Source organism: Pauljensenia sp. C0170B4, from assembly GCF_056590235.1.
In genome coordinates this window covers 57672-115342 of the sequence record NZ_JBWPVS010000006.1, presented here as the reverse complement: position 1 = coordinate 115342, position 57671 = coordinate 57672, and the positions used below count along the sequence as shown (strand labels likewise).

The 57671-nt window shown below is 59.2% G+C and carries 52 protein-coding genes, 1 tRNA gene and 1 pseudogene (2 of these 54 cut by a window edge); 17 read left to right on the top strand and 37 right to left on the bottom strand.

What is annotated here, in order from left to right; translation table 11 throughout:
• The 4 genes in view from AC1EJ1_RS08945 to AC1EJ1_RS08930 are tightly spaced (at most 53 nt apart) and all read right to left on the bottom strand, a layout consistent with a single transcriptional unit that may run on beyond the window.
• Positions 1–219: the 5' end (the start) of a hypothetical protein gene (locus AC1EJ1_RS08945; RefSeq protein ID WP_480295719.1), read on the bottom strand. Its footprint begins 297 nt before the window's first position; only the first 219 of its 516 coding nucleotides appear in the window; it begins with the start codon at positions 217–219; its stop codon lies off the left edge, out of view.
• Between the two features lie 53 nt (positions 220–272).
• Entirely contained in the window at positions 273–1085 is an 813-nt protein-coding gene (locus AC1EJ1_RS08940; RefSeq protein ID WP_480295718.1) for a hypothetical protein, read from the bottom strand.
• A complete protein-coding gene (locus AC1EJ1_RS08935; RefSeq protein WP_285016067.1) occupies positions 1082–1783 on the bottom strand; it encodes an ABC transporter ATP-binding protein in 702 nt (233 codons plus the stop codon). The genes AC1EJ1_RS08940 and AC1EJ1_RS08935 overlap by 4 nt, the downstream gene beginning before the upstream one ends.
• On the bottom strand, positions 1764–2189 hold the full coding sequence (locus AC1EJ1_RS08930) for a GntR family transcriptional regulator (protein ID WP_285016068.1): 426 nt from the start codon (positions 2187–2189) through the stop codon (positions 1764–1766). The genes AC1EJ1_RS08935 and AC1EJ1_RS08930 overlap by 20 nt, the downstream gene beginning before the upstream one ends.
• Positions 2190–2319: 130 nt before the next feature.
• Here AC1EJ1_RS08930 and AC1EJ1_RS08925 point away from each other — a divergent pair.
• Positions 2320–2565 (top strand): annotated as a pseudogene (locus tag AC1EJ1_RS08925) (SWIM zinc finger family protein); the annotation flags it as partial.
• 84 nt (positions 2566–2649) lie between these two features.
• Positions 2650–4014 carry a hypothetical protein gene (locus AC1EJ1_RS08920; protein ID WP_285016069.1) on the top strand — a complete coding sequence of 455 codons (1365 nt, stop codon included), beginning with the start codon at positions 2650–2652 and terminating at the stop codon, positions 4012–4014.
• A gap of 22 nt (positions 4015–4036) precedes the next feature.
• Here AC1EJ1_RS08920 and AC1EJ1_RS08915 read toward each other — a convergent pair whose 3' ends face one another.
• Complete coding sequence (locus AC1EJ1_RS08915; RefSeq protein WP_285016070.1) at positions 4037–4672, bottom strand: MarC family protein; 636 nt, start codon at positions 4670–4672, stop codon at positions 4037–4039.
• Positions 4669–5517 (bottom strand): PHP domain-containing protein, encoded by an 849-nt coding sequence (locus AC1EJ1_RS08910; protein ID WP_285016071.1) that lies wholly within the window; start codon positions 5515–5517, stop codon positions 4669–4671. Before AC1EJ1_RS08910 ends, AC1EJ1_RS08915 begins: the two co-directional genes overlap by 4 nt.
• Positions 5518–5602: 85 nt before the next feature.
• On the opposite strand from AC1EJ1_RS08910, the gene AC1EJ1_RS08905 reads away from it, so the two are divergent.
• On the top strand, positions 5603–7153 hold the full coding sequence (locus AC1EJ1_RS08905; RefSeq protein WP_480295717.1) for an aminopeptidase P family protein: 1551 nt from the start codon (positions 5603–5605) through the stop codon (positions 7151–7153).
• Between the two features lie 28 nt (positions 7154–7181).
• On the opposite strand, the gene AC1EJ1_RS08900 is transcribed toward AC1EJ1_RS08905, so the two are convergent.
• Positions 7182–7874, bottom strand: coding sequence for a YflT domain-containing protein (locus tag AC1EJ1_RS08900; protein ID WP_058236159.1), 693 nt, complete (start codon positions 7872–7874; stop codon positions 7182–7184).
• 95 nt (positions 7875–7969) lie between these two features.
• Here AC1EJ1_RS08900 and AC1EJ1_RS08895 point away from each other — a divergent pair, with 95 nt between their 5' ends.
• The 4 genes from AC1EJ1_RS08895 (at position 7970) to AC1EJ1_RS08880 (ending at position 11785) form a co-directional block, all read left to right on the top strand.
• Positions 7970–9277 carry a magnesium transporter MgtE N-terminal domain-containing protein gene (locus tag AC1EJ1_RS08895; protein ID WP_257590375.1) on the top strand — a complete coding sequence of 436 codons (1308 nt, stop codon included), beginning with the start codon at positions 7970–7972 and terminating at the stop codon, positions 9275–9277.
• Positions 9270–9854 (top strand): DUF1003 domain-containing protein, encoded by a 585-nt coding sequence (locus AC1EJ1_RS08890; RefSeq protein ID WP_058236161.1) that lies wholly within the window; start codon positions 9270–9272, stop codon positions 9852–9854. Before AC1EJ1_RS08895 ends, AC1EJ1_RS08890 begins: the two co-directional genes overlap by 8 nt.
• A gap of 66 nt (positions 9855–9920) precedes the next feature.
• Positions 9921–11066: an Mrp/NBP35 family ATP-binding protein gene (locus AC1EJ1_RS08885; protein WP_058236238.1), complete on the top strand. Its 1146-nt coding sequence runs from the start codon at positions 9921–9923 to the stop codon at positions 11064–11066.
• Positions 11067–11131: 65 nt separating this feature from the next.
• Positions 11132–11785: an O-methyltransferase gene (locus AC1EJ1_RS08880; RefSeq protein WP_480295716.1), complete on the top strand. Its 654-nt coding sequence runs from the start codon at positions 11132–11134 to the stop codon at positions 11783–11785.
• A 67-nt stretch (positions 11786–11852) separates the two neighbouring features.
• Here the strand turns inward: AC1EJ1_RS08880 and AC1EJ1_RS08875 are convergent, their stop codons facing one another.
• On the bottom strand, positions 11853–12017 hold the full coding sequence (locus tag AC1EJ1_RS08875) for a DUF3117 domain-containing protein (RefSeq protein ID WP_070725565.1): 165 nt from the start codon (positions 12015–12017) through the stop codon (positions 11853–11855).
• Between the two features lie 125 nt (positions 12018–12142).
• Positions 12143–12892 (bottom strand): LOG family protein, encoded by a 750-nt coding sequence (locus AC1EJ1_RS08870; RefSeq protein WP_058236163.1) that lies wholly within the window; start codon positions 12890–12892, stop codon positions 12143–12145.
• A gap of 88 nt (positions 12893–12980) precedes the next feature.
• Here AC1EJ1_RS08870 and AC1EJ1_RS08865 point away from each other — a divergent pair, with 88 nt between their 5' ends.
• Together AC1EJ1_RS08865 and AC1EJ1_RS08860 are read left to right on the top strand one after the other, a co-directional pair.
• Positions 12981–13844 (top strand): purine-nucleoside phosphorylase, encoded by an 864-nt coding sequence (locus AC1EJ1_RS08865; protein ID WP_285016076.1) that lies wholly within the window; start codon positions 12981–12983, stop codon positions 13842–13844.
• 26 nt (positions 13845–13870) lie between these two features.
• A complete protein-coding gene (locus AC1EJ1_RS08860; protein WP_480295723.1) occupies positions 13871–15568 on the top strand; it encodes a phospho-sugar mutase in 1698 nt (565 codons plus the stop codon).
• A gap of 6 nt (positions 15569–15574) precedes the next feature.
• Here the strand turns inward: AC1EJ1_RS08860 and deoC are convergent, their stop codons facing one another.
• From deoC to AC1EJ1_RS08800, 12 genes are all read right to left on the bottom strand, one after another.
• The gene (gene deoC, locus AC1EJ1_RS08855) at positions 15575–16228 is read right to left on the bottom strand and encodes a deoxyribose-phosphate aldolase (protein WP_058236166.1); all 654 of its coding nucleotides are present in this window, start codon (positions 16226–16228) and stop codon (positions 15575–15577) included.
• A gap of 22 nt (positions 16229–16250) precedes the next feature.
• Positions 16251–16799 (bottom strand): hypothetical protein, encoded by a 549-nt coding sequence (locus tag AC1EJ1_RS08850; RefSeq protein ID WP_480295715.1) that lies wholly within the window; start codon positions 16797–16799, stop codon positions 16251–16253.
• Entirely contained in the window at positions 16796–18091 is a 1296-nt protein-coding gene (locus AC1EJ1_RS08845) for a thymidine phosphorylase (RefSeq protein ID WP_480295714.1), read from the bottom strand. Before AC1EJ1_RS08845 ends, AC1EJ1_RS08850 begins: the two co-directional genes overlap by 4 nt.
• The gene (locus tag AC1EJ1_RS08840) at positions 18081–18521 is read right to left on the bottom strand and encodes a cytidine deaminase (protein ID WP_257590374.1); all 441 of its coding nucleotides are present in this window, start codon (positions 18519–18521) and stop codon (positions 18081–18083) included. The genes AC1EJ1_RS08845 and AC1EJ1_RS08840 overlap by 11 nt, the downstream gene beginning before the upstream one ends.
• 28 nt (positions 18522–18549) lie before the next feature.
• A complete protein-coding gene (locus AC1EJ1_RS08835) occupies positions 18550–19815 on the bottom strand; it encodes an ABC transporter permease (protein WP_058236170.1) in 1266 nt (421 codons plus the stop codon).
• The gene (locus AC1EJ1_RS08830; protein WP_257590373.1) at positions 19812–21038 is read right to left on the bottom strand and encodes an ABC transporter permease; all 1227 of its coding nucleotides are present in this window, start codon (positions 21036–21038) and stop codon (positions 19812–19814) included. Before AC1EJ1_RS08830 ends, AC1EJ1_RS08835 begins: the two co-directional genes overlap by 4 nt.
• Positions 21035–22612, bottom strand: coding sequence for an ABC transporter ATP-binding protein (locus tag AC1EJ1_RS08825; RefSeq protein ID WP_285016082.1), 1578 nt, complete (start codon positions 22610–22612; stop codon positions 21035–21037). The genes AC1EJ1_RS08830 and AC1EJ1_RS08825 overlap by 4 nt, the downstream gene beginning before the upstream one ends.
• A gap of 105 nt (positions 22613–22717) precedes the next feature.
• Positions 22718–23848, bottom strand: a complete 1131-nt coding sequence (locus AC1EJ1_RS08820; protein ID WP_285016083.1) for a BMP family lipoprotein — start codon at positions 23846–23848, stop codon at positions 22718–22720.
• Between the two features lie 113 nt (positions 23849–23961).
• On the bottom strand, positions 23962–25023 hold the full coding sequence (locus AC1EJ1_RS08815; RefSeq protein WP_480295713.1) for a mannose-1-phosphate guanylyltransferase: 1062 nt from the start codon (positions 25021–25023) through the stop codon (positions 23962–23964).
• A 70-nt stretch (positions 25024–25093) separates the two neighbouring features.
• Positions 25094–25726, bottom strand: a complete 633-nt coding sequence (locus tag AC1EJ1_RS08810) for a 50S ribosomal protein L25/general stress protein Ctc (RefSeq protein ID WP_480295712.1) — start codon at positions 25724–25726, stop codon at positions 25094–25096.
• 161 nt (positions 25727–25887) lie between these two features.
• Complete coding sequence (locus tag AC1EJ1_RS08805; RefSeq protein ID WP_058236176.1) at positions 25888–26868, bottom strand: ribose-phosphate diphosphokinase; 981 nt, start codon at positions 26866–26868, stop codon at positions 25888–25890.
• 254 nt (positions 26869–27122) lie between these two features.
• Positions 27123–27193: transfer RNA gene (locus AC1EJ1_RS08800), tRNA-Gln, on the bottom strand.
• 80 nt (positions 27194–27273) lie between these two features.
• On the opposite strand from AC1EJ1_RS08800, the gene AC1EJ1_RS08795 reads away from it, so the two are divergent.
• The 5 genes from AC1EJ1_RS08795 to AC1EJ1_RS08775 all read left to right on the top strand — a co-directional run bounded on the left by AC1EJ1_RS08795 (position 27274) and on the right by AC1EJ1_RS08775 (position 32852).
• Positions 27274–27897, top strand: a complete 624-nt coding sequence (locus tag AC1EJ1_RS08795) for a TetR/AcrR family transcriptional regulator (protein WP_058236177.1) — start codon at positions 27274–27276, stop codon at positions 27895–27897.
• A gap of 43 nt (positions 27898–27940) precedes the next feature.
• Positions 27941–28447 (top strand): MarR family winged helix-turn-helix transcriptional regulator, encoded by a 507-nt coding sequence (locus tag AC1EJ1_RS08790; protein ID WP_058236178.1) that lies wholly within the window; start codon positions 27941–27943, stop codon positions 28445–28447.
• Positions 28448–28485: 38 nt separating this feature from the next.
• The gene (locus tag AC1EJ1_RS08785; protein WP_285016085.1) at positions 28486–29247 is read left to right on the top strand and encodes an ABC transporter ATP-binding protein; all 762 of its coding nucleotides are present in this window, start codon (positions 28486–28488) and stop codon (positions 29245–29247) included.
• 5 nt (positions 29248–29252) lie between these two features.
• On the top strand, positions 29253–30935 hold the full coding sequence (locus AC1EJ1_RS08780; protein ID WP_480295711.1) for a hypothetical protein: 1683 nt from the start codon (positions 29253–29255) through the stop codon (positions 30933–30935).
• Positions 30936–31082: 147 nt separating this feature from the next.
• A complete protein-coding gene (locus tag AC1EJ1_RS08775) occupies positions 31083–32852 on the top strand; it encodes an ABC-F family ATP-binding cassette domain-containing protein (RefSeq protein ID WP_285016087.1) in 1770 nt (589 codons plus the stop codon).
• 6 nt (positions 32853–32858) lie between these two features.
• Here the strand turns inward: AC1EJ1_RS08775 and AC1EJ1_RS08770 are convergent, their stop codons facing one another.
• The 7 genes from AC1EJ1_RS08770 to AC1EJ1_RS08740 all read right to left on the bottom strand — a co-directional run bounded on the left by AC1EJ1_RS08770 (position 32859) and on the right by AC1EJ1_RS08740 (position 40754).
• Entirely contained in the window at positions 32859–33554 is a 696-nt protein-coding gene (locus AC1EJ1_RS08770) for an MgtC/SapB family protein (RefSeq protein ID WP_058236239.1), read from the bottom strand.
• Positions 33555–33559: 5 nt separating this feature from the next.
• On the bottom strand, positions 33560–34201 hold the full coding sequence (locus tag AC1EJ1_RS08765) for a hypothetical protein (protein WP_285016088.1): 642 nt from the start codon (positions 34199–34201) through the stop codon (positions 33560–33562).
• Positions 34202–34207: 6 nt separating this feature from the next.
• Positions 34208–35308 (bottom strand): LacI family DNA-binding transcriptional regulator, encoded by a 1101-nt coding sequence (locus AC1EJ1_RS08760; RefSeq protein WP_285016089.1) that lies wholly within the window; start codon positions 35306–35308, stop codon positions 34208–34210.
• Positions 35309–35338: 30 nt separating this feature from the next.
• A complete protein-coding gene (locus tag AC1EJ1_RS08755; protein WP_070725591.1) occupies positions 35339–36730 on the bottom strand; it encodes an MFS transporter in 1392 nt (463 codons plus the stop codon).
• Positions 36731–36899: 169 nt separating this feature from the next.
• A complete protein-coding gene (locus tag AC1EJ1_RS08750; RefSeq protein WP_285016090.1) occupies positions 36900–37967 on the bottom strand; it encodes a substrate-binding domain-containing protein in 1068 nt (355 codons plus the stop codon).
• Between the two features lie 58 nt (positions 37968–38025).
• Positions 38026–39129 (bottom strand): ABC transporter permease, encoded by a 1104-nt coding sequence (locus AC1EJ1_RS08745; protein ID WP_092648256.1) that lies wholly within the window; start codon positions 39127–39129, stop codon positions 38026–38028.
• A gap of 17 nt (positions 39130–39146) precedes the next feature.
• Entirely contained in the window at positions 39147–40754 is a 1608-nt protein-coding gene (locus AC1EJ1_RS08740; RefSeq protein ID WP_285016091.1) for a sugar ABC transporter ATP-binding protein, read from the bottom strand.
• A 216-nt stretch (positions 40755–40970) separates the two neighbouring features.
• Between AC1EJ1_RS08740 and AC1EJ1_RS08735 the strand changes: the two genes are divergently transcribed.
• On the top strand, positions 40971–43670 hold the full coding sequence (locus tag AC1EJ1_RS08735; RefSeq protein ID WP_480295710.1) for a glycoside hydrolase family 172 protein: 2700 nt from the start codon (positions 40971–40973) through the stop codon (positions 43668–43670).
• Here AC1EJ1_RS08735 and AC1EJ1_RS08730 read toward each other — a convergent pair.
• From AC1EJ1_RS08730 to AC1EJ1_RS08700, 7 genes are all read right to left on the bottom strand, one after another.
• Positions 43650–44600 carry a 4-(cytidine 5'-diphospho)-2-C-methyl-D-erythritol kinase gene (locus AC1EJ1_RS08730; protein WP_480295709.1) on the bottom strand — a complete coding sequence of 317 codons (951 nt, stop codon included), beginning with the start codon at positions 44598–44600 and terminating at the stop codon, positions 43650–43652. The genes AC1EJ1_RS08735 and AC1EJ1_RS08730 overlap by 21 nt on opposite strands.
• A complete protein-coding gene (gene rsmA, locus AC1EJ1_RS08725; protein WP_480295708.1) occupies positions 44593–45531 on the bottom strand; it encodes a 16S rRNA (adenine(1518)-N(6)/adenine(1519)-N(6))-dimethyltransferase RsmA in 939 nt (312 codons plus the stop codon). The genes AC1EJ1_RS08730 and rsmA overlap by 8 nt, the downstream gene beginning before the upstream one ends.
• Positions 45532–45558: 27 nt before the next feature.
• On the bottom strand, positions 45559–46887 hold the full coding sequence (locus AC1EJ1_RS08720) for an aggregation-promoting factor C-terminal-like domain-containing protein (RefSeq protein WP_480295707.1): 1329 nt from the start codon (positions 46885–46887) through the stop codon (positions 45559–45561).
• A gap of 89 nt (positions 46888–46976) precedes the next feature.
• Entirely contained in the window at positions 46977–48104 is a 1128-nt protein-coding gene (locus AC1EJ1_RS08715; RefSeq protein WP_480295706.1) for a transglycosylase family protein, read from the bottom strand.
• A gap of 147 nt (positions 48105–48251) precedes the next feature.
• On the bottom strand, positions 48252–49175 hold the full coding sequence (locus tag AC1EJ1_RS08710; protein ID WP_480295705.1) for a TatD family hydrolase: 924 nt from the start codon (positions 49173–49175) through the stop codon (positions 48252–48254).
• 78 nt (positions 49176–49253) lie between these two features.
• Complete coding sequence (locus AC1EJ1_RS08705; protein WP_058236189.1) at positions 49254–50525, bottom strand: HNH endonuclease signature motif containing protein; 1272 nt, start codon at positions 50523–50525, stop codon at positions 49254–49256.
• A gap of 106 nt (positions 50526–50631) precedes the next feature.
• Positions 50632–51096, bottom strand: a complete 465-nt coding sequence (locus tag AC1EJ1_RS08700) for a maltose acetyltransferase domain-containing protein (protein WP_058236243.1) — start codon at positions 51094–51096, stop codon at positions 50632–50634.
• A gap of 123 nt (positions 51097–51219) precedes the next feature.
• Between AC1EJ1_RS08700 and AC1EJ1_RS08695 the strand changes: the two genes are divergently transcribed.
• Positions 51220–53751 (top strand): DUF4268 domain-containing protein, encoded by a 2532-nt coding sequence (locus AC1EJ1_RS08695; protein ID WP_480295704.1) that lies wholly within the window; start codon positions 51220–51222, stop codon positions 53749–53751.
• 447 nt (positions 53752–54198) lie between these two features.
• Here the strand turns inward: AC1EJ1_RS08695 and AC1EJ1_RS08690 are convergent, their stop codons facing one another.
• Together AC1EJ1_RS08690 and AC1EJ1_RS08685 are read right to left on the bottom strand one after the other, a co-directional pair.
• Positions 54199–54882, bottom strand: coding sequence for a hypothetical protein (locus tag AC1EJ1_RS08690; protein WP_257525367.1), 684 nt, complete (start codon positions 54880–54882; stop codon positions 54199–54201).
• Between the two features lie 224 nt (positions 54883–55106).
• Entirely contained in the window at positions 55107–56759 is a 1653-nt protein-coding gene (locus AC1EJ1_RS08685; protein ID WP_257525369.1) for a hypothetical protein, read from the bottom strand.
• On the opposite strand from AC1EJ1_RS08685, the gene AC1EJ1_RS08680 reads away from it, so the two are divergent.
• Positions 56728–57671, top strand: partial view of a hypothetical protein gene (locus AC1EJ1_RS08680; RefSeq protein WP_154955681.1) — the 5' portion only. It continues 415 nt past the right edge of the window; the window shows 944 of its 1359 coding nt (coding positions 1–944); it begins with the start codon at positions 56728–56730; its stop codon lies beyond the right edge, outside the window. The two genes, AC1EJ1_RS08685 and AC1EJ1_RS08680, sit on opposite strands and share 32 nt — an antisense overlap.

The following is a 57671-nucleotide window of genomic DNA, read 5'->3' as shown; positions in this document are numbered from 1 at the left end:
CGTGAGATCCTCACCATTGTCTGTCATCTGCGGCCACGCTGTGAGGGCGTCCTTGATAGCTCTGACAGTGCTGAAGATGCAATAGATCAACGTGAGGATGAGCAGCGCCCACACCGTCCCTGGCCGACGATTCGGCTCCACCTGGCCACCAACAGGTCGCACCGGGTCCGACATTGGTACCTCCACATCCACGCTACACTGACCTTCATACTTTCTCACAGGCCCGCCTCCCTCGACAAGCAGACGAGGGAGGCGGGCTGCTTGGCAATCCACTACCGAACGGATGTGCGCCGATCCGCGTGACGCCGCGCGAGGACAAGCAGCACCACTGCCAGAACAACCGCCCACAGGACGTATCCAAGCCCCAACACCTCAGGCGATGCTGCGTCATACTGCACCATTTTGACGATGCTGGGCCACATTCCTTCCACGACGATGTCACCTACCCCGGGATCTTCCATACGCACTCCGATCGGAATGAACAGCATGGACAGCGCAGCTCCGACTTCATAAACAACGTATGTGCAGAACAGGCCGAGGACCGGTGCGCCCCATCTGAGCGACCAGAGTTTTTCGTCAGAACTGATTGTGATCACCGACCATACGATCACCAGTGAGCAGACTAACTGGAGGAGCACGCTTGCGATTACCAGTATGACCGCATTGGTCCACGCCTGCTGAAGAATCTGGTCAATGACGTAGCGCGCAGCTTCGGCGCCGACGTAATACAGGACGGCAAGCAGCGTGAACACGGCGGTCACGATCAGTGACAGCACGCCGACGATAAATGCGTACAGGAGTTTTCCACTCAAAAGTGTTGATGTGCGCACCGGAATGGTCTGCGTGAATGAGCCCTGTCGCCCATACATTGATGTCCAGTAGTTGAGGATGCATATCAGCGCCTGCACTGCAAGCAGCCCGCCGATTGCCACCACTGCGAGTACCAGGGAAATTTCCTTCAACACTGGAATTTTCAGCGCATCTGCGCCGATTGCTGTGCCCAGCAGCAATGCTGCCACGACAGGCATGACGCACAGCTGGCGCCACGTTGCTTTGGCGTCATAGCGGATAATTGTCCAGATCATCGTGCATACACCTTTCTAAACAGAGTGTCGAGGTCCGTGCCGTGTTCTTCTCGCAGATCATCAACGTGTCCCGCCAGCAGGATCTTCCCCTGGCGCATGAAGATTGCGTAGTCAATGATCGGCTCGATGTCGCGGATCAGGTGTGTGGACAGGATCATGAGGGCGTCGGGGTCAAAACCTGTGAGCACGCCGCGCATGATAATGTCGCGCGCCGCCGGGTCAACCCCTGATATCGGCTCATCCAGCAGGTGGACTTTTGCCCGTCTGGACATGGTGAGTGCCACTTGCGCCTTTTCGCGCATACCTTTTGACATCTCTCGGAAGCGTTTGTTGTGTGGCAGTTCGAAGAAATCGATCATCTCAAAAGCCTGAGCACTGTCGAAGTCGTCGAAGAAGTCGGCATACATGCGGATCGCCTCATCGGCTGTCAGGCTGGTTGGCAGCGCCGATTCGTCCGGCAGGTAGGAGGTGATGGCTTTGGACTGCGGGCCGGGCGCATGGCCGTGGATGGCGACGTTCCCCTCGTAACCGGACAGTATTCCTGCCAGGATTTTCAGAAGTGTCGTTTTCCCGGACCCGTTGTCCCCCATCAGGCCAACGATCTGCCCGGGCTCAATGGCGAAAGATATATCGTTGAGCGCCGGCCATTGTCCGTATTTTTTGGTCAGGTGCGCAACCTCAATTGCGTGCGTTGTCATGAGGATCCTTTGCGTGTTTCTGTTCATTGCCGAGGGCGACTGTGTCAGGTCCATACGTATTCCACTGGGAATTGATCAGCTCAGTGATCGCGTTCTTGTCACATCCAAGTGCTCTCATCTGTGCGATGAATTCAGCTGTTATCTGGTGTGCAAGGTTGTCGCGATGCTGCTTGATCACGTCCTGGTCGTCTGTCACAAAGCGTCCGGCAGTGCGATTCGATTGTGTCAGGCCGTCCTCGTCAGCACGGGTGAGTGCTCGTTGGACGGTGTTCGGATTGACTGTGAATTCTGCGGCCAGTTCTCTGACGCTCGGTACTTTTTCTCCGGGCTTCCACTGGCCCGAAACAATACGCTGCGTAAACTCTTCGACCAGTTGGATCCAGATTGGCCGAGAATCTCCGCTCATTTGCATGTCTCCCTCCCTCCATCTGTATCACTGTATTAATACAGTAGCACAGTTTGGATGGGGGTGGCAATAGTCGATCTCTGAAATCCGACGGGCTCCAGATGCACACGGGTGCTGTCATACTTCGTTTATGGATGAGTTCCCCTTCAGCGTTGAGGATATTCGGGCCCGCGCAGGCGATAAGGTTTTCGACCGCGCACGCCCCTATATGCCTTTCGTGATGGATGTACATATAGAAGAGCACGGGGCAAACGCCTCTGTACGAGGCACCTCACCGTACGAGGTTGATCTGCTGTGGGAAGATGACGGAACCCTGGATGGGACGTGCAGCTGCCCGCATGGCGAGGCCGGACACTTCTGCAAACATCAATGCGCGCTCGCCCTGGTTCTACTCAAACACGGCCAACCAGTGAATTCTCGAACGCCTTCACTGCCTCGAGAACTCCTTGACACGTCAGAGTTGGCCAAAAAGCTCATTCAATCAGTCGACCAGCAACTCCTCCAGCATTACTCCAAAATGGCGGCCGCACTTCCTCCTGTCGGCCAGCTCTTCGCCACAGCGTGGAGTTTCAATTTTGGGTCCCCCGAGCAGTCTGCGGCGCTCGTACAGCAGGCGTATAGCCGGATCTTTCTCTGCTACGGGAAACCCTCCTGGGTCGACCTCGCTGCAAACAGACACGAGATAGTGTCACTCGGTCTGCAGATGAAGATGCTGATCACCGTTGGATTAACCGACGGGCTGGAACAGATCTGCCACAACGCACTTGCCGATTTCAAACGACTGGTCTTCGACGATCCACACGACGACGCTCGTGAATGGGCCGATCACCTGCAGACGATTTTCGAAGTGATGCTGGTCTGGATATGGATGGCCACGATGCCCGAAAAGGAAGCCGGCCGTAAAACAGCCCACTATTTCGTCGAGAATTACGAATGGCGGGAAGCCTCAGCTAGAGACATCATCCCTATCCTGGGCGAGGAAGCGACGGCTGCCTATCGCGACTACCTGATCGAATGCAGACATGAGAAAATCCAGGTCGAAAGCGCCGAGAACTCTCTCTTACGCGACTTGGCACTGTGCCAGGATGACATTCCCCTGCTGCGCATGTGCGCGACGCAGGGCGATCGCTTCGCTTACAGCATGTTCTTTAACGATCTACAGGCCATCGACCGGCCGGATCTGGCCGCTGACGTCGTGGCGCGCGCCCATCAGGCACACGCCATCAGCACCGACGCGACCCAAGGTTACTCGCCGTTCCTCATTCCCCTTCGCGAGGCGGTGCTGTGCTGCCTGGCAGCCAAACGCATACGCACCGCACTTGCCATCGCACGAACCGCTTTCACCTCGACGCCAAGTGTCGGGTTCCAGAATCTTTTGCTTACATGCGGCGAACAAGCGCATAAGCGCTCCCGTGTCCTCCAACAAGTCATCGAGTGGATTGCGCAGCAGCCCTGGACGGACGCAGACATACCCATTGACCTTGCGCTGGCTGAAGGTGACAGGGAACGGGCGTGGGACTATGCGAATCGCTGGGGCGTCAACGAGCGGTGGATGATGCTGGCTCTAAGCAAGGACCAGCCGCGTCCTTGCGAGGCAATCCGTCTGGCAGTTGAGCGCATTGAACGGGACAAGTGGAGCTTGGAGGATGACTCGCTTCAGCCGGTATTGAAACTACTGTGTACGTACGCCCGCCAGTGGCAGCACGACCACCCCGATCAGCCAGTCATGCAGATGCTCTCCCAGCAGTTGCAGTATTACTACGGCACCGACGAGATGCTGCAATCAGTTTGCGCTGAAGACGACGAGGACGAAGATGACGACTGATCGGTGCTCAAACAGAGCGTTGCTACAACCCCGCGTTACGCACAAAAGTGAAGATCGCTGTCATCACCATCTGTGTGGCAATCGCCGCCAGCAGCAAACCGGCGATCTTCGTCAGGATCATGATGCCACCCTGGCCCAGGAATTTGGCCAGCTCAACGGAAAAACGCATCGTCAGCCAAATCACCACGTGCATCAGCACGACAGCCAGGGCAACTGCCACCCACCCGGAGATCGTCTTACCCGAATTCGTCACCGCCACCATGACGGCAACGATTGCGCCCGGACCGGCCAGGAGGGGCGTGCCTAGCGGAACCAGCGCGACGTTGACATTGTGATCCCCGGTGTCAGGTTCGTCCTGGTCGTTCTCCGTCAGCAACTCCATCGCCACCAGGAACAACAGGAAACCGCCCGACAGCTGCAGCGATTCAGTGGAAATCTCCAGGAACTGCAAAATGTACTGTCCGATCGCAGCGAACAGCAAGATCACACCCAGCGAGGTGACCGTGGCCTGCACTGCGGCGCGCCTCTGGTCGGCCACCGAATAGCGCCCCGTGAGCGACAAAAACACCGGGACCGTCCCAATCGGGTCCATGATGACAAACAGCTTCGTAAACGTCGTGGCGAGCAAACCGATATTGAGGATCTCAGCGACGTTCACGGGCGTACGACCTCCAGGCTGGCTTGTTCTTCCACTGCCCGATAAACATACTCTGATGTCAGATTTTCTCCAAGCTGGTTCGGCTTTCCCTGGCCGTGATAGTCCGACGATCCTGTCACATGCAGTCCCAGCCGATCCGCGATGCGCTCCACTTCCTCACGAGCAGCAGCGTCGTGGTCGCGGTGGTCACGTTCCAGACCGAATAAACCGGCTTCTGCCATGTCAGCAATGACGTCTTCGCTCAGGATTCGCTGCCTCGCCCTCGCCCTCGGATGTGCCAGAACGGGGACACCGCCCGCGCGACGAATCAGACGAACGGTATCAACCGGGTCAGGAGCCCAGTAGTGCACGTAGTACTTCAACGAGGGATGCAGGGCTCCGTCAAATGCAGCCCCGCGATCAGGGAACACACCTGCCTCGACCAATGCGTCAGCAATGTGAGGGCGCCCCACCGGCACATTCTCGCCCCGCGTCTGCGCAACGACAGCGCCCCACGTGATCGGAAAGTCTGCTGACAGGTTCTGCACAATCTTGCGCGCCCGTCCCTCGCGCGACTCCCGCGAGCGCCGCATCGTCTCAACCAGCTCAGGGAACGAGGGGTCAGGCATGTACGCCAGCACGTGAGCACTGATCCCGTTCGACGCTGTGGACATTTCAATGCCACGCATGAGCGCCACCCCGGTGCGCTCCACCATCGCCGCCGCGTCCTCCCATCCGGCGGTCGTGTCGTGATCAGTCAGCCCCACCACGTCCAGGCCCACGCGGGATGCAGCCATCATGAGTTGAGCGGGAGTGTCCGTCCCATCCGAGCAGGCTGAGTGAGTATGCGGGTCAATGCGGATCATGTATGTACCGTATCGGCACACGCGCGCTAAGGAAAACTGGCGGGCTCAGCGCAGCATTGATCGCTGAAAGTGAGAACATAGAAGCATGAGTGAGAACGAAACCGAAACTGAACAATCAACTGATCAAACGATGGCTGACCGCGGCAATACGCGCTCGCGCCGTCCCACCTCAGAGGCGTTCCGCGCTTTCATCGGCTCGAACTGGGGTCCTCGTCCCAGTGACCTGCCCGAACAAGGCGGAGCAGCGGACTACCTGGCAGCCCGGCACCAACTTGCCGGAGCACCCTTTGCCGGACAGCGCCTGGTTATTCCAGCCGGCACCTACAAGGTACGTTCCAATGACTGCGACTACCGTTTCCGCCCGCATTCAGCGTTCGCGCACCTGTCCGGCCTGAGTGGGGAAAAAGAGCCTGACACCGTCCTCGTCCTCGACCCCATTGACGAGGGTGACGCGTCGGGCGCTACCCATGAAGCTGTCCTGTACTTCAAGCCGCGCGCCTCACGATCTTCAGAGGAGTTCTACGCTGATTCACGCTACGGCGAATTCTGGGTGGGAGCGCGCCCGTCGATCGCTGAGATGGAAGCAATGACCGGCCTCAAGTGCGCACATATCGACACGCTGCGCGACGCGCTGGCTAAAGATGCCGGCCAGGTTCAGCTGCGCATCGTGCCCGGTGTTGATGGGAACGTGGAAGCAATGGTTAACGAAGTGCGCCAGCAGGCGGGGCTACCCGTCGGCGGGGACGCACTGCCCGATGATGAGAAGCTCCAGGAGCATCTGTCTGAGATCCGCCTCAAGAAGGATGAATACGAGCTGTCGGAACTGCGCCACGCGGTTGAGGTCACCAAACAGGGTTTTGATGACATTATCCGCAGCCTGCCTCGCGCAGTCGGACACCGCCGTGGGGAGCGCGTCATTGAAGGTGCATTCGGTGCTGTCGCCCGCGAGGAGGGCAACGGCCTGGGCTATGAAACAATCGCCGCTTCCGGTAATCACGCAAACACTCTGCACTGGATTGACAATGACGGTCCCGTTCGCGAGGGCGACCTGGTTCTGGTCGACGCCGGCATCGAAGTCGACTCCCTCTACACCGCCGACATTACCCGAACACTGCCTGTCAACGGCACCTTCACCGAACCGCAGAAGAAGGTCTACCAGGCTGTGCTCGATGCGTGTGAAGCAGCCTTGAAGCGTGCAGGGCAACCGAACACCCGTTTCCGCGATATTCATGACGCGGCGATGGAGGTACTGGCGGATCGCCTCGAGCAGTGGGGCATTCTGCCGGTCAGCGCGAAGGAATCACTGTCCAGTGAAGGCCAGCAGCACCGCCGGTGGATGCCGCACGGCACGTCTCACCACCTGGGTCTCGACGTGCATGACTGCGCGCAGGCTCGTCGCGAGCTGTATCAGGATGCGCTGCTGGAGCCAGGTATGACCTTCACCATTGAGCCGGGACTGTACTTCCGTGCCGACGACCTCGCTGTTCCCGAGGAGCTGCGCGGAATCGGCGTGCGTATTGAAGATGACGTGCAGGTCAACGCTGATGGTTCAGTGACCCGCATTTCCGAGGACATTCCTCGCACCATCGACGATGTCGAAGCATGGATTGCCGAGGTGCAGGCCAGCGGCAAGTAACCGCTGACCGTTCGCACGAAGGCGGGGGCTACTGCTGAGCGGTGTCCCCGCCTTCTTTGCTGGGCGCCGCCCACGGGTCAACCGATTCATTCCGTGGAGCCTCGTCCGCCTGTTCCTGGTCTTGCTCGCGCTGTCCTTCTTCCAGGCGCACACCGAAACGTGGCTGTTCATCAGCACGTGAGCCATACTCAGTCGGACCAGTCGGTTCCGGGCGCTGCCTGCGCTGACGGATCGGCTGAATCAGGTTGCCACGCGTATTTTGCAGCAACTTGTAGGCCTCTTCGATCTGCGCCGCTGCCAGCACCGCGTAGCGTGAGGCTACGGTCTGTGAATGCGACGTGAAATCTCGACGCGACCCTGTCAGCGCGTAGAACAGCACCGACATGATGACACCGATCAGTGCGCCACCACCCAGCGACAGCAGCATGAACGGCAACATGTTGCTTTGGAGTGAAAAGGACATCAGCAGCCCGATGAACGCGCCCCACAATGCGCCCGACGCAGCGCCCGACGCGGCGACCTTCCCGGTCGTCAGCTTGCCGGTCACACGCTCCACCATGTGCAGGTCCGTGCCGACAATCGTGATGAACTGAACATCGAATCCCTGATCACTCAGATAGTCAACCGCATCTGACGCTTCCATATAGGTCTTGTATGAGCCAACCTCTGTACCGGATGGCATTGTTGGCGCAAGGAGCGCCGAACCGTGGCGGCGTGCCATTTTTAATCCTCTTTCACATCACACCATAAAGTTTTCCTACGCCTCGTGAAACCTCACATCACCTGACGCGTATGAATTCAGCCTAGACTGATTGTGTGAATACTGCTGCTCCAACCACCGTGACGCCCGGACGTCGCCGCATCTTCGTCGCCAAGCTTGCCGGCACAGGCGTTTTTGACCCGTTGGGTGAAAAAGTTGGCACCATCCATGACGTCGTCGTGGCCATGCGACTCAAGACCCCGGCGAACGTCATCGGCTTCGTCATCGAGGTCGGACCGCGTCGCAGGATCTTCCTGCCTTTCACTCGCGTCACCTCCATCGAATCCGGAGCTGTTATCATCACGGGCCTGCTGAATCTGCGCCGCTTCAATCAGCGGCCAGCTGAAGCACTCGTCATTTCCCAGCTCTTCGACCGCATCATCACAATGAACGATGGCAGCGGCGAAGCAAAAATCCTCGACGTGGCGATGGAGCAGCGTCGCCCTCGTGACTGGGTGCTCACCAAACTGCACGTCCAGCGTCAGCGCCTCAACACGTTGGGATTCCGCCGCGGAGGCGAAACCCTGACCGTCGATATTCCACAAACCACCGGACTCTTCATTGCCGACTCCGACCAGACCGCCACCGCACTCATCCAATACACCGAGGACATGAAGGCAGCTGACCTGGCGGACTTCCTGCATGACCTGCCCGCTGACCGCCAGCTCGCGGTCGCTCAGGAACTGCCTGAACACCGACTGGCCGACGTGCTCGAAGAACTCGGTGATGATGACCGCGTGCAAATCGTGTCCGCATTGGAGACTGGACGCGCCGCCGACATCCTCGACGAAATGCAGCCTGACGACGCGGCCGACCTGATCTCTGAGCTGCCTGATCCGATTGCGCAATCCCTGCTGGCTCGGATGGGTCCCGAAGAAGCACAGGACGTGCGAAGGCTGCTGACCTATGCCGAATCAACGGCCGGCTCGCTGATGACCACCGAGCCCGTCATCCTCGGCCCTGACGCAACCGTGGCGCAGATGCTGGCCGCTGTGCGACGCACTGACCTGCCCGCATCGCTGGCATCCATCGTGTGTGTCACGCGCCCACCCCAGGAAACACCGACCGGCCCGTTCCTGGGGGTTGTGCACATCCAGCGCGCACTGCGTGAACCACCCCAAACACTGCTGGGAACGATCCTCGATGATGACATTGAGGCCGTCTCCCCCACCGTTCACATCGCGACGGTCACTCGTCTGATGGCAACGTACAACCTGTCTCTGGTGCCCGTCACCGACGAGGACGACGTTCTTCTGGGCGCTGTCTCCGTTGACGACGTTCTGGACGCGTTGCTGCCGACCGACTGGCGTGACTTTGATGATGACGTGACCGACAAGTTGATGGCAAGGAGCATCGATGGCTGACCGTTTGGACACACCCGCTGACCGCCGCCGCAGGCTCCCGCGCATCAACCTCGAATCGGAAGGAATGGGGCGCGCAGCCGAACGCCTCGCGCGTTTTTCCGGCACCCCGCAGTTCATCGTCTATCTGACGGTGTTCGTCGCCCTGTGGATCGGCTGGAACACTCTGGCGCCCGACAGGCTCCAATTCGACAAGGCAGAACTTGGTTTCACCGCACTGACGCTGATGCTGTCACTGCAGGCATCGTACTCGGCACCTCTGATCCTGCTGGCGCAGAACCGTCAGGACGATCGTGACCGCGTACAGGCCGAGCAGGACCGGCAGCGCGCCGAACGCAACCTGACGGACACGGAATACCTCACGCGCGAGATCGCCGGTTTGCGTTTGAGCCTGCAGGATATGGCCACCCGCGACTTCGTACGCTCCGAACTTCGTGACATGCTCGACGAACTCCAGGAAGGCAACGGAACCGACGAGGCGTCCCTACGCGCCCGGATCCGCGCCGAACTGGAGGACGAAGTCCGCCAGGAAGTGACCCAACAGGTCCGCGCCGAACTGGCTGGGCAGAAAGACGCCTAGCATTATCCGTCCCCGTGTGGCGTGACCCACCTGGCGAGTTTGTGTCGGCCAAGTACGATGGATTACATGTCTGAAACGTCCATTGAACACGCTGTCCACTCCGCTCTTGAAACGGTGATGGATCCGGAACTGCACCGCCCGGTCACCGACCTCAACATGATTGACGAGGTCCGTATCGACGGGACCACCGCTCATATCGGTGTCCTGCTGACCACTGCGGGCTGTCCCCTCCACGAGACGATCACGCGCGACATCAAGGCTGCGGTGGGTGCCGTTGACGGTATCGAAACCGTCGAGGTCACGATGGGCGTTATGAATGACGAGCAAAAGAAAGCTTTACGTGAAAAGCTCAACGGCGGGAAGGCCGAACGCGAGATCCTCTTCAACAAGCCCGATTCACTCACCCGCATCATTGCGGTCACATCCGGCAAGGGCGGGGTTGGCAAGTCGTCCATGACGGCGAACCTGGCCGGAGCAATGGCGTCCGCCGGCCTGAAAGTTGGCGTCCTCGACGCTGACATTTATGGCTTCTCCATTCCGCGCATGATGGGCGTGGTTCATGAGCCGCAGGTTCTGGACGGCATGATCATTCCGCCGATCGGTGCCGGCGGCGTCAAGGTCGTCTCAATCGGCATGTTTGTTCCGGACGGCCAGGCCGTCGTGTGGCGCGGACCGATGCTACACCGCGCACTCCAGCAGTTCCTCGCGGACGTATTCTGGGGTGACCTGGACGTTCTGCTCATCGATATGCCTCCCGGCACCGGTGATGTGGCAATCTCCATCGCACAACTGCTGCCAACCTCTGAAATCCTGGTCGTCACCACTCCGCAGGTTGCGGCGGCAGAGGTTGCGGAACGTGCCGGCTCCATCGCAGCGCAGACCCAGCAGCACGTCCTCGGCGTCATCGAGAACATGTCCTACCTGGTCCAGCCGGACGGGTCGCGCCTCGAAGTGTTCGGCACCGGCGGCGGCGAATCCGTATCGGCACGCCTGAGTGCACAACTCGGATACGACGTGCCGCTCCTGGCCCAGATTCCGCTCGACATTCACTTGCGCGAGGGCGGCGACTCCGGCTCCCCCATCGTCCTGAGTGGCGAAGGTGACGCAGCAACCGTCTTGAAAACGGTGGGCGCGCTGCTGGGACAGCGCAAGCGCGGACTGGCCGGAATGCACCTGAACGTGACACCTGCACAGGGAGGGCGCCTCGGATAGCGCGGCACGTGAAATCACCAGCCGCCGTTCAATCAAGGTAGGCTTGAGGACAACGTGAATGATTCATGTGGGTGTGGGAGGACGTCGTGACATCAGATAAAGCGCAAACCTGGATTTTTTCAGAAGAATACGTCAGCGAATCTGAGACCATTCAGCGCGCGCGCGACGTTGCCATCGAGCTGGGAGCTGAGCCTATTTCAACAGGTGTCGGCGCAACGCTGCGGATGCTTGCCTCGTGCACCGGAGCGAAAGCTGTCCTGGAAATCGGCACGGGTGCAGGTGTGTCAGGCCTGTGGATGCTTGAGGGGATTCCGACCAACGGTGTGCTCACCACAATTGACGTGGAACCTGAATTCCATCGTCATGCCCGCCGCGCATTTGAATCGGCCGGCCGGGGTTCCGGCCACACACGCCTGATCTCTGGCAGGGCGCTTGATGTACTGCCCCGCATGGCAGCCGGTGCCTACGACATGATCGTCATTGACGCTGACGTGAAGGAAACGCCCGAATACCTCGACCATGCGCTGCGCATCCTCCGCCCAGGCGGCACAGCGGTGGTGGTACACGCATTGTGGCATGACCGAGTCGCAGATCCGGCCCGCCGTGACGAGGAAACCGTTGTCATGCGTGAAGTGATTCGCGTGATGGGTGAAACGGAGGATTTCGTCACCTCGCTGCTTCCGGTCGGTGACGGCGTCCTAGTTGCTGTCAAAGCCTGACCGGACATAAACGAAGGGTCTCACCATGCGTCTGCCGCACGATGAGACCCCTTGGTCCAGCTACACGTCACACAGCCTGTGACAGTGCCTCGGAGAGGTCTTTCGCCTCCTCAGGCGTGAGCTCGATGACCAGCCGCCCGCCACCTTCACTGGGAATACGCATCACAATGCCGCGCCCTTCTTTGGTGGCCTCGAGGGGACCGTCACCAGTCCGAGGTTTCATGGCTGCCATGTCTCACGCTCCTTGGTATGGTTTTCACTGCTGCCGACACGCAATCTGCGCTTGGCAGTGGACACATCCATTCTACCGTGACTGCCGCAAAATGGGATGCGCACAGGCGAAATTACGCTGAAAAATCACTCTTTCGTGCGTTCACGAATGATGGCGACAGCTTCACGCGGATCGTCAACGAGCGTGAACAGGTCCGGGTCACCGGGCGAAATCGCACCGTGAGTCACCATTGTGGAACGTACCCACTCGACCAGCCCACCCCAGTAGTCTGACCCGATCAAGACCAACGGAAATGCCTGGACCTTGCCGGTCTGCACCAGCGTGACCGCTTCGAACAGTTCATCCATCGTGCCAAAACCACCGGGCATGACGATGAATCCACACGAATACTTCACGAACATGGTCTTACGGGCGAAGAAGTAGCGGAAGTTGATCCCCATGTTCACCCACTGGTTCATTGCCTGCTCCATCGGCAGCTCAATGCCCAGGCCGACGGAAGCCCCGCCCGCTTCAAAAGCACCTTTGTTCGCCGCCGCCATCGCCCCCGGACCACCGCCGGTGATGACGGCATATCCCGATTCGACCAGCAGTCGGCCAATCATCTGCGCGTATTCCCAATACGGATCGTCTTCCTGCGTGCGTGCCGAACCGAAGACCGACACAGCCGGCCCCAGCTCGCTCAGCGCTCCGAACCCTTCAACGAACTCCGCCTGGATCCTCAGCACGCGCCACGGGTCTTCATGCACCCAGTCAGTGTCTTTCTGTGGCCGCAGCAAGCGCGTTTCCGAGGTTTCCTTCGGTATCTGGTTTCCTCGCAGCATAACGGGACCGCGCATATAGGTGCGTTTGTGGGGATGGTTTTCCTGACTTTCCATCAACCTCTCCTTGGTGTGATCGGCATGTCAGCGACGTTGCCCGATTGTTTACAGAAAAATAATAGGTCCTCGTTGTAGCGTTATCCTCATGACCCGATCTGACGTTCACACTCACGGCACCTGCGACGACTCTACCGACCCCACACCTGGTGAACTTGCGCGGCACGCAGCGGACACCATTGCGCGCCGCTCCGGCATCGACCACCACGACATTGCGCTCGTGCTGGGATCAGGATGGGGCGGAGCAGCCGACCTGATCGGTGAAACAATCAGCGAAATCCCTGCAGCAGAAGTGCCGGGCTTCTTTGCTCCCGCAGTGGCTGGCCACGTTCCCGTCATGCGCTCAATTCGGGTGCACGGATCTGACACAGTCGCCCTCGTCCTGGGTTCACGAACGCACTACTACGAAGGCAAAGGAGTGCGAGCGGTTGCCCACGGGATGAGGACAGCAGCGGCCGCAGGAGCTCGCACCGTCGTCCTGACCAACGGGTGTGGAGGGCTGAACCCACAGTGGAGCCCCGGCCAGGCGGTTCTGATCCGCGACCATATCAATCTCACCGGCGCTTCCCCGCTGGAGGGCGCTACATTTGTCGACCTGACCGACCTGTATTCGCAGCGTCTGCGCACTGTCGCTCACACGATTGACCCGACCTTGCCTGAAGGCGTGTATGTCCAGTTCCCCGGCCCACACTATGAAACCCCCGCCGAAGTGAAGATGGCAGGGATCCTGGGCGGCGACCTGGTGGGCATGTCCACCACGCTCGAGGCGATAGCGGCGCGCGAAGCCGGCATGGAGATCCTCGGCATCTCACTCATGACGAATCTGGCAGCAGGAATCTCACCTGAACCCCTCTCGCATGCCGAGGTGATCGCAGCCGGTCAGGAGGCCGCTCCCAGAATTGCGCGCCTCTTGGCTGATATCGTTCAGGCAATCGCAACTGATGCTGAGTGATAGCGGAAGGACTGACAGTGACACACATGGATATCGACGTTGAAGCTGTTCGCCGGTGGATTGACGACGATCCTGACGAGACGACCGCACGCGAGCTGACGGATCTGCTTGAGCAGTCCGCCACTAGCGAGGATGCGCGCATTGAACTGGCCGACCGTTTCAAGGGCCTCCTCGAATTCGGAACAGCCGGGCTGCGCGGCCATCTCGGAGGAGGGCCGAACAGAATGAACCGCGCTGTCGTCATTCGCGCTGCAGCCGGCCTCATGGAGGTTCTCAAGCGCCATGCGGGCCCGGACTTTTCGATCGTGATCGGCTGCGATGCCCGATATGGGTCGCGCCAGTTCGCCCTCGATACGGCGGGGGTTGCGACCGCAGCCGGCGGCACTGCCTACGTCCTGCCGCTCGCCATGCCCACGCCCCTCACAGCGTTCGCATTGCGCCACCTGGAAGCCGATGCGGCAGTGATGGTGACGGCCTCGCACAACCCGGCCGAAGATAACGGCTACAAGGTCTACCTGGGTGGGCGCGTGGTCACAGATTCTGGTCAGGGCTCTCAGATCGTCCCGCCTTTCGATGCGGAAATTTTCGAGGCGATCCAGGCCGTCACCTCTGTTCGTGACGTTCCGCGCGCCCAGTCAGGCTGGCATGAACTCGACGACTCAATCGTGGAAGCCTATCTGGATCGAGTCACCTCACTGGTGACGGGCGGGCCAGAAAATGCGCAGCTACGCATCGTTTTGACCTCCATGCACGGTGTGGGCGGAGCAACGATGAGTGAAGCACTGCGCCGGCGCGGCTTTTCCGATGTTCACGTCGTTGCCCAGCAGCAGGATCCTGATCCGGATTTCCCGACCGTGCGTTTCCCCAATCCTGAAGAGCCGGGGGCACTGGACCTGGCGATGCAGCTGGCGCGCGACGTTAATGCCGACATCATCCTGGCGAACGATCCAGATGCTGACCGCTGCAGCGCCGCGCTTCCCGATCCCTCCATCGAGGGTGGCTGGAGGCAGTTGACCGGAGATCAGGTAGGCGCACTGCTCGGACTGCGGGCAGTCACGCAGGCACGTGGCGGCGAGGGCAACCCGACCGTTGCCAACTCGATTGTGTCCTCACGTCTGCTGTCGCGCATCGCGCAGACGCACGGCGTGACACACCGTGTCACACTGACCGGTTTCAAGTGGATTTCCCGCGTACCGAACCTGGTCTTCGGCTATGAAGAAGCTTTGGGATACTGCGTCGATCCGCGGTATGTGCGCGACAAGGACGGCATTTCAGCGTGCCTGCAGTTGGCGCGCTTTGCAGCAGAACGCAAGGCTGACGGTTCTTCTCTTCGGGCAGTTCTCGATGAGCTGGCCTGCGAGTTCGGTCTGTATGCGACCTCTCCCCTGACTATCCGTGTCGATGACCTGGCCACAATTACGACCGGTATGGCGAATCTGCGCGAGCGCGGTGTGGATTCGCTGGCAGGCTCCCCCGTCATCGAGACAACAGACCTGACGAACGGCTCTGAGCAGCTCGATCTGCCCGGTACGGATGCGCTTATTTTCCGCACCGAATCCGATGACCGCGTGGTGGCTCGCCCCTCGGGCACTGAGCCGAAGTTGAAGTGCTACTGCGAGGTTGTGATCCCTGTTTCGGATGGGGATGTGGACGCGGCCCGAACACAAGCCGCCGAGCGCCTCGAGCGGGTCAAAACTGACCTGCGCGCAGCGCTCGGCGTGTAGCGCACCCTAGTCGTCCAGGCCGTCCAGCACGGCCGCCGAGGAGGACAGGCCAAGCCGGGAGGCGCCTGCTTCGATCATGGCGAGCGCGCTCTGAGCATCGCGAATTCCGCCCGATGCCTTGACTCCCAGGCGGTCTCCCACGGTCTGACGCATGAGTTCAACGGCGTGGACCGATGCGCCGCCCGAAGGGTGGAAACCGGTGGATGTCTTGACGAAGTCCGCTCCGGCAGCTTCTGCCTGTTTGCAGGTCTCCACGATTTCCTCATCGGTCAGGACGGCTGATTCGATGATGACTTTCAGAACCGAGTCGGGGCATGCTGCACGCACGGCCGCAATGTCGGCGCGCACACCATCCCAGTCTGCCTGCTTGACCAGCGCAAGGTTCACGACCATGTCAATCTCGTCAGCACCGTCACGAACGGCTTGAGCAGCTTCAGCGGCTTTCACCTCGGCCTTGTGCGCGCCGGAAGGGAATCCGCACACGCACGCCACGTGGAGTCCTTCAGGGGCGTCGATGGGCAGCATCGACGGTGACACGCACACGGAGTAGGTGCCCAGTTCCTGAGCCTGTGCAATCAGCGCGCGCACGTCCTGGTCGGTTGATTCCGGTTTGAGCAATGTGTGGTCGATCATCTGTGCGACGTCGGATCGAGTGGTCATGGGGTGTCTCCTTTTCAGTAGGTCAGGGCGCTACCACAAGGCTGGGCAGCGTCCAGTTTCCAAATTCTTGCCGAGGGTGCCCAGCGCGAGCCTGTGTGAACACGCTGGGAGAAGTAGTGATGACTTTCCCGCTGGATGGCTCGAAAACCACCCACTGCGAGTCAGTGGATTCCGCTGCGAGCACGGCGATGACGTGCCGAGGGATGAGGCGGTGCGCCCCCACGTAGACGAACGCATCGATTCCGCTGTTGACTGCCCGTTGAACCCGGTCAACACCCCCGCATTCCCATGGCGTCCAACCGTAGCGCACTCCTACCGCGCTTGATGCCAGTGAAGCCAGTGCCCACGGCGAGGTGCCTAAGGCCTGAGGCCACGGGATCCCCACCCGCACGGCCTGAGCGTGCAGCGCAACCTGGATCCGGTCAACAGCATCGCGCCGAGCATTCAGATAGGCGTGCTGCGGTCCGCCCGCCCGCGCGGCAACCGCTGCAAGCGCAGCGATCCCGCACGTTGTGCCGTCAACCTGATGCGGCATGACTGCGGGAAGTGGCCGAGGGCGCGCGGTGTTCACTGAGGATCCACTCGACCCAGCACGACGGAGTCAGCACCGCCGCGGCGATCAGGGCCAATCGCGATGGCTCCCGACAGGGCTTCACGCGCCCGCTCGATTCGCTCAGGTGTCTGCGTGTGCAGCGTCAACAGAGGCTGCCCCTTCGTGACGGCCTCACCCGGTTTGGCGTGGATTTCGATGCCTGCTTCCGCCTGCACGGCATCTTCCTTGCGTGCGCGGCCAGCCCCCAGGCGCCACGAGGCCACACCGATCGAGAGTGCATCCATCGCGGTGATATATCCGGAGGCTTCGGCAGCAATGACTTCCGTGTGCTGGGCAGCCGGCAGCGCAGCGTCAGGATCCCCGCCCTGGCCTGCGACCATTTCACGCCACTTGTCCATCGCGCGGCCATCAGCGAGCGCTTCAGCCGGGTCAACGTCTCCTCGTCCAGCCTGACGCAGCATTTCGCGTGCCAGAGCAACGGTCAGTTCCACCACGTCAGAGGGTCCGCCACCGGCCAGGACCTCCACAGCTTCACGCACTTCCAGCGCGTTGCCGACAGTACGTCCCAGCGGCGTGGACATGTCGGTGAGCAGCGCACAGATCGACAGACCTGCATCTGAACCAAGGTCCACCATCGTGCGTGCCAGTTCGCGCGCATGGTCAATGTCTTTCATGAAGGCACCGGAGCCGACCTTCACGTCCAGCACCAGTGAGCTGGTGCCTTCAGCAATCTTCTTCGACATAATCGACGATGCGATCAGCGGAATACAGTCAACGGTTCCGGTCGTGTCACGCAGCGCGTACAGCTTGCGGTCAGCGGGAGCCAACCCGGATCCTGCCGCGCAGATCACTGCCCCAACCGTATCCAGCATGTGCATGATTTCGTCATTGCTCAGGTTCGCGCGCCACCCGGGGATCGATTCCATCTTGTCCAGGGTTCCGCCGGTGTGCCCCAGGCCGCGCCCGGACAGCTGCGGCACGGCCACGTCATACACCGCGACGAGAGGTGCCAGCGGCAGCGTGATCTTGTCACCGACACCGCCGGTGGAGTGCTTGTCACTGGTGGGGCGCGTCAGGCTGGAAAAGTCCATCCGTTCCCCGGAGCTCATCATGGCCTGCGTCCAGCGCTCAATTTCACGGCGCTGCATCCCGTTGATGAAAATCGCCATCGCCAGCGCCGACATTTGCTCATCGGCAACGACGCCTCGCGTGTAGGCATCGATCACCCAGTCGATCTGCTGGTTGTCCAGCTCACCTCCGTCACGCTTGGTTGAGATGACGTCGACAACGTCAAACTGTTCAACGCTCATTGCTTCCTCCGTTCTCAGGGTCTTCACCTGTCACTTCACGCACATTCCACGGGCCAAAGCCGCGCGGCAGTACCTCGTCCATCCGCATCAGGCCGCCAGGCATGGCGAGCATCAGGTCAGGGCCGCCATGTTCGAACAGGATCTGTCGGCACCGTCCGCACGGAGCGGTCGCCTCCTGGTGGGCATTGACGCACGCGAACGCGACCAGGTGCCCTCCACCTGTGTTGATCAGTTCAGATATCACGCCACATTCAGCGCACAGTGTCACACCGTACCCGGCGTTCTCAACGTTGCATCCCGACACGATTCGACCATCGTCGACGAGGGCGGCCGCGCCCACCGGATAGTGCGAATACGGGCAATAGGCTCGCTGCATGGCACTGACGGCTGCCTGGTGAAGGTCAGCCCACGTCTGGTCTGTGATCTCCATAGTTCTCCCTTGCCGTTCCATTTCTACTTTACGGGTAGGGAACGCCTTCTGCGGCTGGCGCGCGCACACGACCCACGAAGCCTGCAATCGCCAGAATCGTCACCACATAGGGGATCATCAGCATGATCTGTGACGGCATGGGTGATCCGATAATGGACAGCGTGTAGCCCAGGTTCATGGCGAAACCGAACAGCAGTGCTGCGGCCACTCCGCCGATCGGGGTCCAGCCGCCCAGAATCATGGCGGCCAGGGCGATGTAGCCGTTGCCCGATGCCATGTCCTTGGCGAATGCCAGGCCGTGCCCGATGGTGAAGAACGCACCGCCCAGGCCGGCCAGAGCGCCACCCAGGATCGCATTGTTGATGCGTGTCCTCATCACGTTGATGCCCACTGTGTCGGCCGCCTGCGGGTGCTCGCCGCACGCCCGCATACGCAGGCCCCATCGTGAGTGGAACAGCATGAACTGCAGCACTCCAACCACAACGTACATCGTGTACACCAAGATGGTCTGCTGGAACAGCACCGGGCCGATCAGGGGGATCCTGGACAGGATCGGAATCGAAATGACCGGCAGTGATACACCGGAGTTAAAGGCTTCGCGCGACTCCGCTGACACATTCAGCACCGTGGAGTAGAAGAAGCTGGTCAATCCCAATACCAGCACGTTCAGCACAACACCGACAATGATCTGGTCGACGCGGTATTTCAGTCCGAACAGCACCAGGAGCAGTGACACCAGCATGCCGGCGATCGGCGCGGCAATCAGGCCCACCCATGCGTTCCTGGCCAGCGAGGCGACGACCGCGCCGAGGAACGCTCCGAAAAGCAGCTGACCTTCAATGGCGATGTTGATGGTTCCGGAGCGCTCCCCCACCGTTCCGGCCATTGCGCCGAAAATCAATGGGACTGACAGGGTCAGTGCGCCCGCCAGCAATGTGACGATCGGGATGACGGTGTCGCGCCCCGCTCCAGCCCAAGTCAGGAACACGAGAATGAACAGTACGCCGACGATTGCATGCATCCACAGCGGAGTGCTCACGCGGCGCTGCCGCTGCATGAATGCGACGGCTGTCAGGGCTGCCAGAATCAGCGTGGCCACGATGGCGAAAGGCCGTGCAGGAACAGAGAAGTCCGGGATCGCCACGAAGTCCGAGGACCGTCCCAGCGCAAAGCGCGTGGAACTGTGGCAATAGAACGCCAGCAGTGCGCTCAGTACCGCCGCCAGCGCGTAGGAAACAACTACTTTCACCGGCAGTGCGGGCTGCACAGACTGTGTAGTCGCTGTGGTGCTCATGCTGCCACCTCTTTCTTCGCGATACGGGAATGCGGCAGCGGTTCAGGCAAACGGAAAATCGCGCGAACCAGTGGCGGCGCGGCAATGAACAACACGATCGTGGACTGAATGACCAGGACAATGTCGATCGGAGTCTGCGTCGCAGTCTGCATAATCGCACCGCCCGCTTTCAGCGCGCCGAACAGCAATCCGGCCAGCACCGTACCCAGTGGGCGTGACTTGCCCAGCAAGGCCACGGTGATCGCATCAAAACCGATTGATGCGGCAATGCCGGTGGTCAGATAGCGTTCGGTGCCCAGAGCCGGGGCGGAACCAGCCAGACCGCACAGCGCACCAGAAACAATCATGACCAGCGTCGTCACTTTTTCAACGGAGATACCCGCTGTGCGTGCCGCCGCAGGATTCAGGCCCGTCGCGCGGAATTCGAACCCGATCGTTGAACGCTCCAGCAGCCACCACACGAACAGTGCAGCCGCCAGAGCGGCAATGAATCCGAAGTGCACACGGAAGGAATCTCCCAGCAGCCTGGGGTACATCGCTGTTTCGAGGACCGGCATGGATTTCGGGTTCGTGTTCCCCTCGCCAATGAACGAGGGCCGGGTCAGGACGTACCCGATCAGCAAACCGGCGATCGAGTTGAGCATGATCGTCGTGATGACTTCGTTCGCGCCGGTCTTCGCTTTCAGGATGCCGGCAATTCCGGACCACAGTGCACCGCCGAGGGCGGCTCCGCACATGGCTGCCAGCAAGTGAATCACGGGTGGCAGGTGCCAGGCGAATCCCACGTAGCTACCGAAGATTGCACCGAGCACGACCTGCCCCTGCGCACCGATGTTGAACAGGCCTGCCCGAAATCCCACTGCCACACCCAGGCCCGCAAAGATCAGGGGAACCGAGTTGGTGAGGGTTTCGGTGATCGGCCGCCACATGCGTGCTGTGCTGGACGCTTTCCAGTCAAAGACTGCGCCGCGCAGCATCGCCTCGTAGGCGTCGCCCACTGCGGACCACAATGCGGCGAACGTGTCGACGGGGCGTGCGAAGAAATACCCGGCCGCTGTCTGAACGTTTGGGTTTGAAATGGCGATCAGCACTGATCCGACGACGAGTGCCACGACAACGGCCAGAACCGATACGAGCCAGGAGCCCGACATGACGCGTCGGATGAGGGAAGCCTGCGCACCGGAGCGGTCGGACACGTCTGGTGTTTCCTGTGCCTCTTTCACTGCTCCTCCTTTTCAGCCTGCTCGTCGGCAGCGCCCAGAATTGTTTCATGGTGAGCGGCCTGGCTGCGAGCTTCGTCGGCGGGCACACCCGCCATCATCAGTCCCAGCACGTCGCGCGGTGTATCGGCGGGGACGATGCCGACGATTCGTCCGCGATACATCACGGCGATCCGGTCAGCCAGCGCGACAACCTCGTCCAGTTCACTGGAGATGATCAGCACCGCGGTTCCTTCGTCACGCTCAGCAACAATGCGGCGGTGGACGAACTCGATCGATCCGACGTCCAGGCCGCGGGTCGGCTGCGAGGCCACCAGAAGGTCCAGGTCGCGCGAAATTTCACGTGCCAGCACGACCTTTTGCTGATTGCCGCCCGACAGAGTGGAGATCGGGTCAGACACGTCGGTGACACGAATGTCGTACTCGTCAACTTTTTCGAGTGCGTTGACGCGCACTTTCTTCGGATTTAACGACGGACCTGCGCCAAACTGCGCACTGTTCGAAATATCCAGGATGAGATTTTCGGCAATCGAGAAGCCTGCGATCATGCCGTCGGTCGAGCGATCCTCGGGCACGAACCCCATGCCGTGATGGATGCGCTGGCGCACACTCATCGGGGAGAGCTGCGCTCCTGACATTGTCATCGTCCCGGACGTCGGTGTTTCCAGTCCGAGCAGGCATTCAGCCAGTTCGGTCTGACCATTGCCCTGCACGCCGGCCACCGCCAGAATCTCTCCGCTGCGAATACTCAACGTCACATCATCGAGTGCAACTGCGCCCACCGCATCAACCAGCGACAGTCCGTCCACATCCAGCACAACCTCGCCAGGTGAGGCCGGGCCTTTTTCCACCGTCAGATTCACGTCGCGGCCCACCATCATCGAGGCCAGCTCGTTCTCGCTTGAATCCGGAGCAGCTTCACCAACCACTTTTCCGCGCCGGATCACCGTGATGCGGTCCGCGATTGCGCGCACTTCGCGCAGCTTATGCGTGATGAAAACGATGGATGTGCCGTCCTCTTTCAGTCCGCGCATAATCTCAATAAGTTCATCGGTTTCCTGCGGGGTGAGCACGGCAGTCGGCTCATCGAGGATCAGCACTTTAGCTTCACGCGAGAGTGCCTTGATGATCTCCACGCGCTGCTGAGCTCCCACAGGCAGGTCTTCGATTCGTGCTTTCGGATTCACGTCGAATCCGAATCGGGCTGAGATTTCAGTCACTTTACGGGCGGCGGCGACCTCGTCGATCACTCCAAACGTGCCGGTGGGTTCGTAACCCAGGGCCACGGATTCGGCAACGGTGAATACGGGGACGAGCATAAAGTGCTGGTGCACCATGCCGATTCCGGCTGCCACAGCGTCGCCGGGGCCTTTAAAGTGGACGGGTTCCCCGTCGATGAGGATTTCACCGGCATCTGGTTGGTACAGGCCGTACAGCACATTCATCAACGTTGATTTACCTGCGCCGTTTTCACCCAGCAGGGCGTGAATCTGACCAGGTTCAACGGTCAGATCAATATGGTCATTGGCGACGAGGGGCCCGAAAACCTTAGTGATGCCTCGTAGTTCGAGTTTCACTCGCTGACTCTTTTCTGAAAGAACGAAGATGCCGTCGCCACCTCATATTCGGTTGCGACGGCATCTTCATCATTCGGTCGGTGTTACACGCTCACAGAGAGCGCATCACTTTGCCGGGTCGTACTGCGTGGACACATCCAGTGATCCGTCCACAATCTGCTGCTTCAACTCTTCGACCTTGTCCTTGAGTTCCTGAGAAACCTGGGAGTCCATGTCGTAGAACGGAGCCATCGCCACGCCCTTGTTCTTCAGGTTGCCGATGTATGGCGTGGAGGAGAAGTTGCCGTCCTTCGCGTCCTTGACAGTGTCGAACACGGCATTTCCGATTTCCTTGACGACGGACGTGAAGATGGCTGGATCGCCCACTGATTCGTGACCGTCAGCGTCAACCCACACTGCCTTCAGTTCGCTCTTGTTCGGTGCTGCGTTGATGGCTGACAAGGTGCCTGAGCCGATTGGGCCGGCAACCGGCATGATGATGTCGGCGCCCTGAGAGATGAATCCTTCAGTCAGAGTCTGTCCCTTATCGATTGAGGAGAAGTCGCCCACGAATGAACCGGTTTTCTTTTCGGTGTCCCACCCCAGAACCTGGATGGCGCTGCCGTTGTCTTCGTTGTACTTCTCAACGCCCTTGGCGAAGCCTTCCATGAAGATCTGGACGGTCGGAATTTCCATGCCGCCGTAGGTTGCGACTGTGCCGCTCGTGGTGGTGCCGGCTGCAACATATCCGGCGAGGAACGCTGCCTCAGCCGTGTTGAAGATGAGCGGGCGGCCGTTTTCCAGTTCGATCGGGTTCTGCTGTGCGTCCTGGAACTGCGAGTCAACGAGTGCGAACTGGATATCCGGGTTGGCCTGTGCTGCCTCAGCCATGGTGATAGCCAGCTTGTATCCAACGCCGACGATCAGCGTGCATCCGTCCTGGATCATGGCGTCAACGTTGGTCTGGTAGTCACCGTCTGACGTTGATTCCGCGAACTTGACTTCCACGCCCAGTTCCTGGCCAGCGCGATCCATGCCTTCCTTACCGGATTCGTTGAAGGAGCGGTCGTCGAAGCCGCCCTCGTCAGAGACCATACAGGCCTTGACTTCACTGGAACCCGCTGCCTGACCGGACTGGCTGCCGGCTCCTGATGCCGGTTCGGTTGATCCGCTTGATGCTTCGGGTGCTGCGCCGCATCCTGCGAGCGCGAGCGCTGCGATCGCTGCAACAGCGCCTAGTTTGAAGCTCTTCGTCATAGTCTTCCTCTCACGAATATGGCATGCCCTCGGTGGACATGTCGTCGCTGCAGAATCCTCATAACGATAGCGCAAATCGTAGGGGCGTTTGGGCAAAATTACGGATTCTTGATCTAGATCATGTCCAGACGTCCGTTTTCACGCGCCAGCTCCACAACATGAGATACGTCCTGAGCGCGGTCATTGCTGACCACCAGAATCGCATCGTCCTGAACGACGACGGTCATGTTGTCCACCCCGACCAGCGCAATCATCTGATCGGTCGACGAGTGCACGCTGGTGCCCGGCGCATCAACGCGTACGACCGATCGCTCCGATTGGTCGAACGTGTTGAGCGAGGGATAGTCCCCCACGTCAGTCCACCCCAGATCCTGCGAAGGCACCACCGCGACGCGTCCGCGCGCGGCGAGCGGCTCGGCCAGGGCGTAGTCAATGGCGATCGATTCAATGGACTCCCATAGTTCTTCGCGCTCGTTCGGGTCGGTGTCAGGGTCCACGATCGCGTTCAAGGCGCGGTCCATCTGTGGATTCTCATGGGCGAGGGCGTCCCTAAGCGTGCCCGCCCGCACGATGAATATTCCAGCGTTCCACAGGTAGCCGTCCGTCACGTATCGCCGGGCGGTTGACTCGTTGGGCTTTTCCACGAATTCGCTGACTGTATAGGCGCCGCTGGCTCCCCCAAGTGCAGGCCCGGGATGGATATATCCGTACGCGGTCGATGGCGAGGTGGGCGCAATGCCAATCGTTGTCAGGTAACCGCTGCGGGCTGCCTGAACTGCCCGCCCGATCGCCTGGTGCAGCTGATCGGGGTGCGCGATGGCATGGTCAGCTGCAAATGAGCCGACAATCGCGTCCTGCCCAAAACGCCTGAGAATGGAGTAGGTTGCCCACCCGATCGCTGCCATCGAATTGCGTGGAGCCGGTTCCGCAAGGATTGTGCACTCGTCGTGCAGCTGGGCGGCGACAGCGTCACGATGCCTGGCGCCGGTGACGACCGTGATGGACCGGGAGACAGGCGTCAGCCTCGTCACTGTCTCCTGCAGCATGGAGCAGCCGCTGCCCGTCAGGTCGAGCAGGAATTTCGGACGGTTTCGGCGCGACAGTGGCCACAGGCGTGTACCTGAGCCTCCAGCCGGAATAATCGCGTGAATGGTCGGGGCGATATGGGTCGTCATGGCTCCAGAATATGCATAAACCTCCGGCCGCTCCACGGCGACCGGAGGTTTATGACCGGAGAGTCGGGTCTTACTCTTCTTCAGATGCTTCCTCAGAGGCTTCAGCGGCTTCTGCGCCTTCAGATTCGCCTTCTGCAGCTGCTTCAGGTTCAGGAATTTCGTTTTCCTGAATCTCGGCGACCGACAGAATGTCAACCTCTTCGTCGGTGACCAGATCAACGTTCTCAGGCAACTTCAGGTCGCCTGCGTGGATCACCAGGCCGTCCTCGGCGCCCTCGATGTCGACCTCGATGAACTCGGGGATCGAGGTAGCAGGCGCAGCCACCATGACCTGGAAGGTTTCGACGGTGTGCGTCAGGCCGGCCTGCGGCTCGCCCACGACGGAGATCGGAACCTCAACATCAACCTTTTCGCCGGCCTTCACGGCCAGCAGGTCGACGTGCAGGATGTTGCGTGACACGGGGTGACGCTGGACGTCCTTCACTAATGTCAGGTAGGTTTCACCATCGACCGACAGTTCAACGACTGCGTTCGGGTTAGAACGCACAATCAAAAACGTTTCGTGCGAGGGCAGTCCCAGATGCATCGTGTCGGAACCGTGTCCGTACATGACTGCGGGGATCACGCCGTCACGACGTGCGCGGCGTGCTGCACCCTTACCAAAGTCATTGCGCAGCTGCGCATCAAGATGATTTTCACTCATTGAAGCCTCCATTTTTCAGTCGTTTCTTCGCCGACGACACCAACAAGGCTTCTCTCTGCGCGCGGGCGCACCGCAGGTAAAAGCTTCGTCGATCACGGCACCGCAGATATGCGACGCCCTCGCCGGAGCAACGACACATAGCCTAACCCGAAAGGGGCGCTCTATGCGACCCCGTCGAACAGTGATGTGACCGATCCGTCTTCGAAGACCTCTTTAATGGCGCGAGCCAGCAGAGGCGCAATCGATAGGATCGTCAGCTTGTCAAAACGCTTCTCCCCAGTGATGGGCAACGTGTCAGTGACGACCACTTCAGTTGCTCCACACTCAGAGAGGCGCTGGGTTGCCGGGTGGGACAGGACGCCGTGCGTTGCCGCCACGAGCACTGACTTCGCACCGGCCTTGTACAGTACCTTGACCGCTTCAGCAATCGTGCCGCCCGTGTCGATCAGGTCATCAACCAGCACGCAGTCACGCCCGTCGACTTCACCCACCACGCGGTTGGCGACCGCGACGTTGGGGCGAGTGGTGTCACGGGTCTTGTGAATGAATGCCAGCGGGCAGTTCCCCATCTTCGCAGCCCACTTCTCAGCCACGCGAATGCGGCCGGCGTCCGGCGACACGACAGTGGCGTGCGACAGGTTCACGCGTCCGCGCACGTAGTCGACCAGCACGGGCATGGCCCACAGGTGATCAACAGGACCGTCGAAGAAGCCCTGTTCCTGCGAGGCGTGCAGATCCACGCTCATCACGCGGTCAGCTCCGGCTGTCTTGTACAGATCGGCCACGAGGCGAGCGGAGATCGGTTCACGACCCTGATGTTTCTTATCCTGACGTGCATAGGGGTAAAACGGTGAAACAGCGGTGATGCGCTTGGCTGACGCGCGCTTGGCGGCATCAATCATGATGAGCTGTTCCATCAGCCACTTGTTAATAGGGGTGGTGTGCGACTGCAGCACGAAGACGTCGGCTCCACGCACAGATTCGTTGAATCGAACGTAGATCTCTCCGTTGGCAAAATCGTAGGCAGTGGTCGCAGAGACACCGCAGCCCAGATGCTCACCTACCTGATTTGCAAGATCGACGTGTGCCCGTCCTGATACAAGCACGAGTCGTTTTTCACCACTGGCGACCAAGCCACTCATACGGTTGTCCTCCCCTTCAACCTGCCGCTACACGGATGCGGCGTCTCTTATGCTATAGGTTCATCCCCCTGATCCGTGAGTTGATGTGGCGTGCTTTACTCGATACAGGCCCCTCAAGGCTATTTCAGGATCGATTAGCACTGTTGTTCCGGTGTCGTGCAGGCACGAGATTATTTCGGGGAACGCGACCCCCAGAGAGGATGACGTAAAACCGTTTTTCGTTGCTATAGTGCAACTTTGCTCAGTACATTGAGCTCCGCCCCCAGGATTCGAACCTAGACTAAGGGCACCAAAAACCCCTGTGCTGCCGTTACACCAAGGCGGATAGACCACCCGATTATGTCACAGTCGCGCGAAGAATCAGAAGCTTAAAGTGTGGAGCTCAACACGTTCTAGAGTACTGCTATGGCAGAAAAACGAGTCCGGATGAGCGGTGTGGCGCGACGTGAGCAACTCATTGAAGTCGGTCGCGCCCTCTTTGCAAAGAAAGGTTTCGACGGCACGTCCATGGAGGAGGCAGCCGCGCAGGCAGGCGTCTCCAAACCAGTCGTCTACGAGCACTTTGGCGGAAAAGAAGGTCTGTATGCGGTGATCGTGGACCGTGAGGTGCAGTCCCTTGTCTCCGCGATCCAGACGTCGCTGGAATCGTCCACGCATCCGCGTGAGATCCTCGAGGCGGCCGCACTGACACTGCTGGATTACATTGAATCGAATACGGATGGCTTCCGCGTCCTCGTGCGCGATACACCCAACGACCGTACATCCAGTTCTTTCTCATCGGTGCTCGGCGATGTTGCGATGCGGGTGGAATACCTTGTGGCCGAACAGTTCGAACGCTCGAATATGGAACCGGGGTGGGCACCGCTGTATGCGCAGATGCTTGTCGGTTTGATCGCGCAGGTCGGGCAGTGGTGGCTCGAAGATCGCTCCATGCCGAAGGAAGTTGTGGCAGCACACGCCGTCAACCTGGTGTGGTACGGGCTGCGCAACCTCAAGACTGATCCGTCATTGCGTATGCATTCTGCGTGAGCCCCCCTCGCGAAAGTATCTCGAAAACAAGTATCTTGGTGTCATGAGAAAAACGCAGCGAGACGAGGTCGATGCGATCGTTCAGGGGTGGGCACGTCAACGCCCGGACACTGACCCCTCCCCCATGCTTGTGCTCTCGCGCGTAGCCAGACTGGCGCGCCATCTGGATCTCAAGCGGCGCGAGGCATTCGCCCAACACGATCTTGACCCGTGGGAATTCGACGTGCTCTCCTCCCTGCGCCGCGCCGGAAAGCCGTATTCGATGACGCCCGGGCACCTCATGGACGAACTGCTCGTCACCTCCGGGACAATGACGAACCGTATTGACCGCCTCGAACGTCGCCACCTTGTAACGCGTTCACCGGCTCCGGATGACCGGCGCGCCGTCCTCGTCACCCTGACCCCCACCGGCAAGAAGCACGTTGATGCGGCGCTGATCTCCCTGCTCGAATGTGAAAAGCAGATTCTGGCGCCGCTTTCCCGAGGCGATCAGGACGATCTTGCTGACCTGCTCAGAATTATCCTCGCATCTTACGAAACGAAGTACTAGCCTAAAAGTAGCGTCCGACCACTACCGCGAGGGGACTTATGACTGACCAACCACCGGCACTCGCATTCGATCACCTGGTCAAGGTGTACGGCAATCTCGTCGCAGTAGGCGACCTGAGCCTGAATATTCCCGCCGGCTCGTTCTATGGAATCGTCGGCCCCAACGGTGCAGGCAAAACCACAACCCTGACGATGGCGACCGGCCTGTTGCGCCCAGATGAAGGAACAGCCTACGTCCACGGCGTTGACATGTGGGCCAATCCAACCGAGGCTAAGAAACTTCTCGGAGTAATGCCTGACGGCATGCATTTGCTGGACCGCCTCTCCGGCCCGGATTTCCTGACCTACGTGGCCTTGCTGCGCGGGATGGACACTGACATTGCGCGCTCACGTACCCAGGACCTGCTCGAAGCCCTGGATCTGACTGAAACGTCTGACAAAATGATCGGCGATTATTCGGCCGGCATGACCAAGAAGATCGCGTTGGGCGCATCCTTGATCCACTCCCCCAGCGTCCTGGTTCTGGACGAGCCGTTCGAATCGGTCGACCCAGTTTCGGCCGCCAATATCCGTGAGATTCTCAAATCGTTCGTGCGCCAGGGCGGCACAGTTGTGCTGTCCAGTCACGTAATGTCAACCGTGCAGAAACTGTGCAGCCACGTTGCGATCATCCATCACGGTCAGGTCGTAATTTCCGGCACGACTGACGAGGTAGCTGCAGGCGGTGACCTCGAAGAGCGCTTCACTCAGATCGTCGGAGGCCGCATCACTCACGAAGGGCTGTCATGGTTGCACTCCTAATGCGGATGAAAGCGAAGCTGACGTGGAACTCGATGAAGCGTCAGACAGCCTTCCTCGTCCTGTCATTCCTGGGGGCCCTGGGCATCGCCGGCTACGTCGGAATGATTGCCGTCGGAGCCGTGTTTTCCATCTTCGAGGGCTACGCCGACCTGGCCAGCGTCATGTTCACTTTGATCAGTGCCTTAGCTGTGCTGGCATGGGTGATAGCTCCTGCGCTTATGGCATCGGCTGACAACACGTTGGATCCGGTTCGCCTCGCACCGTTTGCCGCACCTTCACGGCGTTTCGCGATCGGCATGATTGCCGCAGCTTTCGTGGGATTCGCCGGCATTGGCACTGCGTTATTTCTTCTGATTCCCTTCGTCGCCTGGATTGTCTCCGGCCATGTGGTGGTGGCGCTCGTCAGTGTGATCAGCGCCTGCCTGGCACTTGCCATATCGCTGGTGTGGTCACGTGCCGTGACGACGTGGATGAGCGTTCAGATGACGGCTTCCACCCGTAGGCGCGATCTACAGGGCGTCATCGCAACGGTCGCGCTGTTTCTCTTCGTCACGCCTCTGGGTCTGTACGTCAATGCCGGAATCGACAACTTCAACGCCGCTTTCGTCACCCGACTCGGTACGATCGTCGGCTGGACACCGATGGGCGCCCCGTTCGCGATCAGTCAATCCGTCTATGAAGGCAACTACCTTGTTGCCCTCGCGCGGCTGGCCATTTCACTGGTCACTTTGTGGGCAGGATGGAAGCTGTGGCAGTACGTACTCCCCTTCGCCATGAATGGCAAGGCACGGCCAGTCAGTGCTGAGGCCCGTCAGGCGATTGCAGAGGGACGCCACTTGATCGATCCCACGCAGGCTGCTCCCTCGGCGCGCGCTGACCAGCGCTCCTTCAAGTATGTCGACCCGTGGTTGCGTCTGGGTTTGCCACGGGCAGCGGCCGCGCTGGCGGCCCGCACCAGTCACGAGTTTATCCGCGATCCGCGTCTGCTCTCACAGCTGATCGCGGTCGGCGTCCTGCCCGTGCTGGGTATCGCGATTTCGTTTATGGGGTCGAATTCGGACTTCAGCTTTGGCAACACGTTCGCCATTTTCTTCACGCTCTTTGGTGCAATGCTCTTCGGCGGTGTCGTCGCGACCCTGATGGCATGGGATTCAACGGCGAACTGGCTGAGCATCACTGCTGGAATACGCGGACGCGACGAGCGTCTGGGGCGTCTTGTGGGCGCGTTACCCTCAGCGATCAGCCTCTTCGCCGTTGTCATGGCACTGCTGGCTTTCGCCGCGGGGATTCAAGGGCGTTCGCTCATCTACCTCGCAGTCACCACGGTGCTCCTGTTCTGCGCGACTGCCGGCGCAGGCCAGATCCTGCATGCACGCTGGCTCTACCCTGTTCCTCCGCCCGGCGCGAACCCGATATCGACAAAATCCACCGGCAGCTTCACTGCCACGATGCTGGTGCAGTTCGCCCAGTGGCTCGCGGCTCTTGTGGCGTCTTTGCCGGCCTCAGTCGTTCTGCTACTCGGCTTCTTCGGCATCCTGCCAGATTGGATCGGCTACATCGTTGCCCCAGTCTGGTCGCTGGTATGTCTGGTCGTCGGCGTCATCGTGGGCGGTCACATGTGGGATCGCCACGCAGTGACGCTTCTGCAGCAGATCAAGGCCTGGCCAGGCCACGCGAAGGCGGCCTGATCGGAATCCACGCGCACGATCCCACCATTTACGCAGGTAAGAGGCCATTTATCCTGCTCTTCGAACCCCACACTCACATCATCTCGATTGATATGGGGATTCCGGGGTCTCCTCACCAGCGCATTTTGACGTACCATATGTGCCGATATGGCACATCTTCTCGGCGCAGACAACCTGCATATGGAATACCCCACGACCGTCGTCCTTGATCAGGTCACCGTCGGAGTTGACGAGGGCGACCGAATCGGCGTGGTGGGCCGCAACGGAGACGGCAAATCCACACTCTTGCGGCTACTGACCCGCCAGATCACACCTGACAGCGGTCGCGTCACTCATCGTCGCGACCTGCGCCTGGGATACCTCAGCCAGTCTGATCGTCTGAATCCGTCTCACACCGTCAAAGAAGCACTAGTGGGAGATCGCCCGGAGTATGAGTGGGCGTCCGACGCGAATATCCGATCCATTATTTCTGGACTGGCTTCGGATATCGCATGGGATTCCCTCGTCGGTGATCTTTCAGGTGGACAGCGCCGACGCGTCGATCTTGCGCGCCTGCTTGTGGGCGAGTGGGATGTGCTGATTCTGGATGAACCAACGAACCACCTGGACATCGAGGCGGTCGCGTGGCTGGCTGACCATCTCAAGTACCGGTGGAGTCCGCGCGACGGTGCGCTCATCGTTGTGACGCACGATCGGTGGTTCCTTGATGAGGTGTGCACCCGCATGTGGGAGGTGCATGACACAACGGTTGAACCGTTCGAAGGCGGATACGCAGCGTACGTCCTGCAGCGTGTGGAACGTGACCGGATCGCGGCTGCGACCGAAGCGAAGCGCCATAACCTGATGCGCAAGGAACTTGCCTGGTTGCGTCGCGGAGCGCCGGCGCGCACGTCCAAGCCGAAGTTCCGTATCGAAGCGGCGAATGAGCTGATCGCTGACGTACCGCAGGTGCGCAACCCGATTGAACTGCAGCGGCTATCTGTGGCACGCCTGGGCAAACAGGTGGTGGATCTGCTGGACGTGTCGGTTTCGTTTGAAACGAACGAGGTTCTGCGCGACGTGACGTGGAGGATCGCACCCGGAGAGCGCAGCGCTATCCTCGGCCCGAACGGTGCGGGCAAGTCAACCCTGCTCAACGTCATCAGCGGTGCGCTGAAGCCGACGTCGGGGCGAGTACGTCAGGGTAAGACTGTTCGTATCGGAGTGCTCGACCAGCAGTTTTCGCAGCTGGATGAGATCTCGGGTGACCGCGTGCGCGAAGTGCTTGGCCGCACCAGAACAACGTTCGTCGTGGACGGTAAGGACACCACTCCAGCGCAGATGCTGGAGCGCCTCGGATTTCGCCACGAGCATCTGTCAGCGCGCGTCGGAGAACTGTCGGGCGGGCAGAAACGCAGGCTGCAGATTCTGCTCGTCCTGCTTGACCAACCCAATGTCATGATTCTGGACGAGCCGACCAACGACGTCGATGCCGATATGCTGACCGCCCTGGAGGACGTCCTCGACACGTGGCCGGGCACGCTGCTGGTTGTGTCGCACGATCGGTACCTGATTGAGCGCGTCACCGACCAGCAATACGCCATCATTGACGGTACGTTCCGCCATCTGCCCGGTGGGGTCGAGCAGTACCTGAAGATCCAGGGCCAGACTGAGCCCGCGGAACCATCACCTCCTGAGGAGGAAACCGAGAATTCCGGCGCTCGCGCCTACGCTGCACAAAAAGAGCTGTCAGCGCTGGAGCGAAAGATGGACCGCCTGACACGCCAGGACGAGGATCTGAAAGCGCAGATGGCAGACCATGATCCGACTGACTACGTCGGACTGCAGGATCTTGCCGACAAGGCGCGCTCCGTCCAGGACGAGGTTGACGAACTCGAGGCACAGTGGCTGGAGCTGTCCGAAAAGCTCGAGGGCTAGGCGTAACTATTCGTTATCTTCCATGATCCGCACACCTTGCACGTTAGGCAGATCCGCGAGGGTGGCGAGCGTGGAAGCCTGGTCGACCACGACCCGCGAATGCATTCTGATGTAAGCGGTCAGTGTCTCGGAGGAGCGACTGGTGGAGGTGCTGACGTTTTCCACGCTCCACCCTTCGCGTGCCAGCTCGGACAGGATGCTTCGGAGGACGCCCTCACCTTGCGGGTACGAGACACACAGGATGTTTTCGTCTTCACTGCCCTTGCGTCGGAACAGCCGTGCGAAGGGTGAGAGCACCCAGATGACCACGAAGTGGAATACGGTTCCTGCCAGTGCAAGCCACCACAGGCCCGCTCCGCATGCCATACCGATCGCCGCAGTTTCCCAGATCGTTGCTGCGGTCGTAAGTCCGCGGATTGCCCCATGGCGTGTCAGGATGATTCCGGCTCCTAGGAAACCGATTCCGGAAACAACCTGGGCAGCGACCCGTGATGGATCCACCCGCACGATTCCCTCGCTCAGCACGTCACTGAATCCATACTTGGAAATCAGCATCATGAGCGCCGCTGTCATACCGACGATGGCTTGCGTACGTATGCCCGCGCTTTTCCCGAGGATCTGGCGTTCCAGACCTATGATCGCAGACAGCACCAACGCTGCCAGCAGAAGAAGTATCTGAGTTAATTCACCTGATAAATGCATTTTCATCACTTTAAATAAAAAACTGCTAGTGGCTCGAAAGTATACGTACCTTCTTGGTGGTTTTGATGGACCGTCACAACTGCAGCATGGTCGAGAGCCATGGTATAGAAAAGCGATTGGGACGAGCGGTGACGATATTCCACAGTATTGATCTTGTCGATCTGATCGACAAGATCACGGGAATCAGCATCAGCAATCCCGTATGCCAAAGTCAGGTGAGCCCGTGGTACACCCGAAAAGTGAGCGGCCTCATCACCAAGGACATCAATTGCGCATTGACGCACACCCTCGACGAAGTGATTCCACGCCGTGGTGGGTCGCGAATAGCACACTACTGAATCTTCAGTGACCTCAGGTAACTGGAACTCCAGGTTTGGGCATCGCCACTGCGCGAAGTGCCGTCTGATCGCTTGACCGAGCAAAGGAATTTTCTTTCTTATTTCCCCATCATCGGCAAAATACGGCAGTCGCTGGACCGTGGCATGCAGAGAGTCCCGTGGCTGCACTGCACAGATGCTGCTTTCTGTCAGTACCTGAAGGTATGGCGCAACCAGATGGGTAAAATTCCGCTCCGGCAAGGCGTAAATATGAAGTTGTCCAGAGGGATTGTCCCAGTTTTCTGGTGCTTTTGCGAAAAAATCGCGCATCTTTTCCTACTTATCTGTCAATGATTGCGTCGCCACACCTGCGACGGAGTCCAGCGAATCGGAAGATGGTGTTGCCCAGGATGCCAGCAGCGCCCTGTCTCGGGTGCCAGCGTGGCGACACCCGCACGATTCACCAAAAACAATGTCGAAGCCACTGGCGAAGGATCGTGGCTGGCGGTTCAACGACGTATCCGAAAGGATGTGGAATGCAAGCTCAGCCATTTCTCCCCAGGGCTGTCGAACAGCAGTCAACGACGGCACGGAATAGCCCGTATCCGATGACCCATTGAGAGCAACCAAAGCGAGATCCGTCGGAATGCGTATATGCAGATCCGAGCACGCGGCCATCACTCCTAGAGCCTGCCGTTCATTGCCTGCCACAACTGCTTGGGGAACGTGCCCCTGCGCGTACTTATCAATGAGCCATTGATATCCGGCTATTCTCGAGTAGGCGCACCATGAGATGTGCGGTGATGACAGATCGCTGCCAATCGCATTGCACCACCCCTGGGCCCGAACGAATGAATTCTCCATTCCCTCGGGCCCGGTCATCATATCGATGTGATCGTACCCATGTCGGAGCAGATGAGTGGTCAGCTCGAAAACTGCCCGAGTTTCATCAATTCTGACTGACGGGCATTTCGAATCCGAATCTGCATATGTGAGAACCACTGCGGGAATGCCGGTTCCGTCAAACACGTCGAGGGCAAGTTTCTCAACTGTTCCCATATAGATCACGCCATCCACTTGCTGTCCAATCAGGGACTGCAGGAGTCGACGTTCCCTCTCAGGGTCATCAGCGGAGTCACCGACGATGATCAATTTTCCCTGCTCGAGCGCCTTCGCCTGAAATGCGTGCGCAATTTCTGCAATGAACGGGTTCGTGATATTAGGAAGAACAAGCCCATAGTTGCCGCTCTTTCCAGAGGCCAGAATACGCGCCGCATGATTAGGCGAATATCCCAGCTTGTCGATCGCGGCAAGCACTCGCTTGCGGGTTTCTTCAGCAACGGGCCGAGGGCCATTGTTCACTGTGTATGTCACAACAGCTACTGATGTCCCTGCCTCGCGGGCAACATCCTCGCGAGTCGGCCTCTTGCTTTTCATCTGCCTCTCCACGCCGTGTGGCAACGCGTCTTACACGTTACGGGTCTTCCACCCATTATTGGCCAATTCCTCGAGTTCTTCGAGAGACTTGCCTTTGGTTTCAGGAGCTAGGAAGTAAGACACAATCAACCCCACTACCGCTACCCCCGCGAAGAGCCACGTTGAGCGCGACATTCCCCAGTTTTCCACCATCACGGGGAACACTGTGACGCCCAAGATCGCGCCGATACGGCTGATAGATCCCGCAAAACCAGTACCGGATGCACGCAGACGGGTCGGGAACAGCTCGTTTGGATAGACCATGTCCAGCACGCCGGGACCTAGGTTCGCCAGAAGGATAGCTCCTGACAGCAGGAAGATAAGCAGGCCAATTGATGGGTTATCAGTCAGCGCCAGTGCCACGAGGACGACGATCATACCGGCGAAGCACCATAGAATCTGCGGACGGCGACCGATCTTTTCGACCGTGTACATGCCAATGCCGGCGCCGGCAACACCCAGCAATGCGATGATCGACGAACCAATGTAAGCCAAGATGGTGTTCCCCTGAGTGAACGGTTCCAGAATTGACGGAGTGTACATCTGAATGCCATAGAAGGACACGGCAAAGGCAAACCAGAATGTGCAGCAGAAAATGGTTGAACGAATCATATTGGGGCTGAAGAGCTCCCACCACGTCCCATACACGCGCGACTTAGACTGCATCGACTCCTGTGCGGACTCTGCTAGCGTGTCATTTTCGTCGAAGTAGGCACCCTGAATGGCTGTGATCTCACGCATCACACTGTTAGCTTCCTCGATCCGCCCGTGTTCACGCAGCCAGCGAGGCGATTCAGGAACTTTGTGACGCAGAACCAACGTAATTGCCGCCAGAACGGCACCCAATCCCAGCATCCATCGCCATGCGGATTCCCCTAACGGATGCATGGCAATGCCTGTCATGTACGCGCAGAAAGCTCCCACCTGCCAGAACAATGACATGAGGATGATGAAGCGTCCACGACGCTTGGGAGCAGTGAATTCAGCGGTAATGGACGATGAGATTGGGTAATCCGCACCAATGAACAGACCCAACAGGAAACGTGTTGCGATTAGCTGCCACGCATTTTGCGTCAACGCTGCCAACAGGGCGAAAATCACGAATCCGCTCAGGTCAATCATGTACATCTTGCGCCGACCCAAGGAGTCAGCCAGTTTTCCGCCGAACATCATGCCAAGGAACATGCCGACGATCGCAGAAGCAGCGACGATGCCTTCAATTCCTCCGGAAATTTCCCACTGTCGTTTCAAACCTGGCAGGGCCACTGCAATGACGGATACATCGAATCCATCAAGGAACATTCCTGCACCTGAAAGTACCGCAACCTGACGTTGGAACTTCGATCCTGACGCAGCCGGTGCGGCGTCTGCTCGAGTACTCATTTACATCTCCTCATTGAGCGAAGAAGCAGAACTATTGACGCGCATTGTCTACGCGCGTAGCTAAAGAGTATAACTCGTTCTCAGCAGGGTCAAATCTCCCCAGTTCGCGCCCGTTAGACACAAAACCGGCGCCGGGGAGTTCCTCGGCGCCGGCCTCGTACAAGATCTCTTACTTCTTGTTGGAGAAGTCGTTCAGCTCGTACTGTTCGGCAGCGTTTTCAGGTGTGATCGGGGTGGTTTCAAGGACCTGCCTGGCCTCGACCGGCTCGCCCTTGATCATCGCCAAAATGGTGTCGACTGTTTCCCTGGCACCTGTCGGATAGATGAAGGTACCTGCAAGCTGGCCTTCCTGAACGGCTCGAATGCCACCGTCAGGAATTGCGAGGCCGTCAATACCGATGAACTTGATGTCGTCGGCTTTGCCGGCACCTGCCGCAGCCAGGTAGGCGCCCAGCGCCATTGGGTCATTGTGCGCGTAGACCAGGTCAATGTCTTCACCGGACTGCAGCCACTGCTGCATGATCTTGGTGCCCTCTTCCTTGATCCACTTTGCGTCCTGATCCTTGACGATCTCGATCTTCGGGTTCGCAGCGATTGCGTCACGGAAGCCCTGGTCGCGGTCGATCTGAGGCTGGTTCGAGGTAATGCCTCGCAGCTCGACGACCTTACCGCCATCAGGCAGAAGCTGGAGTGCCAGTTCACCTGCGGCCTTACCGATTGCCACGTTGTCACCGCCAATGAAGGAGGTGATGCAGTCCGTGTTCACAGCGCGGTCCAGCACGATCACCGGGATACCTGCTTCACATGCCTGCTCAACTGGCGGGGTCAACGGGTCAGACTCGTTAGGCGAGACGATCAGAATGTCAACGCCCTGCTGAATGAACTGCTGGACCTGACTCACCTGACGTGAGGAATCCTGCTGAGCGTCAGCAATCGGCAGCAACTCAAGGTTCGATTCCTGCCCGATGTAATACTCCAGCTGTGCGTTGATCTGCGCACGATATGGCTCAGCGTTGTTGGCCTGTGAGTACCCGATGACGTACTTGTCCTTTTCGGGCAGCAGACGTCCGTCGCTTGCGCCAGCCGCGCTGCTCTGATCAGTTGTGGCACTCGATGCGCCTTCATCTGCCTGTGAGCCGGATGTCGACTGGTCGTTGGTTGCGCACGCGCCGAGCGATGCTGCGGCGACCAGGGCACCCGCCAGGAGTACCGGTAGTTTGCGTCGCGTGATTGTCATGAGAGCTCCTTCGCTTTCTTAGTGTTGTGTTTACCTTGGTGTGGACTTCCCCCTCGGCCTACTCCTTCGCGTGTGGCGTCGAGGATGCCTTAACGGGATGCGCGGTTCGTCGTTTCAGGCGAGCCGCAGCGTTGGGAATGAGGTCGGGATGTTGGATCACAACGGCGACCACGAGGATGATGCCTTTAATGATCATCTGCCAGTTGGCACTGAAGTTGTTCAGGCCCAGCACGTTGTCGAGCAGGGTCAGGATCAATGCGCCGATCGACGTTCCGATCACTGTGCCTCGGCCGCCAGCCAGGCTCGCACCACCGATGACGACGGCTGCAATCGCGTCCATCTCGTAGGTCATGCCGGCTTGAGGATCTGCTGATGCGTTATAAGCCGCGTTAATCGGACCGGCCAGGCCGCACAGCAAACCAGAGATCATGAAGACAATGACGAGCACTGCTTTGACGTTCACACCCGACAGGCGCGCCGCCGTGGGATTGCCGCCCACCGCATACACGTGCCGCCCGAACGTCGTGCGTGACAGCAGCAGATGGACGAGGATAATGACCACGATCAGCGCCAGCACAGGGAAATACCCTATTAACGGTATAGGGAACAGGGTTTCGCCTGGCGTCCCCAGCATTCGGAACTGTTGAGATCCCGGAGCCACCTCCCCGTCCGGTCCAATCACATTCGTTCCGATCGACACGTTATGGGAGAACTCGCGGGTAAAGCCTCGTGCGATCGTCATGATGGCCAGCGTCATGACAAACGACTGGATCTTTAAGTACGCGGTGCCGATACCGCTGATGATGCCGAAGAGGGCGCCCACAGCCATTGACGTGGGAACAATCGCGATCACCGGCCAGTTCATTTCCGTCAGCAGCCATGCTGACGTGGTTGAACCGACTGCCATGACTGCGCCCACCGACAGATCGATGCCGCCGGTGATAATGACCAGAGTCATTCCCACCGCCAGGATGCCTCGCGGAGCGAAGTACCCAATGGCGTTCGTCAGGTTTCCTATGTCCGCGAAGCGCCCTCCCTGGCTCCACAGTCCAATCAGGACGATCAGGAGAAGGCCGATATAGCCTTGGGACTGGCTCAACATCAGGAGCCATTTCTTGCGCTGCACGACCGCACCCGATCCGCGCTGCGACTGTGTGCTCATGGGGTTGTTCTCCTTCACTATTTAGCAGTTTCGATGGCATCGACGGCGGGCGCATCCTCTCTGACTGCCTGCCCTTGAATCGGCATTGCCGCGGTGAGTAGGTCTTCCTGAGTGGCTGTGCCGGCGTCAAATTCAGCGGTGATTCTTCCTTCGCACAACACCACGATTCGGTCGCACATTCCCAGTAATTCGGGAAGCTCTGACGAGACAACGATGAACGACACTCCCTGCGATGCCAGCTGCGCAACAAGTTCGTAAATTTCGGCCTTCGCACCGACATCGATACCGCGTGTCGGCTCGTCGAGCAAGATCACTTCCGGGTTGGTCAGCAGCCATTTTCCGAGGACGACTTTCTGCTGGTTTCCACCCGACAAGGTGCTCATGAACGCATCCATCGACGGGGTCTTCACCCCAAGAGTCTGAACCTGCTCCTCGCTCGCCTTCTTTTCTCGAGTTTTCTTCACCCATCCGCCTATGCCGGCAAAATCCGACAGGGCGGGGAGCGTCATATTGAAGCGCACGGAGTTTTCCAGGATCAGGCTCTGCAGTTTTCGATCTTCACATACCAGGGCAATCCCGGCGTCGATACTGCGTGCGGGCGTCCGCTTGGTCAGCGCCTTGCCGTTCAGGGTGACCTGACCGATCATGTCCGAGGATGGGAGTGTTCCAAAAATGGATTCGAGTACTTCTGAGCGACCAGCTCCCATCAGGCCGGCGATTCCCAGCACTTCGCCGGGCTCAACCGACAGCGAGATGTCGTGCAGTGCTGCCCGCGACTCGCGCGCATTGGGCATGAGGGAGAGGTGCTCCACCGTCAGTCTGGCTTCGCCACCCTCGGCGCGGGCACCGGTTTCCTCGGGACGCTGGTGCAGTTCCGAGATCGGACGACCCACCATCATGTGGATCAGTTCTGATCGACTGACGTCCTTCATCTCGCGTTCACCGATGAACTGTCCATCTCGCAGGACTTCGACCCGGTCAGCAATCTCTTCGAGTTCTTCCAGACGGTGAGAGATGTAGATGATGCCGACTCCCTCGGATGCAAGTGACCTGACAACCTCGAACAGGCGTTCAACTTCAGCATCTGCCAGCGCCGACGTCGGTTCGTCCATGATCAGGATTCGGGTGTTCAGGCTCATCGCCTTTGCCACTTCAATGAGCTGCTGTTCTGCCAGTCGGTATTGACGCACGAACTTTCTAGGATCTAGATCCAGCCCGACTCGCGCCAGCAGATCCCGGGCCATCGAAATCGTGCGCTGTTTCTTGACCCACCCTCCGGTCGCCTGTTCTCGTCCGAGCCAGATATTGTCTGCCACTGACATGTCGGGGACGAGGTTCAGTTCCTGGTGGATGGTGGAAATCCCCAGCTGTTGTGCGGTGCTGGGGCTATGCAGCGTGACCGGCTCTCCGTCGACCTTGATGTGACCGTCGTAGTCGTTGAAGACTCCAGAGAGCACGTTGATCAGCGTGGACTTGCCTGCTCCGTTTTCTCCCAGCAGTGCCACAACTTCACCGGCGCCCAGGCGCAACGACACATTGTCGAGTGCTCGCACTCCTGAAAACGATTTCCCGATATGGTGCATTTCGAGCAACGGTGCAGTCACGACGCGCCTCCGATTCGCCATTGATGTCAAGCGCCTGGATTGATCTCCACACCGTATACCAGCTGTTTACACGACTCAACGATTTCACAGGTAACGGTTTAGCGACATTAGTATTACTATAACCTATATATCACATTGCATTTACTATGCACAATCGCTTGACACTCATTTTTGCTCCATTTAAGCTGATTTTGCCCGAAAACGAAGTGGCGATGCCGCCACTCGACCCAAGGATCAATGATGAATCACCTCTCTCGACCGGGAAAGATCGCACTGGCCGCGTCAACAGCCCTGCTGCTCAGCATCGGCGGACTCGCCCAGGCAGCGCCACCCGACGAAAATCCCACAACAGGTTGGCAAACCTACACTGACATCACTCACCTTCCGGAACTGAGCACCGGCACGCAGAGCCGCCAGTTCTCAAGCTTTGATCGCGAAGGCGGCAACGACCACGACGGATTCAGCGGAAAGTACTCCTGCCTGCGCACCACCGATGAAGGATGCGTGCTGGCAGAAGCCACAGGCGCCGGCGAAATCCAATCCATCTGGTCAACGTGGGATCGTGGCGACGTCACCAAGGCCGGCAACATCATCATCGAACTCGACGGCACAGTCGTTCTCAATGCACCGTTCCAGGACGTTGTCGAAGGTAAAGCCGGCGCACCGTTCATCTATCCGTTCGTCGCCGACAAGATGCAAACCTCCGGTGGCGTGTACATCAAGATCCCCATGCCCTACCGCGAATCCATGCGCGTCACGGTGCAGAACAATCCGTTCTTTTACCATGTGTCGTACCGCTCGTTCGCCACCGCTGACGGCATTTCGACCTTCGATCCCTCCAACGTGCCCACCGACCTGCTCGAACAGACTAAGACTTGGGGTACGGAGTCGCCGGCCTCCCTCGTCAATGAGCCGAACCTGCACGCAGACTTCAGTCTTGCTCCGGGCGAATCCACAACAATCGCGACGCTGGATGAACCCGGAATGGTCCAGGCCTTCACCCTTGGTCTGCCAGGCCTCAAGGGCGCGCCGGCACCTGAGCGCATGAACGATGACGGTCGCGCAACGAAAGATTCGACCAGCTTCACCGTGGCGATTGATCCCGCGAACGAGGGAGTCACGCTCACGCGCCGCTATGACCCGATTTCACCTGATCAGAAGGCACGCATCCTGGTTGACGGCACGCAGGCCGGCCAGTGGGATGGCACCGAAGGCAAATCAGGGGTGTGGCGCGAAGAATCGGTTGAACTGCCCGCCGACGCCACCGCAGGCAAGTCATCGATCCGCATCACCAACGAGTTCATCTCTGCGGGCAACGACTTCAACGAATTCCGCTACTTCGTCGACTCCAAGGTGGGCGGCGACATGATCCGGACCGACGAAGTCGACGTTGGCGAGGGAACCGACGAATCGCGCGCCTCTGAACAAGCTCACGACTATTCGATCATGAACGAACGTTGGCACGGAGACCGGACCTATGCGCGCGAAAATACAAACCCCGCTGACGCCGAGCAAATCGCGGCGTCCGACGATTTCCTGACGAATACACATATCCAGATCCACGCCGACGGCCAGTTAACCGTCGACGCGCCGATCGGAGAATTCTTCGGTACCGGTCTGGGCCAGGCGCCCGTTACCTCGCTGATGTTCGGTGTCGATCCCGAAACAGGGACATATTCGTCGTGGTGGCCGATGCCGTTCGGCAAGACGATGACGATCTCACTGGTCAACAACTCTCAGTACACGCTGAACAACGGTACGTGCGATGTCACATTCAACGCGGATGCGAGTGTGGCCGAGCGTTTGAGCGGACCGGTCCCCTCCCTCGGATATTTCTACGCCACGCACCACGCGGGTCCGACCGAAGACGGGCGCGACTGGGTGTTCCTCTCAACTGAAGGCCAGGGCCGCTTCATGGGAGTCAGCCACACCATGTCCTCGTCACAGGGCGACGGCAACGTTCGCGGCTACCTGGAAGGCGATGAGCGCATCTACGTTGACGGGCTGCGCACCCCACAGTGGCACGGCACCGGCAGTGAAGATTTCTACGAGGGTGGCTGGTATTTCGATTACGGACCGTTCTCCGCATTTACCAACGGTGCGCCACTGGAGAAGATCGCTGGAACGTACGGCTGTGACTATCAGTGCGACTCGGCCTACCGACTGCTGATCGGTGATGCGATCGATTTCCAGAGCTCGATCAGCGCCGGATTGGAGCACGGGCCGGATAATCGCCATCCAGCTGAATACTCTTCGACCGCTTTCTGGTACGGCCACGCGGCTGCGCCTGTACTGACCCTTACTGATTCACTCAACATCACCGACGTGGACAGCGAGGCGGCTCACGCGTACTCAGGTGGCGGCGAACCGCGCTCCCTGACCAGCACATTCGAAGGCAACGATGACACGGTCAGCGTGACCGATTCTCTGCGCGACTCGACTGATCCGATCACTTTCACCGCGGCAGTCAAGAAGTCGAATCAGGGTGTACGCCTGCATCGCATGTCGGACCAGTCGAGCGGCTATCAAAGCGTCGATGTGGCCGTGAACGGCACGCATGTCGGCACGTGGCTGCAGCCCCTGGCCAATCAGACTCATCAGTGGCTGGAGGACACGTTCGAAATCCCCCGCGCCATCACTGAGAACGTCGATAGCATCACGGTTGAGCTGACTCCGCGCGATGGTTCGGCACCGTGGAGTGCTGCGCGCTACGAGGTGTACACGATTGGCGGCGAAGAGGCGGCGACGCCAGTCGAACCGCCGGAACCGGCTGAACCGCCCGCACCGCCTACATCGCCCACGACTGGCGAGCGTCCTCAGGCCGACAAGCCGCCTCGCCTCAGCGCGACCGGCTCGTCTGCACCGATCCTCGCACTCACAGCACTTGGAGCGCTGGGCGCAGGAGCGTGCGTACTGTCAGTTCGCAGACGCCACTGAGCCGTGGGCGGGGCCGCGCGTGGTGATGACCCGATCAACCTGATCAGCCTCACGCCATGCTGCGGCCACGCTGTCAGCGGCGCGTTCGTCGGCAACGAGGGCTGCAACTGTTGGCCCCGATCCGGACAGGATCACCGCGAGCGCGCCGCTTTCGCGTCCGATCTCAATCGTGTCGGCCAGTTCGGGTCGCAGCGTGAACGCGGCCGCTGCCAGGTCGTTATGTAAGTACGGTGCCGCCTCGCGCGCACTGGCGGTGAGTGCGGCGAGCGTCTGTTCGTCTGGCCGGGTGAGTTCGGCCCATTCACCCATCTCATCGCGCCGCCTGAAAACCTCCGGCGTCGATAAACCTTCGTGGGCGGTTGCGCATACCCACAGGTGGTCATGTTCGCTGTCCAGGACCTGCATATGGTCGCCGTGCCCGGTTCCCAGCGCGATTCCGCCGACCAGGCAGGCCGGCACATCCGCGCCCAGCGTGCGGCCGACCGCCTGGAGCTGATCTGCGTCCAGTCCTAATTCCCACAGTTCGTTGCAGGCGACGAGGGTGGCTGCCGCATCCGCTGACCCACCGGCCATTCCACCGGCAATCGGCACGCGCTTATCAACGTGGATCCTCACGCCTGCCGCGGTTGACGCCCACGGGCCGCTTTGCGCCAGGCGCTGCAGGGTACGCGCGGCTCGTGCCGCCAAGTGCCGGTGCGGGTCGAGCTCGTTCATCATGGCGCTTGCCTGACCGTCTACCTCGCCCTCTGGCGTGTACACGGTTGTCGATACCGCGATTCCGGGGGTGCGAGCCGTTGTCACTGTGACGGTTTCACGCAGGTCGAGCGCCTCGAACACGCTGATCAGCGGGTGATATCCGTCTTTTTCCGGCGCGCCGACGCGCAGCAGCATGTTGACTTTGCCCGGGGCGCTGGCCTGAGCTTCACGCATGTGCCTCTCCGTTTCGTGTGGAGGCGTAGGCTCCCTCGGGCGTGGAGGGATCGCGTCTGGCGGCGACGATAAGCCTGCCGAGGTCGACGAACTGGCCGATGGACAGCGTTTCGCCACGAGCCTGCGGGTCGATGCCGGCACGGGTGAGAAGGTCGGCGGCCGCTTCCCCCGATCCCGCCCAGTCACGCAGGGCCGCGCGCAGAGTCTTGCGTCGTTGCCCGAATGCGCGGTCGATCGCATCGAATGTGGCGTCACGCAGGACAGCGTCACCCAACGGCTCATCGCGCCTGGTGAGCCGCACCAGTGCGGAATCAACGTTTGGAATCGGCCAGAACACGGCGCGCCCGATGCTTCCGGCTCGTTCAGCGTGGCCGTACCACGCGGCTTTCAGGGAAGGGACACCATAGGTTCGTGAGCGGGGCCCGGCGACGAGGCGGTCGGCAACCTCAGCCTGCACCATAACCAGGACTTCGCGCAGCGTCTCGAAGCGTTCGAGCAGTCGCAAAAGTACCGGCACAGCCACGTTGTATGGCAGATTGGCGACAAGTTTGGTGGGCGCAGCGTCGCCCAACTCGTCCGGCGTCACTTTCATCGCATCCATACAGGTGACGGTGAGGCGCTCTGTTGCCTCGGGCATGCGGGCCCGAACGGTTTCCGGCAGCGCACGAGCCAGGCGCGGATCAATTTCGACCGCATCGACATGTGCGCCGGTTTCCAGGAGCGCCAGTGTGAGCGACCCCAGTCCCGGCCCGACCTCAAGCACGTGGTCATCTCTCCCTACGCCACCTGCTCGCACGATGCGTCGAACGGTTCCGCCGTCATGCACGAAGTTCTGCCCCAGCACTTTGGTCGGGCGAATGTCGAGGGCAGCCGCGATTGCGTGGATCTCGGCAGGTCCCAGCAGCGCGGATCGTTCGTCTGTTTCGTTCACGTCACGAGGGTATCGCGTGAGCGCGGATCAGTACCAACCGACAGAATTGGAATGCCCGAGCGCGCCGCATGGGGTTCCGTAGCGGCCGGCGATGTATCCCAGGCCCCACGTGATCTGCGTGGCCGGATTCGTCTGCCAGTCAGCACCGGCGGATGCCATTTTCGATCCGGGGAGAGCCTGCGGAATACCGTAGGCGCCTGACCAGGCGTTAGCGGCATAGGGGTTCCAGTGCGATTCGCGATCCCACAGTGTCAGCAGGCACTGGAATTCACTGTCTGACCAGCCGCGCTGACTCACCATTTGCTGCGCGATGCCGCGCGGATCTTCGCCCGAGTATGTTCCGGTCGGTGTCGAGCTGATCGTCAGCCCTTCGGCTTCAGCGATGCCGCGAATTTCATCGAGTTCGGCCTGGCTTGAGATGTCACCGGATTTGGCTCGGAATCGTACGGACTTGCGGCCATCTGATTCAGTGCCTTCTTCCAACTGGGCTTTCGGATCGATGCCGGCGGCCAGGAGAGCTTCGGGCGTGACTTTCCTGGTGCCGACGGTGACGATTTCCGGTCGCGGTTCCGCTTTCTTGTCGGCCGACAGCACGGCTGAGTAGGTCACTTCGCCGTCGACTGTTTCCTGCCATACCACAGAGCTGTTGGCACCGTGTGTGCCTTCCTGTTCAACGATGCGTTCGCCTTCGAACAGTGCGTCGGACTTGCGTTCTTCTTTCGAGAAGTTCACCGGGGTGTCTGTGCTGACGCGTCCGCGGGTGACGGGCTGGACGCGCACGGACAGTTCGCCGTTTGCCGATTCGAGGGTGACCCGGTCCAGCGGCGACAGCTTGATTCCGTTGTTTTCAATGACGTGTCGTATGTCCTGGCCTGCCCGGACGGCAACATTCTGGATCACGTTGCCGTTTGTTTCAATGACTGGCAGTGTGCGTGCGCGTGACACGAGCGGTTGAAGTTCGGCTCGCATCGAGGAGCGGCTCGCGCCTATCGCCACGGTGGATCCGTAGGTGTCGGCATCTGCCAGGATCGTGTCAATTGAGCTGGACGTCGACCATACGGTGCGTTCTTCGCCGTCGATCGTCAGGTCGTAGGGTTTGGCCGTGCGCACAACGACATGGTCAACTGACGCGATGTTTTCGCTGGGTGTGGGCGAGATCAGGTCGTGTTCACCGACCTGTACGTCGATGCTGGCGAGCGCGTCGGAGACTGTGCCGCCCCACACGGTGACAGGCTGACTGACTCCGTCGACTTCGAGCATCACTGTGTGACGAGCCTGAGCAATACCACCAACCGCGATGCCGGCTACTGCTAGTGACGCTGCACTTGCTGTGGCAATGATGCGTCGCGGGGTCACGGCAGGCTCCTTCCAATCGGCTGTTCCTACCGTAACCGTTTTGTGACTATTTGTGGAGTCGGACCGGAAAATTGTGGTGAGTTGCGCGCTCAGTACAGGCCGAGGCTTGCCGCGCATGCTGGCCACTGGCCCCATCCAGCTGCCGCCTGCAGTGCCTGAGCGCGGGCAGTTTGCTCAGCTGCCGATGCGTCCGAGGGCAGGCCGGTGCCGCCCATCGATTGCCACGTGGGCAAAGTGAACTGGTACATGCCGTAGAATCCGTTGCCCGTGTTGGTCGCCGGATTTCCGCCGGATTCACACTGAGCCAACGCGGCCCACACGTCCGAACCAGCAGTGGTTGCGGGAGCTGCAGTCGGCGTGGAGGCTGTCGTCCTCTGTTGGGCGGCCGCTTTCTTCGTTCCCACCGCGACGATCTTGCTTTGCGGGTCGGTCTTGCTTGTCGATACGGCTGCCGACACGGCGATTTCTCCGCCGACTTTTTCCTCAAAGTACTTGGTCGTCACCGAGCCGTCTTTGCCTTCCTGAATAACCGACGTCGTTCCTTCAGTCAGGGTGTCGTCTTTTCGCTCTTCAGTTTGGAACGGCACTGCGTCGGTCTGTGTGCGGTAGCCGCGCTCAACTCGTGTCACGATGATCGTGATGGTGCCGCCGCGGTTTTCCAGCTTCACGCGGTCCAACGGGCTTGTTGTGACGCCCAAGCGAGCCAGGATTGAAGCCGTGTCGTCACCGGTTTCGGCAGCTGTGTCAAGGGTCTTGCCGTCTACCTCAACCTTGATGCGTTCGCCGGGCGCTGCCAGCGGCAATGTGGCACGGGCAAAGGAGCGGTCAGCGGCGATGATCGCTGTGCCGTGCTGGGAGAATTCGTCCAGTAAATCGGCCATTGATCCTGCTGTGGACCACAGTTCCACCTGGTTCCCGTCCAGATCCACCGTGTACGGCGATGCAGTCCGTACAACGACGGTGTCACCGTTGGACACTCCCTCGCCCATCGCCGGTGCGACCAGATCGTGAGGGCTGACTTCAACGCCTGCAGCATTGATGACGTCTGAGACGGTGCGGGAGAATCCGCTGACGGGCTGCGAGACTCCGTCGACCTCGAGGGTCACGGTGTTGTGTGCTGCTGCTGCGCCCACTCCGGCCACGCCCACAACTGCGAGCGATGCGGCGGATGCGGCTGCGATAACGGTTCGTCGGCTCGGTGAGAATTCCAAATTCACAAGTGTCCTGAGGTCGTTCGGCTCCGTCGGGCAGACGGACTGACTGGTGCCACACTAATAGGTTTTACCCAAACGTGACATCCGACGTCGCACATCTCACATGCGTCGCGTTTGCTTTTCGCCGTCGCACGTGGTTGCGTCCAGCCCTTATGCCCATGCGCCGTATACGCGCGTCGTGCTGCGCCACAACCGGTCACACGCAGTAGCTTCGTCGACGTTCCATAGCTCGGCAATTGCCCGCACAGTGTGGACAATTGAGTGAGTCGCGTTCGGATGACCGCGCCACGGCACTGCTGTGAGATAGGGCGCATCGGTTTCGACCAGCACGAGTTCGGGCGGAAGTTCGACCAGCGCTTGACGAAGGTGGGCGTTAGCCGGATACGTCATATTGCCGGCAAATGACGCATGCCACCCGTTCTTCGCCAGTTCGCGCGCCATTGCCGCGTCGCCGGAGTAACAGTGAAAGACGATGAGCTGGTCGGCCGTGGCGGTTTCGTTCAGGATCGCGAGTGTGTCTTCATGCGCATCACGATCATGAATTTGCAACGGCAGGCCTGCCGCGGCTGCGAGTCGAATGTGCGCGCGAAATGATTCCGCCTGCGCTTGTTTGCCGGCATCGGCTGTACGGAAGTAGTCGAGTCCGGTTTCACCGACGGCAACGACGACCGGGTCATTCAGACGCCGTTCAACCTCCGTGAGTGCTTCGTCCAGCGGAACGTGGTGCTGTTCAACGTGCGGGACGAGGCCATCTGGCGACGGTTCAGCAATCCCGGCATGCAATGCTGCTTCGTTGGGATGAATCGCAAGCGCCACTCGTATCGCGAGGCCGGGCGCGCCCTCACGCGCAAGCTGCATCGATCCGTGGAAGTCAGGGATTTCGCAGGCAGAGGTGATGAGTCCGCGCACACCGACCTGCTGAGCGCGCTCGAGCTGTTCGTCAAGCGCCAGCCTGATTCCCTCAGCGCGAGGAATCTGTTCCTCATACAGCGGCAGATGAGTGTGGTTGTCGATCACATGACCTTCGAGCGGTTGCGCAGCTGGTGGCCATTCGCGCTTCTTTTTCTTCGACACCGGACCGGTCACTTCCTTCACTGTGGTGACGTGCTTATTCCTCTGAACCGATCCTAACGAACCCGCCGCGTTTGCGGCTCATTCCCCTTGAGGCGGCATATGTCCGCGATAGCGGGTAATTCCGTTGACGACGTCGTACCGGAAGCCGAGTGGAGTTGTCCACTGGTACACACCAGGCTCTGGCTGGTCGAGGTCCCAACCTGCATGCGTTTTTGCACGGTGAACACTTCGCGACAGTGGACCCAGATTCGCCAGATTTGTTTGCCCAGCCGAGCCACCTTCCTCATATGGGACCGTATGGTCCAGGTCGCACGAGGTTGAGGGCGTGTTCGAGTAGGGGAATACCTCGAACGGTTCACGCTGAAGCAGTGCCCTGCGCATCGTCGATGTCGGATCGTGCCGGTCACCGGCAGGCAGCGATGAGTAGTCAAGGACGGGGCGAATCGTGACCCGAGTATGCGCAAGCATGGATGCGAGTTGCGCGACGGGAACAGAACCGCCGTCGTCGATACTCGCGCAGTGCGGCGAATCCGGGTAGATATGAGCAACGATCTCAGCTCTGCGCTCAGTTTTCGCTTCACGTCCATTTAACAGTGCCCCCGCCTGCTCGGGGTTCGCCAGCAAGCCGAGTGCACGCGAGCGCCGCTCATCAACCGACTCATCTGGATGCGAGGCGGCCAGCGCAGATGCCAGACTTGCGACGGTGCGGTCAAGATGGAGGGCATCTGTAACGGCGAGTTGCGCATGCATATAGGCGCTGCCAGCTCCCTCGTCCATGTCGAACACGACGCGTCTGGCACGCTCGGCAAGTTCTGCACGCACTTCGATCATCTGCGGGGCAACGCGGGCGATCAGAAGGTTCACGTGACGGGTGATGCGCCCCTGGTTCCATGAGCCGATCTGTCCGAGCAGTTCATCGAGCGTCGCGCATTGAGATTCGCCGAGTGTGGACGTCAGCGAGTGAACATGGCAGGCCTTCCAGACGGGGATTTCAGCATCCATGACTCGGTCCCACAGTCTCGGGAGGCGGAAGCGGACACCAAGTAGCGAGTAGAGTTCCTGCAATGTTTGAGAGGGTGAGCATCCTAAAGCGGCAGCAAGTTCGAGATGGGCGAACTCGGCAATGAGCGGGGTGCCGCTGCTTGAGCGCGGCACAAGAGCCTGCTCTCCTTTGAGCGCGGCAGTGACCGTCAGAATCGTGTCGATGATCATGCGGGCGCGCTCAGCTTCAGCTTTCCGCCAGCGGGCATCCGCCTCGCGCAGTGCGTTCACCTGCTCGATGGCAGCATCAAGCTCACTGGCGGAACCGCCGCCGTCGGGTGCACCTGCACACACACAAGTATCGAACATGTGTTCTATTGTGAGGGATGGCATGTGCATCTGCGTCCCACGAACACCACTTAACGGGACACAATTTAAGTGATGTGTGTCACATTTGAGCCAGCAGGGCGGCTTCCTATTTTCCGTTCAGCTGCGCGTAGTCAATGCGGCGATCTTTGAAGTGGAACTCCTTGTCGCGGTCATTGATTCCAGGCAGGATATTGACACCCGCACCGATCCAGCAGCCTGAGCCGATGCGAACCGGCATGTTGTACTGGTAGCCCTTTCGGCGAAGCTCCGGGATAATCGGGTGTCCCGCCGCTGAGATGGTGACGTTCGGGCCGAACATCGTGTAGACACCGACGTAAATGTGTGTGTCGTCTACGCAGGTGAAGTTGAAGTTGACGTAGATGTTGCTACCGAAGTTCGCGTAGAACGGAGGCTCGATGTAGCAGTTCTCCCCTATTTCAGCGAACATTTCCTTCATCATCGCCTGGCGTTTGACCTGTTCGGATGGGCGCAGCTGATTAAATTCGTGGAGCCGCTCGAGGCATTTCGTTCTTGCATGACGCTCATCGCGCAGTCTTACTTGTCGTGTCAAAGGCGGCTGGTCTGCGAAACATTCTAGAAAAGTCACTGCCTCTTCGCACAGCTCAATGCCACTAAGACGCCGCCGTGCGGTACAGTGCCTCAAAGAACTGTTCGGCGAAAGGCGCCCGCTCTCATGACTATGAACGCATCGGCTCGTTCGCTCATCGGGCTTGTGACAAGCCAGAACTTACGTTTCGTCATCCCTGTCTATCAACGCCCCTACTCGTGGGACGAGGAGCAATGCGAACAATTGTGGGAAGACGTGTTGTCGGTTGGAAAGCGCCCAGATGATAAGCACTTCACCGGTTCTATTGTGTGGATCCAAGATGGTGTGATGTCGGAGGTGACGCCGCTTCTCTTAATCGACGGTCAGCAGCGAGTCACAACTGTCGTACTCCTCATGATTGCGCTGGCTCGATACGCTAAGAACAACCCTGACGAAAAGCTCAACTTTTCCTACTCTCGGCTGGTCAACAAGGGGTACCTGATAGATGACGACAGGCATGGTGACGAGCGTTACAAGCTGCTTTTGTCTCAGGGCGATCGAGCTACCCTTATCTCGTTGCTCGAGCATTTAGTGGACGAGGACTATCGAGTCGTCAACAACTCATCACGTTTAATTGCCAACTTGGAGTTTTTCGAGCGAAAGCTGGCCGCCCTCGACAATCCGAATACAATATGGGATGGTCTGCAGCGTCTTGAAGTTGTATCGATTTCTCTGGATGCAACTCGCGACAATCCTCAGCTCATTTTCGAATCGATGAACTCGACAGGTAAAGATCTTTCGTCAGCCGACCTGATCCGAAACTTTGTCCTCATGGGATTACCCCGAGGCGAACAAGAAAAGCTCTATCAGAACCACTGGCGGCGTATTGAGCAGACCCTTGGCGAAGACACATACGACAGAGTTTTCGATGAATTCATCAGAAACTATCTGACCATTCTGTATGCGCCTGAACCGCTCACGCGTAAAGATGTGTACCCCATTTTCAAGCGCCACGTCACCGAAAACGGGTTTGCCAAGAAAGGGCGGATGGTCAACCTTCTCAGTGAAATGGAAGACGTTGCTCGCTACTACGCGGCAATCACCTCTGGGACCGAGGAGGACCCCCAGCTCAAAGAGCACTTCGACACAATAGCAACACTGGATATGAGCGTCCTCAATCCGCTCCTCCTGTCGTTTTATCAAGATTACGAGGCAGGAGCCTTCGAAAAAGAAGATTTTATCCGCCTGCTTCGTCTGACCGAAAGTTACGTCTTGAGGCGAGCAATTTGCGATGCTCCCACAAATTCGCTGAATAAGTTCTTTCCCAGCATTATCGGAAATCTCAATAAAGTGCAGGAAGAGGGCGGTGATTACGTCGAAGCCTTCCAATCGTTGCTATACATGGCAGCGAGGACCACGCGGCGTTTTCCAACAGATGACGAGTTTTCGCATGCACTACTCACGCGTGACTCTTACCTCTTCAGAAAGTCTTTCTTCCTGCTGACAAATCTTGAGAATTTCCACCACCCTAAAGATCCTCACGATTTCGCATCCGGCTCATACACAATTGAGCACATCATGCCGCAAAATGCGCTTGCTCATTCTGAATGGCGCCAGGCGCTGGGCGAGGCCCCTGAGGAAGGCTTTGAAGCCCTCGTCAACAACATCGGCAACTTGACTGTCACTGCCTACAATTCCGAACTTTCCGACGGTACCTTTACTGAAAAGAAGGAACGCTGCATCGGCGGTTACGCCAACGAATACATGGCGATCTCAGCAGAACTGAAAGATGCAGAGTCATGGGGTGAAGAGGAGATACGAAACAGAGCAGAAAACCTGACTGCAATTGCGCTCAAGCGCTGGCCAGGCCTTGATGTTTCGCCCGATACAGCCGAGCGATACGTCGCGCGCAAGCAGCCAGACAGACGCGCATGGCGAGTCACGATTCATGACCTCGTATCGGCAGGACTTCTTCATGTCGGCGACGTGCTGGAACCCGGTTCTGATCGTTTCACGCAAACAGTGACACTCACCGATAGGGGCGATTTAATCTTGCGCAACGGTGAGAAGTTCTCGAGCCCATCCTCGGCAGCTAGTCGCGTCATCGCCCTCGAAGGAGGTTCTGGAGGACGAAACGGATGGGACTTTTGGCGTCTGAATGACGGTGGTCCCAAGTTGAGCGAAATTCGCCGACGCTATGACGAGGCAGCGACCACGAGCCACCGCGACGCATCCATGGTGGAATTTTGGAACGGTTTCTATGAATACTGTGCGAATCGTCCTGGCTTTACCGAAGCTTTCCGCGACCCGTCGACACGTGAGCCTAATCGCGATAACTGGGCCTCATTTGGCATTGGTCTGCGAAAGTGCGATTTAACAGCATTAGTACGGTTGAGCGGGCAAGAAGTGGCCGTCCAGCTCCACTTTTCTGACGAAGAAAGCTACAAACCCGTCCTCGCACGGCGATCCGACATCGAGAAAGAACTGGAATTCCTCGAGGGTACGTTTGAGTGGGACGAGGGCGACCTCGACAAGACGACCCGCGTTGTGAACGTTGCACGCCCAGCCGATTTGACTGGTGATTCAGTCAATGAGGTGTACGAATGGCTGGCCACAGGTATGCACGCATTGCGGAAGGTAGCGCATCAATTCATAAAGCGGAATCTAGCCTCGATCTAACCCGCTACTCCCACTCTTTCACGCTCGTTTACTGTTGCGTCATTCCAGTTGACTCCAGTTGGCTCGTCGATTTTGACCGTCATACCACCGAATCCCGCTGCGTGACCTCGCGTAGGCGTTTGGGACAAATCCTGGGACAAAAGCGCGAACTATTTCGAAACCGCGAGCCCGCAGTTTCATTTTTGACCCGGGGACAAGAATGGGCTGGTTTTGAGGCTCAGAAACACCCGAAATGGATGCCAAAAGCAACAATCATCCTCATCGACGCCCGTTTAACGAAGTGAATCGTAGCCAGCGGCTTTATCGTCATGCGTTCCCGCAGGTCAGAAGGGATACACAAGAGCGATGACTGAAAGAATCGTCGCAGGTGGCTTCGTGCATGCCCCTAATCACGCTTCGGAACTGCTCAATAAGGCTGATCGCTTCACTTAGTGAACAAAGGAGCCCTCAGTTGATCGGAGCTCGAAAATCAACGATTCCCCAAGTCAGGTACTCCCATTCCCCTTTTTCCTTATCGAGCTCAGGATACTCGCTCAAAAACCTTTCAACGCCCCTTTCCATGCGCGCAAGCAGGGCAGTTAAGTTGATGTTGATCTTTATGCGGCAATCGCCTTCAATTCCATTCGCCTCTGGTGAGCTGGTGGCTCCATATCCAATGACCAGCTGGCTGTCGTCGTTGAAGACCTGTATATCGATCGAATGGAACGGCGAGTATTTTGCCCCCGCGCCGTCAACAACCGAAGATCCGGTATGGAGCACAGCGTTTCGCAGCTGGCAGAAATCGGATGCGGTGAAGTTGTCTTCCCGCATGAGCGCATTCATCGTTCGCTCGATATGGTCTCGACTTTGCTCGCGAGATCGGTCGATGTCGTCAGCCACAGGGGTGCTAGGAAACCCGAGATACCTCGTACACCAATCTCGCTGACCATCTTTATTGCTAGAGTCGATCAAATTCGAACAGACATCTGGAATGGTGACCAGAACCGTCAGGCATGAGATTAGCAGCCCGGCATCGAACGCCAAGCGAGCCTCCCCGATGAGATTTCTCGGCGAGCGCTCAATAATCCGCGGGGCGCCCTGGGGCGCACCCGCTTCGTTTTCGGAAACAGGAAGCAACAGGTCAAGCTCCAAGCACATCGGTTAACCCTCAATCTCTATGCTCTCGCCGCCACCTTTCGGAACCAGCTTCACAGAGTAATCGAGCTGCGCTGCCGTTTGACACAAGGTCTCCACCTTCATAGTCTTCGACTTTAGGCGCTGGTCTAGCGCCTGCGGGGTGAGACCGAGATCGATAGCAAGGGAGCGTTGGGAGCGGCCTTGCTCCTCGAGTATCGACTTGATGGCTTCTGCGGACCTCATAGCTGCAACATCCCCTGGTAGAAGGTCGACGGGAACATGAACTCGCGTTCTTTTTTCTTTTTGTCGTTGTCGAAACGCACGGCGATTCTGTCACTGCCAATCGAAACGACCTCACCATAGCCAAAGCTCTTGTGGAAGATCTGGGTTCCTTCCTCAATCCTGGAAAGGTCGGCTTCAGTGATAACCGGCTCTTCGGGCTCCAATGCCTTGGGCTCGGACTTTTTCGGATAGCCGGAAAGCCACCAGCCGGCCTTGAAGCTCGTTGCCTTACCGCCTTCCAACTTGTAGGTGAACTGCGCGCCGTTCGCGGCAAGCTCGTTCATGACGACGTCGAGCTCACCGCCGCCGATGGCCCAAAGGCTTCCGCCCTTGGGACGGCGATCGGCGATGCGGACGTTGTGGGACTCGAGGACGTCGATGACCCAGTCCTTCTTGACGGGCGCCTCTCCGAGCGTCGTTGCTTTCGCAGTCGACCTCGAAACGCCCGATGCCGACGGTTTGATCGCGGGACTTACCGCAACAGCAGGCGACGGAGCCTCCACCCCAGCGCCGTTGCCCAGAGTGGAACCGTCGGGGGCCACCATCGACTCCTGCTGCTTCGCGTAGAGGTAGTCGTAATTGGACAGAGACGTGTCGTAGAGGCCGACCTTCTCGCCCTCGTGCTTGTTGATGCCAGTGTAGACAAGGCTCGCATCCTCGTAGCGACGGAACTTGTAGACAGCGTCGTTCATGAGGGCGGAATTGAACACGCCAAGCGAGACGAGCAGGTTGAAGTCCGAGACGTCGAGGCCGGTGACCTTCTTGAACAGCCCCGGCTCCAACTGGGTGATGACGTCGTAGAGCGTCTCCTCGCGGTAGTCGGTGAGGTACATGAAGACCGGGATACGCGTGACGAACTTGATCAGCTTCTTCTGTATCTCCTTGCGCTTGGACTTGAACTCCTTCTCCTTCTTGACTTCCTTTACCGCTTCCGACTTGTTGATAATGGTCTTGATGTCGTCGTTGAGGCTTCGGAAGCCCTCGATGCTCATGAGGGCGTTGATTGCCTCGTCGTTGGCGAGCAGGCGTCGTAGCGTGTCGTTATCGACGTTGACGAGCAGCGCCGACTCCCAGCGCTTGGCGAGAAGCGTCGCGGAGGTCCCCGCCATGGCGATGTCGAGGATCTCGGAGGCGTTGATCTCCTTCATACGGCTGCCGTCGTAGGCGAGCACGGGCAGGAAGCGGATGAAGTCGCCGACCTTCTGCTCGGGGCCCTTCTTCTCTGGGGAGAGCTGCGTGGAGTAGTCGGACACCATGGTGAGGGCGCGGTCGAGCGCGAAGTCGAACACGTAGCACTCGTTCTTGACGATCTGCATGTTCCCGTCGTCGTCCTTGACCGTCCAGGGCGACTGCACGCGAAACGCCGTCTGGAAGTAGGTCTCGGCGCTCTTTACGTTGGAGAGCATGAAGACGCCGGTCCATGGCTTCACCGTGACGCCGGTGGTGAGTTTGCCGCAGGACAGCGTGATGGACTTCGATTCGAGCGGGTCGCGCATCGACTTCTGCACGGGCGGCAGGGCAGCAAGGCCGATGCCCGCGCCCGAGCCTGCGCACACGTTGACGCGCAGATAATGACCGGTGGTTAAATCGCTGATAGAGGCCAAATCCATTGGTGGGATAATGGCCTTAGATTGCATATGGAGAAAGGCAGGGGCGATGGGCTTCTTTGATAAAGGCTTCGACCCAATAAAAGAGGCGCAGAAGACTGCGGCTGCTGCAGGAAAAGGAATCGCAAGCGTTGCCGAACAGGCATCGAATGCCGCTCAAAGCGCCGTCGAGCAGACGGGGCAGGCTATCGGGGACATTGCAGGCAAGGCAAAGGGCGCTGTTCAGAGCATTGGGGATGCGATCAAAGACGTCCCGGAGCCGAAGAGCTTCAAATACAACACTGAGTTTGCCGATGAGCGAAACGTTGACGGATCGCCCCAATCTCAAAGGCTAGCTCCGGAACATATGGCGAAAATGCTTGGAGATGTGGCTGAAGGAGCCGCAAACGCTGCAAGCGTGGCAGCGGCCGGTGCCCAAGGCGCTGTCGCCGCCATCGCAGGTAAAGCGGGGGAAATCGCCGATGGGGTCAGGCAAGGCGTCGAGAATGCAAGGGCGAAAGAACCGGATGAGTACGAGCTCACCGTCATCGAATACAACCAAACCTATACCGATCTGGAATCGGGAGGGATCGAGCTCTACCAGTCTAGGCTGAGGAGCATCGACCTGCTGGACCTCGTTACCGACCTGGTGAACTCGATTGCGAACACGCCGAAGTCGTTCGTGGAAGATATCGAAGAGGTGTCACACAAAAAGCGAAGCTTCAAAGAGTCGGCGTCCTTCGCCCGCGAAGAGCTGGACTCGGCACGGAAATCGGCAGCCAGCGCTGGCGCCGGCGTCGCGGCAGGTATGGCCGTTGCCAGCATCGCCCCATCCGCCGCCATGTGGGTTGCCACAACTTTCGGTACCGCCTCCACGGGCACCGCGATCTCTACGCTATCGGGCGCTGCCGCGACAAATGCGGCGATGGCCTGGCT

Excerpts from the sequence above, each read along its gene's own strand:
- AC1EJ1_RS08770 (WP_058236239.1), bottom strand. The coding sequence starts at position 33,554 with ATGCATTTATCAGGTGAATTAACTCAGATACTTCTTCTGCTGGCAGCG.
- AC1EJ1_RS08885 (WP_058236238.1), top strand. The coding sequence starts at position 9,921 with ATGTCTGAAACGTCCATTGAACACGCTGTCCACTCCGCTCTTGAAACG.
- AC1EJ1_RS08900 (WP_058236159.1), bottom strand. The coding sequence starts at position 7,874 with ATGGCACGCCGCCACGGTTCGGCGCTCCTTGCGCCAACAATGCCATCC.
- AC1EJ1_RS08875 (WP_070725565.1), bottom strand. The coding sequence starts at position 12,017 with ATGGCAGCCATGAAACCTCGGACTGGTGACGGTCCCCTCGAGGCCACC.
- AC1EJ1_RS08845 (WP_480295714.1), bottom strand. The coding sequence starts at position 18,091 with ATGAGCGTTGAACAGTTTGACGTTGTCGACGTCATCTCAACCAAGCGT.
- AC1EJ1_RS08930 (WP_285016068.1), bottom strand. The coding sequence starts at position 2,189 with ATGAGCGGAGATTCTCGGCCAATCTGGATCCAACTGGTCGAAGAGTTT.
- AC1EJ1_RS08790 (WP_058236178.1), top strand. The coding sequence starts at position 27,941 with ATGAGAAAAACGCAGCGAGACGAGGTCGATGCGATCGTTCAGGGGTGG.
- AC1EJ1_RS08810 (WP_480295712.1), bottom strand. The coding sequence starts at position 25,726 with ATGAGTGAAAATCATCTTGATGCGCAGCTGCGCAATGACTTTGGTAAG.
- AC1EJ1_RS08815 (WP_480295713.1), bottom strand. The coding sequence starts at position 25,023 with ATGACGACCCATATCGCCCCGACCATTCACGCGATTATTCCGGCTGGA.
- AC1EJ1_RS08795 (WP_058236177.1), top strand. The coding sequence starts at position 27,274 with ATGGCAGAAAAACGAGTCCGGATGAGCGGTGTGGCGCGACGTGAGCAA.
- AC1EJ1_RS08860 (WP_480295723.1), top strand. The coding sequence starts at position 13,871 with ATGGATATCGACGTTGAAGCTGTTCGCCGGTGGATTGACGACGATCCT.
- AC1EJ1_RS08730 (WP_480295709.1), bottom strand. The coding sequence starts at position 44,600 with ATGCGTGAAGCTCAGGCCAGCGCCCCGGGCAAAGTCAACATGCTGCTG.
- AC1EJ1_RS08880 (WP_480295716.1), top strand. The coding sequence starts at position 11,132 with ATGTGGGTGTGGGAGGACGTCGTGACATCAGATAAAGCGCAAACCTGG.
- AC1EJ1_RS08735 (WP_480295710.1), top strand. The coding sequence starts at position 40,971 with ATGATGAATCACCTCTCTCGACCGGGAAAGATCGCACTGGCCGCGTCA.
- AC1EJ1_RS08760 (WP_285016089.1), bottom strand. The coding sequence starts at position 35,308 with ATGAAAAGCAAGAGGCCGACTCGCGAGGATGTTGCCCGCGAGGCAGGG.
- deoC (WP_058236166.1), bottom strand. The coding sequence starts at position 16,228 with ATGACCACTCGATCCGACGTCGCACAGATGATCGACCACACATTGCTC.
- AC1EJ1_RS08910 (WP_285016071.1), bottom strand. The coding sequence starts at position 5,517 with ATGATCCGCATTGACCCGCATACTCACTCAGCCTGCTCGGATGGGACG.
- AC1EJ1_RS08935 (WP_285016067.1), bottom strand. The coding sequence starts at position 1,783 with ATGACAACGCACGCAATTGAGGTTGCGCACCTGACCAAAAAATACGGA.
- AC1EJ1_RS08940 (WP_480295718.1), bottom strand. The coding sequence starts at position 1,085 with ATGATCTGGACAATTATCCGCTATGACGCCAAAGCAACGTGGCGCCAG.
- AC1EJ1_RS08775 (WP_285016087.1), top strand. The coding sequence starts at position 31,083 with ATGGCACATCTTCTCGGCGCAGACAACCTGCATATGGAATACCCCACG.
- AC1EJ1_RS08740 (WP_285016091.1), bottom strand. The coding sequence starts at position 40,754 with ATGGCGAATCGGAGGCGCGTCGTGACTGCACCGTTGCTCGAAATGCAC.
- AC1EJ1_RS08695 (WP_480295704.1), top strand. The coding sequence starts at position 51,220 with ATGACTATGAACGCATCGGCTCGTTCGCTCATCGGGCTTGTGACAAGC.
- AC1EJ1_RS08705 (WP_058236189.1), bottom strand. The coding sequence starts at position 50,525 with ATGTTCGATACTTGTGTGTGTGCAGGTGCACCCGACGGCGGCGGTTCC.
- AC1EJ1_RS08780 (WP_480295711.1), top strand. The coding sequence starts at position 29,253 with ATGAAAGCGAAGCTGACGTGGAACTCGATGAAGCGTCAGACAGCCTTC.
- AC1EJ1_RS08745 (WP_092648256.1), bottom strand. The coding sequence starts at position 39,129 with ATGAGCACACAGTCGCAGCGCGGATCGGGTGCGGTCGTGCAGCGCAAG.
- AC1EJ1_RS08890 (WP_058236161.1), top strand. The coding sequence starts at position 9,270 with ATGGCTGACCGTTTGGACACACCCGCTGACCGCCGCCGCAGGCTCCCG.
- AC1EJ1_RS08865 (WP_285016076.1), top strand. The coding sequence starts at position 12,981 with ATGACCCGATCTGACGTTCACACTCACGGCACCTGCGACGACTCTACC.
- AC1EJ1_RS08765 (WP_285016088.1), bottom strand. The coding sequence starts at position 34,201 with ATGCGCGATTTTTTCGCAAAAGCACCAGAAAACTGGGACAATCCCTCT.
- AC1EJ1_RS08685 (WP_257525369.1), bottom strand. The coding sequence starts at position 56,759 with ATGGATTTGGCCTCTATCAGCGATTTAACCACCGGTCATTATCTGCGC.
- AC1EJ1_RS08840 (WP_257590374.1), bottom strand. The coding sequence starts at position 18,521 with ATGGAGATCACAGACCAGACGTGGGCTGACCTTCACCAGGCAGCCGTC.
- AC1EJ1_RS08755 (WP_070725591.1), bottom strand. The coding sequence starts at position 36,730 with ATGAGTACTCGAGCAGACGCCGCACCGGCTGCGTCAGGATCGAAGTTC.
- AC1EJ1_RS08750 (WP_285016090.1), bottom strand. The coding sequence starts at position 37,967 with ATGACAATCACGCGACGCAAACTACCGGTACTCCTGGCGGGTGCCCTG.
- AC1EJ1_RS08805 (WP_058236176.1), bottom strand. The coding sequence starts at position 26,868 with ATGAGTGGCTTGGTCGCCAGTGGTGAAAAACGACTCGTGCTTGTATCA.
- AC1EJ1_RS08820 (WP_285016083.1), bottom strand. The coding sequence starts at position 23,848 with ATGACGAAGAGCTTCAAACTAGGCGCTGTTGCAGCGATCGCAGCGCTC.
- AC1EJ1_RS08785 (WP_285016085.1), top strand. The coding sequence starts at position 28,486 with ATGACTGACCAACCACCGGCACTCGCATTCGATCACCTGGTCAAGGTG.
- AC1EJ1_RS08835 (WP_058236170.1), bottom strand. The coding sequence starts at position 19,815 with ATGAGCACCACAGCGACTACACAGTCTGTGCAGCCCGCACTGCCGGTG.
- AC1EJ1_RS08870 (WP_058236163.1), bottom strand. The coding sequence starts at position 12,892 with ATGGAAAGTCAGGAAAACCATCCCCACAAACGCACCTATATGCGCGGT.
- AC1EJ1_RS08905 (WP_480295717.1), top strand. The coding sequence starts at position 5,603 with ATGAGTGAGAACGAAACCGAAACTGAACAATCAACTGATCAAACGATG.